Raw genomic sequence first — 55125 nt, 5'->3', positions numbered from 1 at the left:
GCCAACTCCCCCCGGCACAGCGCCCGCAGCCGGCTCAGCGCCTCCCGGCGATCCTCCGGCACCTCGGCGAGATACGTGTCGACGTCTTCGGCCTTGCTCTGCACCATGGCCCGAGCCTACCGAGGGCGGGTCCGCTCCACATGGGGCCGCTCCACGTGGGCCCGCTCCACATGGATCCGCTCCACATGGGCCTGCTCCACATGGGCGCGGAAGCTGCGCGGTGGGCGGCCGGTGAGGCGCCGCACGGTGTCGGTGGTGCGGTCCTCGGCGCCTTGGGCAATCGCCCGGTCCAGGTCGGCGAGCACGGTGGCGAACTCGTACGGCATGGTCGCCGCGAGGCGGTCGCGCATCTGCTCGTAGCCCAGCGGGTGGTGGGCGACCGTACGCCCGGTGACCTCGGTGAGGACCGCGGCGACCTCCGCATGGCTGAGCGCCTCCGGGCCGGTGATGACCAGGTCGGCGTCGGGTGCCTGGGCGTCGGTCAGCGCGTGGGCGGCGACGGCCGCGATGTCGTCGGCGTCGACGAACGCCACGCGCCCCTCGCCCGTCGCGGTCCGGATGACGCCCTCTTCGCGGATCGTGCGGGCGTGTTGGTGGTCGCCGGTGAAGTTCTGCATGAACCACGAGGGCCGCAGCACCGCCCACTCGTCGAACAGCGCGGGCAACGCCTGGTGCACCTGCCCGACGGCCGGACCTCCGGCGGGAATCGCCGAGGAACTGAGCAGCACGGCCCGGCGTACGCCCGCCGCTCGCGCCTGCTCCAGGAAAGGGAGCATGACGTCGGCGGGTGCGGCGGTGGCCAGGGGAGGGACGAGGTAGACGCGGTCGGCGCCGCTGAGCGCCTCGCCGTGGGTGGCGGGGTCGTACCAGTCGAAGCGCACCGCTCCCGGCCCGGTGGTGGCCCGTCGGCCTGCCGCCCTGACCGCGACTCCGCGCGCGGCCAGCTGTGCGCACACGCGGCTGCCGGTGGTGCCGGTGGCTCCGAGAACCAGGGTCGTGGTCATCGGTCGCCCGCCTCCGTGAAGTCGGCCGTGCCGTCCTGGGGGAGGGCGAGGGGGTTCCAGTAGTCGCGGTAGTGCGTGATCCGGCCGTCGGTGACCGTCACGACGGCGATGTACGTCATGTCGTAGGGCGCTCCGCTCTTCACCAGCCGTCCCACCCCGCGCATCTCGACCACGATGGTCCCGGGGTCGTCGGTCCGGTGGATCTTCAGGTCGGGGAAGTCCTGGAGGTCGATGTGGTCGGGGTAGCCGCGCATGTAGTCGGCGACGGCGGCCTTGCCCTCCAGCCGCCTCGGCCACCCCGGGGGCGCGAACGGGAACTCGAACACTCCGTCGTCGTCCCACAGGTCGACCCAGGCGGGGATGTCCTTGTCGAGCAGCAACCGCAGGCCGTGGCGGTACAGCTCCGCGGGCTGGGTGGGTGTGGTCATGGGTGTCCCCTCGGATACGATACGAGACTATGCGGACCGGCGGTCCGCTTACCGGCCCCCAAGATACGGACCGGCGGTCCGCTTATGCAACCGGCAACTGACCTCTGGAGGATGTGGCGTGCCCGAGCGCAAGCCCCGTGCGGACGCCGCGCGCAACCGCGAGGCCGTACTCGCGGCGGCGGACCGGCTGTTCGCCGAGAGCGACAGCCCCGAGCAGGTGACCATGGCCCACATCGCGGCCGCCGCCGGCGTCGGCAAGGGCACGCTCTTCCGCGGCTTCGGCGACCGCCCGGGCCTGATCCGGGCCCTGTACGACGCCCGGCTCGAGCCGATCCGCGAGGCCGTCACGGCCGACCCCCGCCCCCTCGGCCCCGACACGCCGCCCCTGGAACGCGTCCCCGCCCTCCTCGACGCCCTCCTGTGCTTCAAGCTCGACCACCGGCACCTCTCCCTCGCCCTGGAGGAGGCGGGCGCGGGCAACAGCCCCTACCGCACCGAGCACTACGACTGGTGGCACGCCACCCTCCGGGACACCCTGGACCGGCTTCCCGACTTCCCCGGCAGCGACTTCACCGCTCACGCCCTGCTGGCGGCGGTCCGCGCCGACCTCGTCGACCACCTGGCCGGCCCGCGACACCTGCCCCGAGAGCACCTGCGGGCCGAACTGGCCGCGTTCACGGCGAGGGTCCTGAGCGGAGCGAGCTCGGTGGAGGTACAGACGTTCCAGTAGTGCGGTCAGACACCGGTAGTGCGGTCAGACGGCGGCGGGCACTTTCGGCGCGGGCGGTCTCCGCGCGGGCAGGTCCCCACACGGGCGGTCCCCACACGGGAGGTCCCCACACGGGAGGTCCCCACACGGGCAGGTCTCCGCGCGGGCAGGTCTCCACACGGGCAGGTCTCCACACGGGCAGGTCTCCACACGGGCAGGTCTCCGCGCGGGCAGGTCTCCGCGCGGGCGGCGGGGGCGCTGTGGGCGGCGAGGGCGCTGTGGGCGTTCGCGGGGTCGGTCGGCGATTCCGCACATCAGCGGGAACGCCCCGGCCGGAGGCGAGTGACGCTGCGCTGCGTGTCGCCGATGGCGCTGAAAGGCAGAAACTGAATCACCCGCCGGCTCGTCTTGGGGAGCGAGGGCTAGCGGATGGGCGGTGATGATGGAGCGGGCGGAGAGCGGTGTGACGTCGACGGTGAAGACAGCGATGCGGCGCCGGGCCGGGCGGCGGGTCCCGGGCCCGGACTCCACGGGGGACGCGTGGGGCCGGTCGGCCTGGTGGCGGCGGGGGCGGGTACTCGCCGCGCTGGCGGTGCTGACCGCCGGGCTGCTGGTGTCCCACCGGGCGGTGCCCAACTCCGTGGGCCGCCTGGGCAGCCTGCTGGAAGCCTTCCTGCCGTGGCTCGGCCTGGCGGTCGTGGCGCTGCTCGGCCTGGCCCTGCTGCGCCGTTCGGCTCTCGCGTTGGTGGCCCTGCTGCTGCCTGTGGCGGCCTGGACGTACCTCTTCGGCGGACTGCTCCTGCCCGCGGCGAAGCCCGGCGCGCACGATCTGGTCGTGGTGCAGCACAACGTCAGCGACGAGAACACCGACCCGGCGGGCACGGCCCGCGCCCTGGCCGGCGCCGGGCCCGATCTCATCGCGCTGGAGGAGCTGGTGCCCCCGGCGCTGGCGGTCTACGAGAAGACGCTGGCTCCGGACTACCCGTATCACGCGGTTCGAGGCACGGTCGGGCTCTGGTCGAAGTTTCCGCTCACCGGTGCCCGGCCGGTGGACATCAAGCCCGAGGAGATCACGGAGTCCTGGAGCCGCGGGCTGCGGGCCGTGGTCCGTACGCCGCACGGCGACATCGCGGCGTACGTCGCACATCTGCCCTCGGTCCGAGTCGGGGCGAGCGGCCTCGCCTCCTCCCGGCGCGACGAGAGCGCCGGCCTGCTGGGCAAGGCCATCGCCGCGGAGAAGCTGAGAACGGCGATCCTGTTGGGCGACCTCAACAGCACCGTCGACGACCGTGCGCTGGCCCCGCTGACCTCACGGATGAACGTCGCGGAGCGCGGCTTCGCCTTCAGCTTCCCCGCCGCCTTCCCGCTGGCCCGGATCGACCAGGTCATGGCCCGTTCTGCGACCGTGGACGACATCCACACCCTGCCCGCGACCGGCAGCGACCACCTACCGGTCGCTGCCCGCATCGCTCTGGACTGAAGGACGCTCAGCCACACCCGTTCGCATGAACCGCCACAAGAAACTCGCCACTCGAAATCGAACAGGCGTAGCATTACTGCCGTGGCTACGACCTACGACTTCCCTAGCGACCTCCGCGCCGGTCAGGAGGAGCTGCATCAGGTCCGGGCCGAACTGTCGGCCCTGCTGAAGCGGCTCCCCTGGTCGGTCGTGCCCCTGGACGGCTTCAGCGACGCGGGCGCCTGGCGCAAGATCGAACGCCCCGCCTCCCCCGGCTGGACGGCCGACGAGCAGGCCGAGGTCGAGAAGCTCCGCCGCCGCGAACGAGAACTCGCGATCTTCGTCAGCACCCACCGCTACTGGTCGGAACTCACCGGCCCCGACCGCGTGGACGCCCGAGCCAAGCTGAAGCACGCGCAGGAGACACCGCCGGACAGCGAGCGGGACGACTGAGGCGAGGACACACCGGAGAGCACCACTGCCTGGCGGAAAGAAGCACCCCGCCGAGTGGGACGCCCTTTCGCCACACAGGTGGCGGCGCCGACATGGCTTGGGCCACGGTGATGCGGACGCAACAGGCCAAATTTAGACTGGCGAAGGCATGGAAAGTCCTGCATCAGAAAGTCCTGCATCAGGGAGAGATGCCATGTCCAAGCGAGGCAATAAGCGACGCGGACGCAAGAAGAAGAAGGCCAACCACGGCAAGCGTCCCAACGCCTGAGCCGTCGGCCGTGGTCACACCAGGTCAGATTGAGTTGGCCATCAGCGCTGCGGTGGGTAGGAATACGCCCAGGACGCTGAGCAGCCAGTAGTGGTGCGCTGCGAGCTGGGTCCGGCGGGCAAGGGGTCGATTGGCCAACCACCACAGAAGCGCGCACGCTGCGATGACGGGCCCGAAGACCGCCAGACCTACAGCCAGACCGTCGTTCTCCGTCGGCTCCCGCGTGGTCACTCCAAGGTCGGCGAGCGGCCAGTTCGCCGCGAGGTACCACAGCATCCACATCGGAATCACACCTGGGATCCCAAGGAGCACATTCAGGCCCAGGGCTGCGTACCAACGTCCGACCATCCCCGCCCCTCACGCCGCATGGGCCCACTTGTCTCACGTAACCGGCGGCTGCGAACAGCCGAGAAAGATCAAGGCCCAGGTTTCCGGGAACCTACCCGCTGACCTGGGCCTTAGTCGTGTCCTGCGACTGGTGGGCGCGGACGGTTTCGAACCGCCGACATCCGCCTTGTAAGGGCGGCGCTCTACCGCTGAGCTACGCGCCCAGGACGAGTCGACAGCCTACCTTGCCAGGGGCACTGCCCTGCAAACCCGTATCGGCGGGGTGATGTGGGGAGGGGTCGGTTGGGCCGGGGGTTAACCCCACCCCGAATCCGGGCGTGGCCCGGATCCCCTGGTGGAGGTCGGGTCCGTACCGTCGAGGAGTCGCCATCCCGCTGCTCCGACCGTACGGGAGGCGTTCCGCAGCCTGCCTCAGGGAGATCCGTCATGGCCCGTACCGCGTCCGCGTCCGCGTCCGCTTCCGTGTCCGCCCGCGCCGCCGCCGTCGCCGGTGCCGTCGTGGTCGTCGTCGCGGGCGTCACCGGCTGCGGTGCGGCCGCCGGGGACGACCGGGAACCCGAGCGGCGGTCCTTCCCGTTGCAGGGCTCCACCCTCACCGTCGACTCCGACGACTCCGCCCTGGAACTCGTCGCGACGGACACCGCCCCCGAGGGCCGTATCCAGGTCACCCGCTGGTTCGAGGGCTCGGTCGTCATGGGCGAGGACCCGAAGGTGACCTGGACCATGGACGGCGACCGACTGGTGCTGCGGCTGAGGTGCTCCGGCTTCGTCGCCGACTGCTCGGCCAGGCACCGCATCGAGGTACCGCGCGGCGTCGCCGTCGAGGTCGAGGACGGCGACGGCAGCGTGCGCGCCGGCGGCTTCGAGGAGGCGCTGAACATCCGAACCGGCGACGGCTCCGTCCGCGTCGACGACACCACCGGCGCCGTGAAGGTCCACACCGGCGACGGCTCCGTCCGTGTCGACAACACCACCGGCGCCGTGAAGGTCCACACCGGCGACGGCTCCGTGCGCGTCGACGACGCGACCGGCCCGCTGGACCTGCGCACCCAGGACGGTTCCATCCGCGCCGACGTCACCTCTCGTCAGGTCCGCACCCACACCTCCGACGGCTCCACCCACCTCGAACTCGGCGCCGTACCCGACCTGGTGGACTCCCGCAGTGGCGACGGCTCCGTCACCGTCTCGGTGCCCCGGGCCACCTACCGCGTGTCCGCCGAAACCGGCGACGGCGCGGTCGAAGTGGCCGTGCCCCGCGACGATTCCAGCCGGCACGTCGTCTCCGCCCGCACCGGCGACGGCAAAGTCACGGTCCAAATGGCGAACTAACCGCCCCGTGTGTTCGTCCTTAACCGGTGGGAGAATGACACCGGGCAGGGCGGATGACAGCACGGGAGAGGGATGTGACGGCGACACCACCTCAGCCGGACTCGCCGTCGATGCAGCCTGCCCGCTCGCCCCGGGTGTCCACCGCCATACGTGACACCCTCACCCTCCTCTCTCTGCCCCTCGTCGCCGCTCTCGTGCTGCCCGCCGCGTTCACCGGCGGCGGCACCCGGCGCTGGTTCGGCGGGCGCGCCGAGAGCCAGCGTGCCGAGGCGCAGGCCGCGAAGGACGCCGCCGCGGCCGCGTTCTACGAACTCGACACCGCCCAGCGCGATCTGCGCATCTCCATCGAGACAATCGCGGCCGTCGACGACTCCCCCGCCGCCCGCCGCGCCGCCGCCGACTTCGAGGCGCTCGGCCGCCGCATCGACGAGGCCAGCCACCGGTACATCAACGCCGTCGACGCCCATGACCTCGACCGCGACGACCTGGAGGCCTCGGCCGCCGCCCGCGCCCGCACCGAGCTCACCCAGGCCAAGGACGAGCTCGGCCGGGTCAAGCAGGACCTGGACCGATTCGCCGACGGTCTCGGCCCCCTGCTCGGCAAGGCCGAGACCCAGCTCGCCCGCCTGGCCCCGGCCGTCGAACGCGCCCGCCAGTCCCTGCTCGCCGCCTCGAACGCCCTGGACACCGTACGAGGGTCAGGGCTGAAGGCGGACGATCTCGCCGCCCGTCTCGCCGCCCTCGCCCCCGAGCTCACCAGGCTGAACCAGGGCGCCGGCCAGCACGGCGTCCCCCAGACCCTGGAACGGGCCGAGCGCGTCGCCCGGGAGGCCGAGGCCATCCGCGCGGAGGCCGAACGGCTTCCCGAGCGGGCCGCCGAGATCGACCGCCGCCTGGTCTCCCTGCGTACCCGCGCCCAGGCCCTGACCACTCGCGCCGGCCAGGTTGAACCGGTCCTCAGCGAGCTGCGCCGACGGTTCACCGTGGCCTGCTGGCAGGACCTCCAACGCGTCCCCCAGCAGGCCGCTGAGAGCGTCCGCCAGGCCGAGCTGAAGCTCACCGAGGCGCAGACGGCCCGCCAGGCCCAGCGCTGGCCCGACGCGACCTCCCTGCTGTCCACGGCCCGGGCCCTGCTGAACTCCACCGACGAGGCCGTCTCGGCCGCCGGCGACCGCCTCACGCGGCTGAATGCCGTCCAGAAGGACCCCCAGCAGGAAATCGAACGGACCCGGTTCGCCATCCGGGACGCCCAGCGGCTCGCCATGACCGGCCGCAACACCCCCGATCCTCGTCACGCCCGCCCCTTGGACGACTCCGTCGCCCGGCTGGAGCGTGCGATCGCCACCCTGGACGGCCGTCACCCGGACTACTGGCACTTCCTGACCGAGACGGAAGCGGTCCGGCAGACGGTGGCCCGAGTCGTCACGCAGATCCGGGAAGAGCGCGGCGCCACGGCCCACTGACCCGCCCGGCTTGCCGCCCCTGAGCTGGGCCGAAGCCTGGATGTCACCTCCTTGTGTTGCCCACCCGGGCTGGGCGGGCAGATATTGAAGGGAAAGGGACGCACGGCCTCCGCTATCGCCCTGAGGGAGGCGACATGGCCACACACGCAGCGCACGGGGAAGAACGGCGGCGGATCCAGTTCGACAAGCACCTGCCTGTCGACCACCGCCTGAACCAGGTCTACCGCTTCGGCGCCGGACTGATGGGTCTGGTGCTGATCGCCTTCGGCATCCTCGGTCTGATCGGCGAGGTCGGCTTCTTCGACACCCGCGGTGACCAGGTCATGGGCCTGAACACCAACGGTGCCCTGAGCATCCTGTCGATCTGCATGGGACTGTTGCTCTTCGTGGGCATGGTGATCGGCGGCAACTTCGCCTCGACGCTCAACATGGTGGTCGGCATCGCCTTCATCCTCAGTGGTTTCGTGAACCTGGGGCTCTTGGAGACGGACTACAACTTCCTGGCCTTCCGCATCCAGAACGTGCTGTTCAGCTTCGTTTTCGGTGTGGTCCTGATGTTCTTCGGGATGTACGGGAGGGTCGGCTCGGCCCTGCCCCACGACAACCCCTACTGGCGGGCCCGCCACCCCGACCTGGTCGAACCGGAGTCTCGGGAGCAGGGCCGTGGGCCCGCCGTGGCGCGCGACCGTTCCCTGCCGCCGCCGGGGGACGCCCGTTAACCTGTGGGCATGCCTCGCTACGAGTACCGCTGCCGGACCTGCGGCGACACCTTCGAACTGAGCCGCCCCATGGCCGAGTCCTCCGCCCCGGCCACCTGCCCCACGGGCCACGACGACACGGTGAAGCTCCTGTCGACCGTCGCGGTGGGCGGCTCGGCCACGGCCCCGACACCGAGCGCGGGCGGTGGCGGTGGGTGCTGTGGCGGGGGTTGCTGCGGCTGACGCCCGACGGCCGAGTTGCCGCGGCTGGCTGCACCCGCCAGGGGCGCTGCGGATGACCGCCTGCCTCACGTCCCCAGGTAGCGCAGCACCGCCAGCACTCTGCGCGAGTATCCCTCCCCTCCCGTCAGCTCCAGCTTGTCGAAGATCGAGTTGATGTGTTTCTCGACGCCGCTGCGGGAGATGTGCAGGCGCTCGGCGATCGCCGCGTTGGTGTGCCCCTGCGCCATCTCGGCCAGCACGTCCCGCTCCCGGGCGGTGAGCCGGCCCAGGAGGTCGGTGTGCTTGCTGCGGCCCAGCAACTGCCGCACGACCTCGGGGTCGAACGCCGCGCGCCCCTGCGCCACCCGCTCCAAGGCGTCGAGGAACTCGTCGACTTGGACCACGCGGTCCTTCAGCAGATACCCCACCCCTTCCGACGCGCCCGTCAGCAACTCGGTCGCGTACCGCTTCTCCACGTACTGCGACAGCACCAGCACCCCGACCCCCGGCCAGCGCTCCCGGATCTCCAGCGCCGCGCGCAGCCCCTCGTCACTGTGCGTGGGCGGCATCCGGACATCGGCCACGACCACGTCGGGCTGCTCCTCCTCCACGGCCCTGAGCAGCAGCTCGGCGTTGCCGACCGCGGCCGGCACCTCGTGCCCCTCCTCGGTGAGCAGCCGTACCAGGCCTTCTCTCAGCAGGGTCGAGTCCTCCGCCAGGATCACCCGCATGGCAGCTCCGCGGTGACGTACGTCGGGCCGCCCGGCGGGCTGATCACATTCAGCAGGCCGTCGAGGGCGGCGACGCGCCGCGCCAGCCCGAACAAGCCGCTGCCCTTCGGGTCCGCCCCGCCGCAGCCGTCGTCCTCGACACACACGTACAAGAAACCGTCCTCCGTTCCCACTCTCACGGTTATCCGGCTCGGCGCCGCGTGCTTGACCGCGTTGGTGACGGCCTCGCAGACGACGAAGTAGGCCACGGTCGCGGCCGCCGTGTCCGGCTCCTCGTCCAGATCGCACTCCACTCGCACCGGCACGGACGACCGCTCGGCGACCGTCTCCAGCGCCGCGCGCAGCCCCGCCTCGTCCAGCGCGGTCGGATAGATACGCCAGGCGACGTCCCGTAGCTCGCCGAGCGCCTGCCGGCTCTCGTCGTGGGCCTGGCGCAGCAACCGGTCCATGTGCTCGGCGTCTGTGCTGCGCAGGGCCCGGCCGAGCAGCATGCCGAGGGCGACCAGGCGCTGTTGGACGCCGTCGTGCAGGTCGCGCTCGATGCGGCGCCGTTCGTCGTGCACGGCGTCGAGCACCGCCGCGCGGCTCTCGGCCAGCTCGACGATGCGCCGCTCCAGCTCGTCCTGATGGCGCGGCCCGAGGATGCGCTGCGCCAACTGCCGCTCCAGCTCGGCGACTCCGAATATCCCCTGCACCGCCAGAAAGAGCAGGAAGAGCCCGCCGAGCGTGCCGAGGGCCACCGACCCTGGATGGGTGACGTCGACCAGCAGCCAGCCGTACGCCCAGAAGGTGCCGTAGGCGACGCCGAGCACGACCGACAGCATCACGATCGCGCCCAGGGCGCCGAGGGCCCAGCGCACCGAGACGTATCTGAGAGCGCGGGCGTCCTCGTAGGCGGTTGCGACGGGATGGCCGAGCCAGATTCTGATCCTGGCCCGCTCCAGCTCCGCAAGTCTTCGCGCGCCTGCGAACACCGGCCTGAGCACGGCACGTCGGCCGCGCGGCCAGGCCAGGACGGGCAGCAGGGCCAGTCCGGACACCGCGGCGAAGGGCAGCTCGACGGCGGCCGTGGCGGCTCCCGTCATGAGTCCGACCCCGCACCGCGTTCCACGTCGTGCCACATTTCGCATGATCGCCACGCTAGCCCGGCGGCGAGGCGGCGCACACTGCGGAAAACCGCAATTCCGGGCTGCGGTTGACCGCGCGGGATCGTGTGGTCTTCCTCAGGGTTTCTTCAGCTTCGGTTTTCTAGCGTGATCGTCATGACATCCATCGCAGCGCAGACGGCACCACAGTGGATCAACGAACTCATGGACACCCTGGGCGCACCGGGCGCCGGGCTCGCGGTAGCACTGGAGAACCTGTTCCCGCCGCTGCCCAGCGAGGTGATCCTGCCGCTGGCCGGGTTCGCCTCCAGCACGGGACGTATGAATCTGTACGCCGCGCTGATCTGGACGACGGCCGGCTCGGTGGTCGGCGCGCTCGCGCTGTACGGCGCGGGGGCGATGCTCGGCCGTGACCGCACGCTGGCGATAGCGGCGCGGCTGCCGCTGGTGAAGGTCGCGGATATAGAGAGGACAGAGGCCTGGTTCGCCCGGCACGGGACGAAGGCCGTGTTCTTCGGACGGATGATCCCCATCTTCCGCAGCCTGATCTCGGTCCCGGCCGGGGTCGAGCGCATGCGCCTGCCGGTGTTCCTCGGCCTGACGGCACTGGGCAGCGCGATCTGGAACACCGCGTTCGTCCTCGCCGGCTACGCCCTGGGCGAGAAGTGGACCGAGGTGACGGACCTGGTCTCCACGTACTCGAAGGTCGTCCTCGCCGCGTCCGCGGTGGCGGTCGTGGCCTTCATCGGCATACGCCTACTGCGCCCGGGCGGCGGCGCGAGGCGGCGAGGTCGACGCGGCGGTGCGCCGGGGGCGGCTTCGGCGAGGGATGCGGACGTGGACAGAGGAACTGGCGGGATAACAGGGACGGAGAGAAGCGCAGGCGGAGATACGAGCGCAGGCACCGACACGGCCGACCCCGCCCCGCCCCTGGCGGCGCCACATCCGTAACGGCACCGCGTGGCCGACGGCCCGGTCCCAGCGGCGCCCTGACACCGGCGGCCCACCATCCATAGCGGGCGCCCGGGGAGTGCGAGCGCCAGCGCGGCCGACCCCGCCCCGCCCCTGGCGGCGCCACATCCGTAACGGGACCGCGTGGCCGGCGGCCCGGTCCCAGCGGCGCCCTGACACCGGCGGCCCACCATCCATAGCGGCCGCCCGGGGAGTGCGAGCGCCAGCGCGGCCGACACCGCCCCGCCCCTGGCGGCGCCACATCCGTAACGGCACCGCGTGGCCGGCGGCCCCGTTCCCGGCAGCGCCGTGACACCAGCGGCGCCCTGTGCCTAGCCGCCAGCTCCTCGCCGGCGGCGCCCCGTGCTAGCGGTCGGCTCCGTCGGCGGCGGCGCCCGTCCCTGGCGTCGCCCGGCGCCGGGTGCGCCGTATCCCTACGGGCGATCCCCCGACGCTCGCAGGAACTCGCGGAGGATGCGTTCGCCCGCCAGTACGCCGCGTTCGGGGAGGGAGGTGATGTCGGGGGCGGTCCAGTCGCTGTCGGCCAGTTCGCCGTGGCTCGGGCGCCAGCCCCTGTCCGCGGCGAGCAAGAGGTCGGCGTCGAGGAGGGAGTCGCCCGCGGCGAGGGTGAGGTCGGCTCCGGTACGGCGGGCGACCTCGTGCACGGCGGCGCTCTTGGTGAGCGGCTTCGGCACGGCGTAGATCTTGCGGCCCTGGAGGGAGACCGTCCAGCCGCGGTTCTCCGCCCACACCCCCAGCTCCTTCACCCACTCCTCGGGCAGCAGTTCGCGCTCGACGACAAGGTAGGCGAAGAGGTCGTCGGCGATCCGGTGCTTGCGCACCCAGACCGGGTCAGCGGCTCTCAGCAGGTGCTCCTGCACCTCGGCCAGCGACGCGCACTCGTCGGCCAGCCGTGCCGTGACGCTCGCGTGCCAGTCGGGGTCGGAGACCCCGTCCACCAGCAGGTGCCCGCCGTTGGCGCAGATCGCGTACTTCGGCATGGGGCCAGGGAGATTGATGCGGAGGTACTGCTTGCGGGTGCGGGTCGTGGTCGGCACGAAGACCGCGGCGTCGGCGAGGTCGGTGAGCAGCCCCGCCGCCGTCTCGGTCATGTACGACAGCGGCTTGCTCTCGTGCACCTCGACACACAGCAGCCGGGGCGCTCGCGCGTCCGGCATGGTCAGCGACAACGCGGCGGAGGAGTAGATGAGCGTACGGTCCAGGTCACTCGCCACCAGCACCGGCATCAGACGGCCACCGCCTTTCCGTCGGCGCCCGTCGCGCCGCGTGTGTACTTCGGATGGATCAACCCCACGCAGGTGTAGGGGAGTTCGGCGATCTCCTCGACCGGGACGCCGCGCTGCTCGGCAAGCAGCCGGACGTGGTCGAGGTCGGGGCCCGCCCCGGCCCTGGCGAGGATCTTCCAGGGCACGCGGCGCAGTAGCACGCGGGTGGTCTCACCGACGCCGGGCTTGACGAGGTTCACGTCGTGGATGCCGTACTCCTCGCTGATGCGCTCGACGGCGGCCCAGCCCTCCCAAGTGGGGCTGCGGTCGGCGGACAGCAGTTCCTTGGTGGTGGCGTCCACCGCGTCGGTGACCTCGTCGAAGCGGGCGGAGATGGCGTCGAGGAAGGCGGTGGAGACGTCGGCGCCGGCGAGTTCGCGGTAGAACTTCGCGCCGTGGTAGTCGTGCGGGCCGACCAGGTCGGCGCGCAGCACGGTGCGGGATATGAGGCCGGACACCGTGGAGTTGAGGCAGGCGGAGGGGATGAGGAAGTCTTCGCGGGTGCCGTAGGTGCGGACGCATGAGCCGGGGTCGGCGAGTACGGCGATCTCGGGGTCGAAGCCGGTGACGCCTTCGGCGTCCTCGAACTCGCGCAGAGCGGCGGCCAGTTCGCGGGTGATGGCGCCCTTGCCGGTCCAGCCGTCGACGAAGACGACGTCGCGCGGGTCGTGCCGGTCGGCCAGCCAGCGCAGCGCGTTGGCGTCGATGCCACGGCCGCGGACGATGGACACGGCGTAGTGCGGCAGGTCGGCGCCGTGCCGGTGCTGGGCCCAGCGGCGCATCAGGACACCGACGGGGGTGCCGGCGCGGGCGAGGGAGACGAGGACGGGGCGGGGCGATCGCTCGGCCAGGACGGTTTCGGTCACGACGCCGACGGCGTGGGCGATGCGGGCCGCCGAGGTCTCCAGGGCGGCGTGGAAGAGCGCCTGGTACTGCTCGCTGGGCTGGTACTCGACGGGCAGCGACTCGGCGTAGTGCGCGCCGCCGCTCTGGATCGCCTCCTCGCGCTCCTCGGTGGGCGCCTCCAGGGTCACGTCCGACAGGTCCTGGAGCAGCCAGCCGACCTCTTCGGGCGCGTAGCTGGAAAAGGCGGGGCCGCGAAGGGGCTCGGGCAGCATGGCGGGCCTTTCGGGGGCGGGCGAGGCCGCGGGGACGTATGACGGGACGACCACGAGCAGGACGTGCGGGGTGTGCTGCGCGAGCTGGGCGAGGAGGCCGTCGGGAGCGTGCAGGGCGCGGGTGTCGGCGGTGGAGTCGACGACGGCGACCACGGCGTCGAAGGCGCCGCCGGCGACGTTGTAGGCGTAGCGCTCGCCGGGGCCGTCGGCGGGGTTGTCGTGGGCCGGGAAGACGAGGCGGGTGCGGATGGCGTAGCCGGGGTCGTCGACGGCGAGGACGGGAGAACGGGTGGTTGTGGAGAAGCGGATGTCAGCGGGAGCGACGAGCTGCTCCAGTTCGCGGGCGAGGCGCAGTGGGGCGTACATCAGCTCCTCGAAGCCGAGGACCAGCACGCGCCGGGCCCCGGCCGGCAGGGATTCGGCGAGACGGGCGCCCATGGCGGGCAGGGCGGTCTCCAGGCGTCGGCGATGAGCGGGGGTGAAGCCATGCCGACCGCCGTCGGGAACACCGACCGGCCAGCGCAGATCGACCCGCGTGACACTCCCGCGCCCGGCCACGACCGGCCCGCCCTGATGGACGTCACGCCCGGCCACGACCAGCCCAACCTGATCGGCCTCGCGCCCGGCCACGACCGGACCAACCTGATGGACGTCACGCCCGGCCACGACCAGCCCAACCTGATCGGCCTCGCGCCCGGCCACGACCGGACCAACCTGATGGACGTCACGCCCGGCCACGACCAGCCCAACCTGATCGGCCTCGCGCCCGGCCACGACCGGACCAACCTGATGGACGTCACGCCCGGCCACGACCAGCCCAACCTGATCGGCCTCGCGCCCGGCCACGACCGGCCCAACCTGATGGAGCTGTCCGATCTCGCGCTCAGCCCCGGCCACACCCACACGACCTGGAGCACAACACCCGCGACGGGCCGCAGCCGCACTCCGTTCATGCTCGGCGACCAGGGCCTGCCCCTTCTCCAGGACTCCGTCCGGCAGCCGTACGGTCCCTCGCGCCGCCGTGACCAGGTCGATGTGGGTGCCGATCTCGGTGGCGAAGTCGGTCAGGCGGTTCTGGTCGGCGGTGGAGCGCATGTCGACCAGGGCGACCACGACGTACCGGTCGCGGGGGTAGCGCTCGTGGAGGGCGCGGATGGTGTTGAGGATCGTGTTGCCGGTGGAGAACTCGTCATCGACCAGTACGAGCGGGCCCTCCCCGGAGAGGAGGTTCGGGTCCTCGGGGAGGAGGAGGTGGGACGTGGCGTGGGAGTGGGACTCCTCGAAGCCGCCGGCCCTGGCGACGCCGGGTACGGGGCGGCGGGTGGAGTGGAGGTAGGGGGCGTGGCCGAGGCCGTCGGCGACGGCGTGGCCGAGGCCGGTGGCCGTCTCGGCGTAGCCGACGACGACGGCGGAACGCGCCCCGGCGGTGCCCAGCAGCTCCCGCACCCTGCGCCCGAGGGCGAAGCCGGAGCCGTACACGACGGACGGGGACTGCGGGACGTGCTTGCCGAGCACGTTCGACACGAGGAGGTGGGCCCGCTTGGGGTTGCGCCGCAGGGCGAGTCCGAGCAGGTCGGTGAGGGTGTCGTCGCCCACGAGTTCGACCCCGAGCCGGTCGGCGACCCAGCTCCCGGACCAGATCCCGTCGCCCCGATGCAACCCGTCGCCCCGATGCGACCCGTCGGCCCGATGCGACCCATCGCCCCGATGCGACCCGTCGACCCGGTTGGCTCCGTCGTTCACTGCCTTGTCCATGCGTTCCTTGTGTTCAGCCGTGGTGTTCAGCCGCGGTGTTCAGCCGTGCTCAGCGGTCTACAAAAGGGTCCTCGGCCCCGGCCCTCAGCCGGGAATCCCCGCGGCGAGCAGCTCCACGAACCCGATGTCCTCGTTGGCGACGCCGAAGACCTCGGCGCGCAGCAGGGTCCGCTCGGCCCAGGCGCGGTGTGGCTTCACCTCGTTCATCTTGTTCGTGTAGGCCGACCTCAGTACTCCGCCGCCCAGCCGTTCCGGCCGCAGGATGTCCTGGGCGTCGCTGAACTCCTCGTGACTGACGACCGACAGCGCGTGCACCGGCAGGACGTGCGAGGGATGGATGCAGGTCTTGCCGAGCAGACCGTTGGCCTGATCCAGCGTAATCTCCCGCAGCAGCCCGTCCATGGCGTGCTCGATCAGGGCCTCACGGAGCTCCTCGGCCTGACCCTCCAGGAAGGGGCTGCGCCGCAGCTGGGGCTTGAACATACGTTCCTGCACCCGGAAGTACTCCCACACCGGCCCGGTCACCGTGAACCCGGTGCCGTCGGCCCGCCCCAGCATGTTCACCACGTCGGCGATCACGGAGGCGACGATCTGCACGTCGTACGCGGTCATGTCGGGGGCTCTCCGCAGGCCGTACGAGGAGCAGAAGTCGGTCACGCCGAGGCGGAGCGCGAGGACACGGTCGCGGTACTTGTCGACGGCCCGGAAGATGCCCTCCAGGGTCTCGACCCTGGACTCCCGGTACAGCAGCTCGGGGGACTCCAGGACCGGCATGGCGAACAGTCGCCGTCCGCCGGCCGCCTCGGCGACGGTGAGGGCCTCCAGGAAGGGGATGCCCCGCTCCTCGGTGAACTTCGGCAGTACGAAACCGGACAGCAGCCGGACGGCGGGGCCGAGGCGGCGGACCAGGTCGGGGATCTGCTCGGGCGTGCGGACGCGGATGAACAGCAGGGGGAGGTCGGCACCGGAGGCGCGCTCGGCGAGGTCGGCGAACTGGCGTACGAGGTTCTCCTCGCCTGCCGGGACGTCCCCGTCGTCGATCGAGTCCTCCAGGCACAGCACCATCGAGACCACACCGCGGCCGGTCTGCTTGACGATGTCGTCGGCGAGCTGCGGCCTGATGGCCGGGCTGTACAGGGTGGCGCCCAGGGCCGCGGAGAGCAGCCGGGCCGGGGAGTCGGCGGTGAACTCGCACGGCTCCCGATGGAAGAGGCGCTGCCGCACCTCAGGGCCGATGTGCCCGAAATGACGCATATGGCTTCCCCGTGGTGCTTGAGCGGCCTGAATACCGGCTGAAGGTGGCCGGTAATAGTACGTAGAAGTCCATGTCATGGGTTCCCGCCGGGCATGAATTTCAAGTAACGCAGGGACGGGCAGCGCTCTCTCGGCGGCGCTGCGGGGGCGGCCCGGGACCTGCCGACCCCCGCGTTGTCGTGAGCAGGACCGAGAGGGCAGGATGACCGCATGACGCACGCGATGTTGAAGGGGTCGAACGTCCCGCTCGAAGCCACGACGGTGCGCGCCGTGCTGCGCTGGACGTCCGGGCAGGGGGTCCCGGATGTCGACGCCTCTGCGCTGCTCCTCGGCCCCGACGGTCGTGTGCGCTCCGACGAGGACTTCGTCTTCTACAACCAGCCCCGGCACCCCTCCGGGAAGGTGTGGCGGCTCGGCAAGAAACGGGTTGCCGAGGGCCTGACCGACACGATCCAGACAGATCTGTCCGGTGTCGAGTCCGACGTCAGCCAGATTCTTCTGGTCGCTTCGGCGGATGGGGTGGCGTTCGATCGCGTACGGTCACTGCGCATTCTGCTGTACGACGCGGCGGCGCCCGAGGGGGAGCCGCTGGCCTACTTCGACGTCAGGCCGGAGACCGGGCAGGAGACGGCGCTGATCTGCGGGGAGCTGTACCGGCGTGGGGAGGGCTGGAAGTTCCGGGCGCTCGGAGAGGGGTATTCGAACGGGCTGAAGGGGCTGGCGACCGACTTCGGGATCTCCGTGGACGAGTCGGAGGCCGCACTGGAGGAGTCGGCGACCGGCGCCGACGGTACGTCCGCCGCTGTTCAGACGGGGCCCGAGGTGTCGCGGCCACTGCCGCCCGAGCAGCCGACGGCGGTGGTGCCGCAGCAGACCGCGCAGCCGGCGTACGGCTATCCCCCGCAGCAGCAACAGCCGGCGGCGACGCAACCGGCGTACGGCTACCCGCATCCGACCAGCCAGCCCGCCTACGGCTACCCGCAGCCGGCTCCGGCGACCGCCGCCCAGTCCGGGTACGGCTACCCGCCGCCGGTCCCGGTGCCCACGGCCCCGGATCCCGACTTCCGGCTACCGCCGCAGGGGCCGCAGTTCATCGGCCGCTGAACGCTCCGCTGGGGGTGCCGCGCTGGGTCGTCCGTCGACTGCGGCGCCGTCGTGACTGGTCGCGCCCACGCGGCGGAGCCGCACATCGATATAGCCCCGCGCCCCTTTTGGGCGTTGCCGCACCGCAGCGTGCTCGGCCCCCGTCAGCTGCAACTGCCGCGACGTGCCGTCTGCCGTCCGCGGCGCCGTCGTGGCTGGTCGCGCCCGCCCGGCGGAGCCGCACATCGATACAGCCCCGCGCCCCTCTTGGGCGTTGCCGCACCGCAGCGTGCTCGGCCCCCGTCAGCTGCAACTGCCGCGTCGTGCCGTCTGCCGTCCGCGGCGCCGTCGTGGCTGGTCGCGCCCGCCCGGCGGAGCCACACATCGATACAGCCCCGCGCCCCTCTTGGGCGTTGCACCGCAGCGTGCTCGGCCCCCGGTCAGCTGCAACTGCCGCGCCCCTTTGCGGCGCTGCCGCACCGCGTCTTCCGCCTCACCGCTGCGACTTGATCTTGTGCCCTCTCCCCCACTGCAACCCCCACCCGTACAACCGGTCCAGCTCCGCCTGGAAGCCGTAGACGAACTTCACCTCGCGTCGCACCCACACCTCGTTCTTGACGTTCTCGATCATCACGACCGCGCAGGAGCGGGCCTGGGGGTGGCGTTCGTCGAGACCGATCTCGATGCGGGGGCCGTTGCTGGGGTAGAGCGTGACGATCGCGTGGGTACGGTCGAAGGCGGGGGTCTGGTCGTAGATGTAGACGAAGACCAGTAGACGCTTTATCGCCTCACGATGGTCGAGGTTGACGTAGACCGTCTCACCGGACGCCGAGCCGAACCGGTCGTCGCCGCTGAGCTTGACGTACGGCGGTGCGTTGACGTCACCGAAGTAGCCGCCGAGCGGCTGTACGACGCCCTTGGTGCCGTCCTGGAGCTCGTACAGGCAGCCGAGGTCGAGGTCGACGTTGACCATGCTCTGGCTGTGGCCCATGACCTCCGGCGGTTTGAGGGCCTTGAAGGGGTGCCGCAGCAGACTCTCCCGCTGCGGCCCGCCGATGTCGGAGCTGCGCATCCGCCAGGTCAGGTTGATGCGCAGATGCCCGGTCGCCGCCCCCTGCTTGGTGAGCGACACCTGGCTGTGCCGCTTGGTCAGCTCGATCGCGTTGCTGGCCGCGCTGCCCGAGTCGAACTCGGCCGCGCGCCCACGCCAGAGCCCGTCAAACAAGCCCATTCCCGCCCCCCAGACTCCCCACTCACCGTGCCGTGCGGCCCGACGAGACCGACCAAGACCGACCAAGACCGACGGGGCGGCCCCGAGGACATCACGTCGTCCTCGACGGCCGCCCCGCACAGAGCGTTCCTCACCCGGACGGGTGTCACACCCCGGACGAGACCTCAGTCTTGTCGTCCGAGCCCGCTTTTCCCTCGGCGGCCGCCAGCGCGCGGTTGCGGCGGATGGAGGACCAGAAGGACGCGGCAATCAGGACGACGCCGATCAGACCCGTGATGATCTCGGAGATCTCGTACTGGATGGTGATCAGCAGGATCACCGCGAGCGCACCGATGGCGTAGTGCGCGCCGTGCTCCAGGTAGACGTACTCGTCGAGGGTGCCCTGGCGGACGAGGTAGACGGTGAGCGACCGGACGTACATGGCGCCGATACCGAGACCGAGGGCCATCATCACGATGTCGTTGGTGATGGCGAACGCACCGATCACACCGTCGAAGGAGAAGGAGGCGTCCAGGACCTCGAGGTAGAGGAACATGAAGAACGCGGCCTTGCCGGCCAGCAGCATGACCGGCTTGCCGGTGCGCTTGGCCTCTTCCTCCTGCTCGTGCTCGCGCTCCTCCTCTTCTTCCAGCTTGTCCTCGAAGAAGCCGGAGAGACCACCGACGATCATGTATGTGATGAGGCCGGCGACACCGGAGAGCAGAACCGTCTCTGCCTTGTTGGCGGGCCCGGCGTGCAGGTGCGCGTGGGTCGCGAAGGTCATCGCCGTGATCAGCAGGACGATCAGGGCGATGCAGACCGACAGCATGTCGATCTTGCCGAGCTTGGCCAGCGGGCGCTCCAGCCACCCCAGCCACTTGATCTCCCGGTCCTCGAAAATGAAGTCCAGGAAGATCATCAGCAGGAACATGCCGCCGAAGGCCGCGATCGCCGGGTGGGCGTCGGTGACGAGTTCCTGATAACGCTCCTTGTCGGTCAGGGCGAGGTCGACGGCCTCGATCGGACCGAGCTGCGCACTGACGGCAACGATGACGACGGGGAAGATCAACCGCATACCGAAGACGGCGATCAGAATGCCGATGGTGAGGAAGATGCGCTGCCAGAAGGCGTTCATCTTCTTCAGGATTCCGGCATTGACCACTGCGTTGTCGAAGGACAGCGAGATCTCGAGGATGGAGAGGATCGCCACGATGCCGAAGGCGGTCCACCCCCCGTAGAAGACCGCCGCGACTAGGCCGAGCGCGGTGACCGCGAACGACCAGCCGAAGGTTTTCAGAACCACTGGCTACCCAATCCTCTGTGTACGGGGCTCCCCCGCGACACGCTCGGCTTTACGAAACTTTTGAAGCCGAAGTCTAGTCGGCCGCCCCCGGCGCCCCACGCGGCCCCGGCTTTTGCTCATATCGCGCCACCGGACGTTGGCGCCATCGCGCTATGAGACGTTGACGCCGAAGTCCAGGGCGATGCCCCGCAGACCCGACGCATACCCCTGTCCCACCGCCCGGAACTTCCATTCTCCCTGGTAGCGGTAAACCTCGCCGAAGATCATGGCGGTCTCCGTGGAGGCGTCCTCGCTGAGGTCGTATCGGGCGAGTTCCTGGCCGTCGGCCTGGTTCACCACGCGGATGAAGGCGTTGCTGACCTGGCCGAAGGTCTGGCCGCGCTCGTCGGCCATGTGGATCGAGACCGGGAAGACGATCTTGTCGCACTGGGCGGGCACCTTGGAGAGGTCGATCAGGACCGACTCGTCGTCGCCGTCGCCCTCACCGGTGAGGTTGTCGCCGGTGTGCTCCACCGAGCCGTCCGGGCTCTTGAGCTGGTTGTAGAAGATGAACCACTCGTCGCCGAGCACCCGTCCGCTGCTGCACACCAGGGCGCTGGCGTCGAGGTCGAACGGGGCTCCGGTGGTGGAGCGCGCGTCCCAGCCGAGCCCGATCATCACCTGCGTGAGGTTCGGCGCGGCCTTGGACAGGGAGACGTTGCCCCCCTTGGCGAGCGTGACGCCCATGATGCTGATCCTCCCCTGGGTGCTGCCTGATGTGGTTGTCCTGCGCGTCCGGCGCCGCACGCAAACGTGCGGCGCCGGACGGGCGGAGCGAAAAGGACGGCTCAGACGTTGACGCCGAAGTCCTGCGCGATGCCGCGCAGGCCCGAGGCGTACCCCTGACCGATGGCGCGGAACTTCCACTCCGCGCCGTGCCGGTACAGCTCGCCGAAGACCATCGCGGTCTCGGTCGAGGCGTCCTCGGAGAGGTCGTACCGGGCGATCTCGGCACCGCCGGCCTGGTTGACGACGCGGATGAAGGCGTTGCGGACCTGGCCGAAGGACTGCTGGCGGTTCTCGGCGTCGTAGATCGAGACCGGGAAGGTGATCTTCTCGATCTCGGCCGGGACGGCGGCGAGGTTGACCTTGATCTGCTCGTCGTCGCCCTCGCCCTCACCGGTGAGGTTGTCGCCGGTGTGCTCCACCGAGCCGTCCGGGCTCTTGAGGTTGTTGAAGAAGATGAAGTGCTGGTCGTTGGAGACCTTGCCGGTGTTGTTCAGCAGCAGTGCGCTCGCGTCGAGGTCGAAGTCCGTGCCGGTCGTGGTGCGCACGTCCCACCCCAGACCGACGATGACCGCGGTCAGGCCCGGGGCCTCCTTGGTCAGCGATACGTTGCCGCCCTTGCTGAGGCTGACTCCCACGAGTCCTCCATTGGTGTCCAGGGGCGGGTGCCCCGTCGTGCGTTGGTATCGGATCAAACGAGTCGATCCTAGTGACGGGTTCCCGGCTGTTGCAGGCCTTGGGACCGAACAATCACAGGGTGTCGAGTGCCTCGACGTACTCGTTCAGATCACGGGCGTCCGGCAGGCCGTTGACGACGGTCCAGCGGACCACGCCCTCCTTGTCGATGACGAAGGTGCCACGCACCGCGCAGCCCTTGTCCTCGTCGAAGACGCCGTACGCGCGGCTGACCTCGCCGTGCGGCCAGAAGTCGCTGAGCAGCGGGTACTCCAGGCCCTCCTGCTCGGCGAAGACGCGCAGGGTGTGGATGGAGTCGTTGGAGACGGCGAGCACCTGGGTGTCGCGGCCCTCGAACTTCGGCAGGTTGTCCCGGACCTCGCACAGCTCGCCGGTGCACACGCCGGTGAAGGCGAAGGGGTAGAAGAGCAGCACGACGTTCTTCTCGCCGCGGAAGTCCGAGAGCTTCACGGCCCGGCCGTGGTTGTCCTTCAGCTCGAAGTCGGGTGCCTTGTCGCCGACCTGGATCGCCATCGTCGTCCCTTCGGTGGGGCTGTTCGGGTGGACACCACCCTACGCAGCGGGCACCGACGACCGGCGGACGGGCCGACCTCGGTGGTCGGCCCGTCCCACATTCAACGATCGGTTACCGCTTGGACTTGGCGGCCTTCGGCGTCGCCAGACGGCTGCCGCTCCAGTCCTTGCCGACGCTGACGCTCTTGGACGCGGTCAGCCCGGCCGTCGTCGCGGCTTCCGAGATGTCGCTCGGTTCCACGTATCCCGACCGGCCCGTCTTCGGCGTGAGGAGCAGGATCGCGCCGCCTTCCTCGATGTACGTGGTGGCATCCACCAGCGCATCCGTCAGGTCGCCGTCGTCATCACGGAACCACAGCACAACGGCGTCGGCCACGTCGTCGTAGTCCTCGTCCATGAGGTCGCCCTCGATGGCTTCCTCAATGGCCTCGCGGAGCTCCTGGTCGACGTCGTCGTCGTAGCCGATCTCCTGGACCACCTGCCCGGGCTGGAACCCCAGCCTGGCGGCAGGGTTCGTCCGCTCCTCCGCGTGGTCCGCGGTCGCGCTCACGGGTTGCCTCCTGATCATGTCTTTGGGTATGTCTCAGCCACGCGCGTGCGCGAAGCATTGGCCGTAGTCCACACGGGCGGGGCGGATCGCGCAAGTACCCGGCGATTCAGACCGCCGAAACGGTGACGATCCCGGCCGTGTCGCCGCAACTCCAGGCATGCCGTCGAGACCGATGGTGACGTACACCACACCTATCTGCCCCGTATGTACGTTTGGGAATCATCCGTGGGTACGAGTATCGAATGCCTCTGCGCCAAGCGCCCACGAAGCGCCTTCGTTACCTCTCGGTAGAGGTGACGTTTGGGGCCCCGAGGTACACGATGGGGAACGGTGCAGGCAGACGGTGCAGGCATACCGAAAACCCTCGATAATCGGCCCTCTGACAGGTAAGGAACAGCGTGGCTTCCGGATCCGATCGCAATCCGATCATCATTGGCGGCCTTCCGAGTCAGGTTCCTGACTTCGATCCCGAGGAGACCCAGGAGTGGCTCGACTCCCTGGACGCCGCCATCGACGCGCGTGGCCGTGAGCGGGCCCGCTATCTGATGCTGCGCCTGATCGAGCGGGCCCGCGAGAAGCGCGTGGCCGTGCCCGAGATGCGCAGCACGGACTACGTCAACACCATCCCCACCAAGAACGAGCCGTTCTTCCCGGGCAACGAGGAGATCGAGCGCAAGATCCTCAACGCCACCCGCTGGAACGCGGCCGTGATGGTCTCCCGGGCCCAGCGCCCCGGCATCGGCGTCGGCGGCCACATCGCCACGTTCGCCTCCTCGGCCTCCCTCTACGACGTCGGCTTCAACCACTTCTTCCGCGGCAAGGACGAGGGCGACGGCGGCGACCAGGTCTTCTTCCAGGGGCACGCCTCGCCGGGCATCTACGCGCGCGCGTACCTGCTCGACCGCCTCTCCGAGCAGCACCTGGACGGCTTCCGCCAGGAGAAGTCCAAGGCGCCGTACGGCCTGTCCAGCTACCCGCACCCGCGGCTGATGCCGCAGTTCTGGGAGTTCCCGACCGTGTCGATGGGCCTCGGCCCGATCGGCGCGATCTACCAGGCGCGGATGAACCGCTACATGCACGCGCGCGGGATCGCGGACACCTCGAAGTCACACGTGTGGGCGTTCCTCGGCGACGGCGAGATGGACGAGCCGGAGTCGCTCGGCCAGCTGACCATCGCCGCCCGTGAGGGCCTGGACAACCTCACCTTCGTGGTCAACTGCAACCTCCAGCGCCTGGACGGCCCGGTGCGCGGCAACGGCAAGGTGATCCAGGAGCTGGAGTCGGTCTTCCGGGGCGCCGGCTGGAACGTGATCAAGCTGATCTGGGACCGCACCTGGGACCCGCTGCTCGCGCAGGACCGGGACGGTGTGCTGGTCAACAAGATGAACACCACGCCGGACGGCCAGTTCCAGACGTACGCGACCGAGACCGGCGCCTACATCCGCGACCACTTCTTCGGCGACGACCACCGGCTGCGCGCGATGGTCGAGCACATGACCGACCACCAGATCCTGATGCTGGGCCGCGGCGGTCACGACCACCGGAAGATCTTCGCGGCGTACCAGGCGGCCGTCGAGCACAAGGGCCAGCCGACGGTGATCCTGGCCAAGACGATCAAGGGCTGGACGCTCGGCCCGAACTTCGAGGGCCGCAACGCCACGCACCAGATGAAGAAGCTGACGGTCGACGACCTCAAGCGCTTCCGGGACCGGCTGCACCTGCCGATCTCCGACCGGGACCTGGAGTCCGGCCCGCCGCCGTACTACCACCCGGGCCGGGACTCGGAGGAGCTCCAGTACATGCACGACCGCCGCAAGGGACTCGGCGGTTACGTCCCCACCCGCGTCGTCCGCTCCCAGCCGCTCGCGCTGCCGGACGACAAGGCGTACGCGACCGTGAAGAAGGGCACGGGCCAGCAGTCCATCGCAACGACCATGGCCTTTGTCCGGCTGCTCAAGGACCTCATGCGGGACAAGGAGATCGGCAAGCGGTTCGTGCTGATCGCGCCGGACGAGTACCGCACGTTCGGCATGGACTCGTTCTTCCCGAGCGCGAAGATCTACAACCCGCTGGGGCAGCAGTACGAGGCTGTCGACCGGGACCTGCTGCTCGCGTACAAGGAGTCGCCGACCGGGCAGATGCTGCACGACGGCATCTCCGAGGCCGGCTGCACGGCCTCGCTGATCGCGGCGGGCTCGGCCTACGCCACGCACGGCGAGCCGCTGATCCCGGTGTACGTCTTCTACTCGATGTTCGGTTTCCAGCGCACCGGCGACCAGTTCTGGCAGATGTCCGATCAGTTGGCGCGTGGATTCGTGCTGGGTGCGACGGCGGGGCGTACGACCCTGACCGGCGAGGGCCTGCAGCACGCGGACGGGCACTCGCAGTTGCTCGCCTCGACGAACCCGGGCTGTGTGGCGTACGACCCGGCGTACGCGTACGAGATCGCGCACATCGTGCAGGACGGGCTGCGGCGGATGTACGGCGGCAGCGAGGAGCACCCGCACGGCGAGGACGTCTTCTACTACCTCACCGTCTACAACGAGCCGATCCGGCACCCGGCCGAGCCGGAGAACGTGGACGTCGAGGGCATCCTCAAGGGCGTCTACCGGCTCAGCGAGGGCACGTCGGGGTCGATTCCGGCGCAGATCATGGCGTCGGGTGTGGCGGTGCCGTGGGCGGTGGAGGCGCAGCGGATCCTCGCCGAGGAGTGGAACGTACGGGCCGACGTGTGGTCGGCGACCTCCTGGAACGAGCTGCGGCGGGATGCCGTGGCCTGCGAGGAGCACAACCTGCTGCATCCGGAGGAGGAGCAGCGGGTGCCGTACGTCACGCGGAAGCTGAGCGGCGCGGAGGGGCCGTTCGTGGCCGTTTCCGACTGGATGCGGTCGGTTCCGGACCAGATCGCTCGGTGGGTGCCGGGGACGTACCAGTCGCTGGGGGCGGACGGGTTCGGCTTCGCGGACACCCGTGGGGCGGCTCGTCGCTTCTTCCACATCGACGCCGAGTCGATCGTGTTGGCGGTGCTGGCCGAGTTGGCGAAGGAGGGGAAGGTGGATCGGTCGGTGCTGAAGCAGGCGATCGACCGGTACCAGCTCCTCGATGTCGCGGCGGCGGATCCCGGGGTCGCGGGCGGCGACGCGTAAGGGCAGGCGTACGCCGGTTGATTCGACCCGTTTCGGTTGCTTCGGCCGGTTTCAAGGGCGGTGGGGCCCGGGCCTCGCCGCCCTTGGGCGTTCCTTACGATGCGGGCATGAAGGAGCAATCGGCGCAGGTGCGGTGGGAGCGGCGTACCCAACGGCCGCTGCTGGTGCTGGCCGTGGTGTTCGCCGTCGCGTATGCGGTGCCGATAGTGGACAGTTCGGCGGGGCGGACTCTGACGGCTGCTTGTCTGGTCGTGGAGTGGGTGGTGTGGGGGGCGTTCGCCGCCGACTACGGGGTGCGGCTGTGGCTGGCGCCGGACCGGCGGGGTTTCGTACGGCGGAACTGGCTGGACCTGTGCGCGGTGGTGCTGCCGTTGCTGCAGCCGTTGCGGTTGCTGCGGCTGGTGTCGACTCTGCTGCTGGCGGGGCGGCGGGCGCGGATGGCCTCGCAGATACGGCTGACGACGTATGTGGCCGGCGCGGTGGTGGGGCTGCTGATGTTCGGATCGCTGGCCGTGCTGTCGGTGGAGCGGGACGCGCCCGGCGGGAACATCCGGACGCTGGGTGACGCCGTGTGGTGGTCGTTCACGACGATGACGACCGTGGGGTACGGGGATCACGCGCCGACGACCGGGGTGGGGCGGTTGCTGGCGGTGGGGTTGATGCTGTCGGGGATCGCGTTGCTCGGTGTCGTGACCGCGAACATCGCCGCGTGGTTCATATCGCGGTTCGAGATGGATGACGCGGAGGAACGGCGGCAGACGGAGGCCATCGCGGCACTGACGGAGGAGGTACGGGCGTTGCGGGCGCAGGTGGCCGCACTGTCGGTGCCCGGGCCGTCGGCGGAGGAACAGCGGCATTAAAGGTGCGGCACCCGCCGGCGCGGTCGCCCACCCGTGCCGCCCCAGCGGCACGACTGCCCGCAGCTACGTGACTACGTGACCGACGTGAGTGGGGCCCCCGGCGTTGTACCGGAGGCCCCTTTCAGAGAAACCGGCGATCGCACAGATGGCGCCGATGATCCCGAGTTGCGCGCGATCCGGCCCGGTCCGTGACCACGTCCGGCCACGTGAGCGGGGGTACCTGCGCGTTCCTTGTCCGAAGCCCGCCATCAGCTCATCAACTCCCTGAACCTCGCGGCTCGTTCGGGTCGATGTGGCGAGTACCCCCGCTGCGCGTTCCATGCCTGACCGTCTGTCCGGTCTGTCGGCGCGCCGCCCCCCTCCGGCAGCGCGCCGCAGCCCGGGCCGCCCTCGTTGTCGTACGAACGTGCCACCGGAACATGTCGTACGGAGGGCTTGACCCACTGTGACCTGCGGCGCGTGCCGGGTGTGAGGGGTCTTCAGGACTGTCACCCTGATAGGTGAGTTCCCGTCAGGTGTGCGTCGTGGATGTGTGTCCTGGACGCGTCCTGAACGCGTCCAGGACGTGCCTGCTAGATGTGCGCCGCTCCCGCGCCCGCCTCCGCGTTCTCGCCGCGCTTCGTCAGGAAGGCGACCAGCACCGCCACCACCGCGACCCCGGCCGCGACCAGCGACGCCAGGCTCATGCCGGAGATGAAGGTGTCGTGGGCGACGTCCGTGATCTTCGCGGCGACGGCGTCCGGGGTGCCCGGCGCCAGCGGTGCCACGCCGACCTGGACCGCCTCGGAGGCCTGGGCCTCCTGGGCCGGGGTCAGCGCCGGAAGTCCGGCGTCCACCCAGTTGCCGGCGAGGTCGCTGTCGACCTTGGAGGCCATCACGGCGCCCAGGACGGCCGTACCGAGGCTGCCGCCGATCTGCATCGCGGCCTGCTGGAGACCGCCGGCCACGCCGGACAGCTCCATGGGCGCGTTGCCGACGATGACCTCGGTGGCGCCGACCATGACCGGCGCGAGGCCGAGGCCGAGCAGGGCGAACCAGAGCGACATGACGCCGCTGCCGGTGTCCGTCCCAAGCGTGGACATGCCGTACATGGCGATCGCGGTGAACGCCATGCCGCCCGCCAGCGGGACGCGCGGGCCGAACTTGGTGATCATCGCGCCCGCGAGCGGGGAGCCGACGATCATCATGCCGGTGAGTGGCAGCAGGTGCAGGCCGGCGTCGATCGGGCTCATGCCGTGGACGTTCTGCAGATAGAACGTCACGAAGAACAGGCCGCCCATGAACGCGATGGCCATCAGGACCATCAGCACGACACCCGCGGACAGCGGGATCGAGCGGAAGAGCGCGAGCGGGATGAGCGGCTCCTTGACCTTCGTCTCCCAGAAGGCGAAGAGCACGAAGCCGACCACCGAGGCGGCTATGAACGCCCATGTCTTGCCGTCGGCCCAGCCCCACTCGGGGGCCTTGATGAGCGCCCAGACCAGGCAGAACATCGCCGCCGACAGCAGGGCTATGCCCAGGATGTCGAAGGAGCGCGGGGCGTTCTCGGCGCGGTGGTCCAGCAGGATCCAGGCGCCGAGGACGACGGCGAGGATGCCGACCGGCACGTTGATGAAGAACACCGACTGCCAGTTGACGTGCTCGACGAGGACGCCGCCGAGGATCGGGCCGCCGGCGGTCGAGGCGCCGATGACCATGCCCCAGATGCCGATGGCCATGTTGAGCTTCTCGGCGGGGAAGGTCGCCCGCAGCAGGCCGAGCGCGGCCGGCATCAGCAGCGCGCCGAACAGACCCTGGAAGACGCGGAAGACGACGACCGCGGCAATGCTGCTGGACAGACCGATGGCACCGGAGGCGGCGGCGAAGCCGACCACGCCGATCAGGAAGGTCTGGCGGTGCCCGAACCGGTCGCCGAGCTTGCCGGCGGTGATGAGGGAGACCGCGAGAGCGAGGAAGTATCCGTTGGTGATCCACTGGACCTCGGCGAAGCTGGCGCTCAGGTCCTTCTGGATGGCCGGGTTGGCGATGGCCACGATGGTGCCGTCCAGGGCCACCATCATGACGCCCACGGCGACGGTGATGAGGGTGAGCCAGGGATGGCCGCGCAGGCCCTTGACCGGCGCCGGGCCAGACGGGGCGGCTGGTGCCTTGTCCCCCGGCCCCGTCTTGTCGATGGTGGTCTGACTAGTCATACGTTCGAGGCTAATGACAGCCGCTGACAGTTGACAAACCAATTCACAAGTCGGTAACTGTCACGACACTCACATATAGCCTGATCAGGCAGAACAGTTCGCAGGAGAGGCCCCATGGACACGGTCGGCAACACACGGGCAGGGCCGCGGCCGGGCCTGCGCGAACGCAAGAAGCAGCGCACCCGGGACGCGCTGCTGCGCGCGGCGGTGGAGCTGTTCACCACCCGCGGCTACGACCACACCACCGTCGACGAGATCGCCGCCGCCGTCGACGTCTCGCAGCGCACCTTCTTCCGCTACTTCTCCGGCAAGGAGGAAGCGGCCCTCGCCCTGGAGGCGATGACGGTGGCGTACTTCGTCGAGGCGGTGCGCGCCCGCCCCGCGCACGAGCCGCCGATGGAGGCGCTGCGCCGGGCGGTGCTGGACGGCTGGGACCGGATCAGCGAGGTCATCGAGGCGGTCGTCCCGATCGAGCAGTACCTGCGGATGTACCGGGTGATCGAGTCGACGCCCGTCCTGCTCGCCGCGCATCTGCGCCGGTCGGCGGAGACGGAGGAGGAGATGGCGCGGCTGATCGCCGAGCGGGAGGGCCTGGACGTGGACGCCGATCCGCGGCCGCGGGTGGCGGTGGCGGTCTTCGGCGGGGTCATCCGGGTCACCGAACGGCTGTGGAGCACGGGGCCGGACGTCAGCCTGGAGGCGATGCGCACCTTGGCGGCCACGTACCTCGATCAGGTGGGTCCGGTACTGGCGGGCGACTGGCGCGGGCGCTGAGCCGGGCGCAGGCGGGGAGCGGCGCAGGCCGCGACAAAGGGGTGCGGTGCGGTCATTTGGCGTTGCGATCAGGTGACTTTCCTCAAACGTGATCCGCGCCACACGGTTCACGCGAGACACTCTCGTTCTCCTAGTGTGTCCTCCCAGTGACTTCCTTCGACACCTCGCCCTCGCTCAGCGTCTGGCGCGCCCTGCTCGCGCTGGCCGTGGTGTTCGTGATGCTGGCGACCACCGGCTGGACCGCGCTGCGCCACCACCGGTCGGACACCCCGCTCCAGGCCTCCCTGTCCGCCTGGGAGCGTGGCCGTCTCGACGGACACCGGTTGCCGGACCCGGACACCGCACCCGCCCGGCTCGCCGCCTTCTTCGCCTCGCTCACCGACGGTGAGCGCGCCCACCTGGCCCGCCGCTATCCGCTCGCGGTCGGCAACATGAACGGCGCCCCCGTCCAGCTGCGCTACCGGGCCAACCGCATCGCCCTCGACCAGGCCCGCAAGGTCGAACTCGAACGCATGCACGACAACCGGCTCAGTCCCACCGGGCAGCACGAGGCGGGCCGGCGTATGCACCGCTTCCAGTCGCTCATGCATGCCGATCGGCACATCCTCGCCTTCGACCCCGAGGGCTCCGGCCGGATCGCCGAGGTCTTCGGCGACCTCGACCGGGCCGAGCGGGTCTCCGTCGTCGTCCCCGGCGTGGACACCGACCTGCTCACCTTCCAGCGCACCAACCGCAGGTACGCCGCCCCGGTCGGCATGGCGAAGTCCCTCTACGCCGCCGAGCGCGCCGCCGCCCCGTCGACGCGCACGGCCGTGATCGCCTGGGCCGACTACACCACGCCCAACGGCCTCGGCATGGAGTCGGCCACCGCGATGCGCGCCGAGGCCGGGGCGGTCCGGCTGAACGCGCTGGTACGCGCGCTGCCCGGCGACGCGCCGGTCTCGCTGTTCTGCCACAGCTACGGCTCCGTCGTCTGCGGCGTCGCCGCGCACACGCTGCCCGGCCGGGTGTCCGACATAGCGGTGGCCGGCAGTCCCGGGATGCGCGCCACCAACGCCTCCCAGCTGCGCACCTCCGCGCGGGTGTGGGCGATGCGGGACGCCGACGACTGGATCCAGGACGTGCCGTACATGGAGTTGGGCGGGCTCGGGCACGGCGCGGATCCGGTGTCCGCGGCGTTCGGGGCGCGCGTGCTGTCGGCGCGCGGCGCCCACGGGCACGCCGGGTACTTCGAACCGGGCACGGAGAGCCTCGCCAACTTCGCCGAGATCGGGGTTGGCGCGTACCGCGCGGTGGACTGCGCCGACGATGCGGGCATGTGCCGGGCGGGTTTGTCCGGCACGACGGCGGTCGGACGCGCGTAGAGGCGCAGAAACTGCGGTCTGCGCAGGGAGGGGACGAAAGAGCGCGTGCCGCATACGATGAGCCGCATGGGTGACGTACTGGCCGGATTTCATGCCGCCTGGGAGTTCGAGTCCGACTCCGTGCTCATCCGCTACGAACGGGGGATTCGAACACCTAAGCTCTTCCAGGCGCTCGGTGAGCGGCGGGTGCCGCTGGCGGCGCTGCAGGGGGTGACGCTCTCCCCCGGGCGGCGCGGGACCGTCGTCCTGCGTGCCGAGCCGCGGCCGGGGGCGGATCCGTTGATGGAGGCGGCGGCGGGGCAACTGAGGGAGGGCAGCGATCCTTATCGGCTGGTGCTGCCCGCCGAGCGGGACGCTCTCGCGGAGTACTACGCCGACGAACTGCGGGCGCGACTGACGGAGTCCGGCCCGGCGGAGCGGTTTCTGGTGAACGCGCCCGAGGCACCGTTGTCGTTCAAGGCGTACGACGGGAAGGCCTCGTTCGACGGGACGTCGGTGGCGTTTCGGTGGTCCTGGGCGGGGGCCTCGTCGGCGAAGTGGAAGGCCGGGGACCAGAAGTTCGCCGTGGCGGATCTGAACGGCGTGGAGTGGCGGTCGCCGGAGGTGTTCGAGGGGCATCTGCGGTTGCTGCGGCGGGATGCCGGGGAGCAGCGCGGGCAGGCCGATCAGGATCCGGCGGCCGTGGTGTTCGGGCTGGGGTACGGGCCGGTGCATGAGTCACTGCCGTTCGCGGCGGCTGTGCTGGCGGCGGTGCGCTCCGCGGGGGCGGCGGGGGTTGTGGTGGCCGCCGCTCCGCGAAGGGATCCTGCGGATATCGCGGAGCGGATTCGGCATCTTGGGGAGTTGCATCAGGCCGGGTTGGTCACTGATGAGGAGTTCTCTGTGAAGAAGGCCGAGTTGTTGGCTGAGCTGTGATTTCGGGTACGTGGGGGCTGGTCGCGCCCACGCGGCGGAGCCGCATATTGATACAGCCCCGCGCCCCTTGGGGACGTCTACTCCCGTCCCGCCGACGTGAACGTCATGTCTGCGTAGCGGTTGCCTGACACCCTGCTCGCTATGGGGTCCAGGAGTTTCAACTCCTCCTCACTGAGGACAATCTTCGTGGCCGCCGTGTTCTCCTCGACGCGGCTCGGCTTGCGTGTGCCCGGGATCGGGACGATCGCGAGGTCGTGTACGGCCGTCTGCTGCTGGACCCAGGCCAGGGCTATCTGGCCGAGGGTGGCGCTGTGGGCCTCGGCGACCGATCGGATCGGTTCCAGGAGCGCCGCGTTCGCCGTGGCGTTGTCGCCGGTGAAGCGGGGCTGCTGGCGGCGGAAGTCGTCGGCGGTGAGGTCCTGCTCGGCGTTCACGAAGGAACCGGTGAGGAAGCCGCGGCCGAGCGGGGAGTACGGGACCAGGGCGACGCCCAGTTCCCGCGCCGCCGGTACGACCTTCGCCTCGATGTCCCGGCTGAACAGCGACCACTCCGACTGCACGGCGGCGATGGGGTGCACGGCGTGCGCGGCGCGCAGTTCCCCGGCGGTGACCTCGCTGAGGCCCAGGTGCTTGACCTTGCCCTCGCGGACCAGCTCGGACATCACGCCGACCGTCTCCTCGATCGGCACGTTCACGTCCCGGCGGTGCATGTAGTAGAGGTCGATCACGTCGACGTCGAGGCGCCGCAGGCTGGCCTCGACGGCCTCGCGGATGTAGGGCGGGTCGTTGCGGATGACCCGCCGGGTCGGGTCGTCCGGCGGGATCGACAGGGCGAACTTGGTCGCGATCACGACCCCGTCGCGGTGCGCCTTGAAGAACGACGACAGGAACCGCTCGTTGTCGCCGGCGCCGTACGCGTCCGCCGTGTCGTACAGCGTGACGCCCAGCTCCAGCGCCCGCTCCAGGGTGGCCCGTGACTCGTTCGCGTCGGAGGGGCCGTAGGCGAAGCTCATGCCCATGCAGCCGAGGCCCTGCACACCGACCTCGGGGCCGCCCTCGCCGAGCCGTACCGTCGCCATCGTGCTGTCGTTCATCGGGTCCTCTCCCCTTCGTGCGACGGGTGCGCGCGGTCGGCGTCGGAGTAGAAACTGATCTTGCGGTCGAGTACGGCGAGGGTGTCCTGGAGCTCGGCGATCCGCTCCAGGACGTCCCGGCGGGTCGTCTCCAGCAGCTCGCGGCGCTCCGCGAACGTGCCGTCGCCCGCGCGCACCAGCTCCGCGTACCGCACCATGTCGGCGACCGGCATACCGGTCAGCCGCAGCTTGCCGACGAGGTCGAGCCAGTCCAGGTCGCGGTTGCTGTAGCGGCGCTGGCCGGTGTGCGACCGGTCGATGTGGGACATCAGGCCGATCCGCTCGTACCAGCGCAGGGTGTGCGCCGACAGGCCGGTGAAGGCGACGACCTCACTGATCGTGTAGCGGTCCTGACCGTCGGGGCGTGGATGCCGGCGGGGCGCGGCGGAGCAGATGTCAGTGCGGGTAAGGGCCTCTTCGTGGGCCCCTTGGTGGATCTCCTCGTGGGCCGCTTCGGTGGCTGCTGCCGTGGTCTGCATCACCGTCATGCGTTCCACGCTATGACCTTGGAGTGCACTCCAAGCAAGCGCGGCCGGAAAGAGACGGTAAGAAAATCGGCGGGACGGGCGGGGGCTCGGCGGTTAGCGTGCGGGTCATGAGTCTCGTACGCCGTGCCCTGCCGGACGATGTCGAAGAAGTGCTGCGCCTGCGCCAGGTGATGATCGACTCGGTGTTCTCCGGCGGGTCGTCGTCCACCGAGTGGCATGCCGAGTCCCTGCCGAGGCTCCGGGCGCGGCTGGCCGAACCGGACGGGGACTTCGCGGCGTTCGTGGTGGACCATCCGGACCGGCCGGGGGCGCTGGCGGCGCTGGCGGTCGGGACGCTGGAGTACCGGATCGGCAAGGCGGGCAACCCGCGCGGGCTGGTCGGGTACGTCTTCAGCGTGGCCACCGATCCGGACGCCCGCAGGCGGGGGTACGCGCGCGCGTGCACGGCGGAGCTGCTGGAGTGGTTCCGCGAGCGGGGCGTCGGGCAGGTCGACCTGACCGCGTCCGCCGAGGCGGAGCCGCTGTACGAGTCGCTGGGCTTCGCACGGACCGGGGACCCCTTCATGCGGTGGGTGCCCTGAGCACGATTAGGCTCGGGGCATGTCCTTGCAGAGCTTGGCGTTGATCGACAACTGGCCGGTTCCCACCGCTGCGGCGGGGGTCGCACGGGCCGATGGTGCCGTGCTGGGGGTGCGGGGGCCGGTCGGGCAGCGCTTCGCGCTGGCCTCGGTGACCAAGCCGCTGGCCGCGTACGCCGTGCTGGTCGCGTACGAGGAGGGCGCGGTCGAGTTCGACGAACCGGCCGGGCCGCCCGGGTCGACGGTGCGTCATCTGCTGGCGCACACCTCGGGGCTGGCCTTCGACGAGCACCGGGTGACGGCGCCGCCCGGGGAGCGGCGGCTGTACTCCAACGCCGGGTTCGAGCAGCTCGGGGACCATGTCGCCAAGGCCACGGACATCCCGTTCGCGGAGTATCTGCGGCAGGCGGTGCTGGAGCCGCTGGGCATGACGTCGACCTCTCTTGAGGGCTCCCCGGCGAAGGACGGGGTGTCGACGGTCGAGGACCTGCTGCGGTTCGCCGCCGAGGTGCAGGCGCCGCGGCTGCTCGACCCGCGTACGGTCGCCGAGGCGATGAGCGTGCAGTACCCCGGGACGAAGGGCGTGCTTCCCGGGTACGGGCACCAGAACCCCAACGACTGGGGGCTCGGCTTCGAGATCCGCGACGCCAAGTCGCCGCACTGGACGGGCGGTTCGTCGTCACCGCGCACGTTCGGGCACTTCGGGCAGTCCGGTACGTTCCTGTGGATCGACCCGGACGCGGGGCTGGCCTGCGTCGCCCTGTCGGACCGGGCGTTCGGGCCCTGGGCGATCGAGGCGTGGCCGACGTTCACGGACGCGGTGCTCGCGGAGGCGCGCGCGGCCTGACCGCCGTCAGGCCATCTCCCACATCAGCAGCTCCGCCGACGTCACCCCCACCGCCTCCACGTCCTTCGCGTCCACGATGCGGGCCGCGTCACCGGGGCCCAGGCGCTCGGCGTCCAGGGTGACTTCGCCGTGCACCACATGGACGTAGACGTGGGGGGCGTCGGGGACCGCCGTGCGTTCGCCCGGGGCCAGACGGCGTACGTGCAGCATCGCGCCGGCCTCCGGGACCGCGTACGGCGTCGCGTCCGCGATGCCGTGGACGATCTCGTACGCCGGGTCGCCGCCCGGCGCGAGCGGGGCCAGCCACATCTGCACGAACGTCAACGGGCGTTCGCCGTCGTTGCGTTCGACGTGCCGCACGCCGGACGCGGCGCTCAGGCGCTGCACGTCACCGGCGCGGACGACCGTCTCGTGCCCCGTGGAGTCGCGGTGCGTCAGCTCGCCCTCGGCGACCCACGTGACGATCTCGGTGTGGCTGTGCGGGTGCTCCGCGAAACCGGCGCCGGGAGCCAGGCGTTCCTCGTTGCAGGCGATCAGGGCGCCGAAGCGCAGGTTGTCGGGGTCGTAGTGGGGGCCGAAGGAGAAGGCGTGACGGGACTCGATCCCGGCCTCCGGGTCACCTCCGGGGTAGCGCTCACCGGCGCGCCGCACGTCCATCACGGACACCACCGTAGCCCCGCCCCGCACCACCCGAGGACCGCACCACGCGCGCCCCGGCCCCCACGCTCCGGGTGCGTGGTGTGGACCTCACCCCGACCCGGCGACACGCGTCCGCGTCCCGATAAGGCAGTCTTGTCCCGTGCCCGAACCCGAAACCAGCAACACACGTACCGCCTCGCACGGCGTGCATCCGCACTCCGCGACCCTGAAGCGGCTGGAGAAGTCCTCCGGCAGTCTCGCCGCCCAGGCCATCGCGCGGATGGACGAGACGCTGCCGTGGTACCGGGCCATGCCCCCGGAGAACCGTTCCTGGATCGGGCTGGTCGCGCAGGCCGGTATCGCCGCGTTCACCGAGTGGTTCCGGCACCCGGACGCCCCGCAGGCGATCTCCACCGACGTCTTCGGCACCGCGCCACGCGAGCTGACCAGGGCGATCACGCTGCGGCAGACCGTGGAGATGGTGCGCACCACCATCGAGGTCATGGAGAGCGCGATCGACGAGGTCGCCGCCCCCGGCGACGAGAGCATCCTGCGCGAGGCGCTCCTGGTGTACGCGCGGGAGATCGCCTTCGCCACCGCCCAGGTGTACGCCCAGGCCGCCGAGGCACGGGGTGCCTGGGACGCGCGGCTGGAGTCGCTGGTCGTGAACGCCGTGCTGAGCGGCGAGGCCGACGAGGGCGCGGTGTCGCGGGCGGCGGCGCTGGGCTGGAACGCGCCGGAGCATGTGTGCGTGGTGCTGGGGACCGCACCCGACGGAGACTCCGAGCTGACCGTGGAGGCCATCCGGCGTGCGGCACGGCATGCCAAGCTGCAGGTGCTGACCGGGGTGCTGGGCGACCGGCTGGTAGTCATCGCGGGCGGCAGCGACAATCCGCTCGCCGTCGCCAAGTCGCTGATCGGGCCCTTCGCCGCAGGTCCGGTGGTCGCCGGCCCGATCGTGCCCGATCTGCTGGCCGCGACCAGGTCCGCGCAGGCCGCCGCAGCGGGGCTGAAGGCGTGTTCCGCCTGGCAGGACGCGCCGCGGCCGGTGCTGGCGGACGACCTGCTGCCGGAGCGCGCGATCGCCTCGGACCCGAGTGCGCGCGAGCAACTGGTGGAGGAGATCTACAGACCACTGGAGGAGGCCGGCTCCGCGCTCCTGGAGACGCTCAGCGTCTATCTCGAACAGGCGAGCAGCCTCGAAGGCGCCGCCCGGATGCTGTTCGTCCATCCCAACACCGTGCGCTACCGGCTTCGACGTGTGACTGACGTCACCGGTTGGTCGCCATCCGATGTACGTTCCGCGTTCACGTTGCGCATCGCGCTGATCCTGGGGCGTCTGGCTGATGGAGATCTCCAGCCCTAGTCTTTTGTCGGGGGCCCACAAATCCCCTTCCCGTTCTTCGTCCTTGTCCCCACGGGCGGCCGTGCCCGTACCCAAGAGAGAGTGTGAGAGTGCTCGTACTCGTCGCTCCCGGCCAGGGCGCCCAGACGCCCGGCTTCCTGACTCCCTGGCTCGAACTGCCCGGTGCCGCCGACCGCGTCGCCGCCTGGTCGGACGCCATCGGACTGGACCTCGCCCACTACGGCACGAAGGCCGACGCGGACGAGATCCGCGACACGGCCGTCGCGCAGCCGCTGCTCGTCGCCGCCGGGCTCCTGTCTGCCGCGGCACTCGGTGACATTTCGCCGGGCGCGGTGGCGGGCCACAGTGTCGGCGAGATCACCGCGGCCGCCTTCGCCGGTGTCCTCGACGACACCGCCGCGCTGACCCTCGTGCGCAAGCGGGGCCTGGCCATGGCCGAGGCCGCCGCGATCACCGAGACCGGGATGTCGGCGCTGCTCGGCGGCGACCCCGAGGTGAGCGTGGCGCACCTGCAGAAGCTGGGCCTGACCCCGGCGAACGTCAACGGCGCCGGGCAGATCGTGGCCGCGGGAACGCTGGAGCAGCTCGCGGCGCTGAACGAGGACAAGCCGGAGGGCGTCCGCAAGGTCGTCCCGCTGAAGGTGGCCGGCGCCTTCCACACCCACCACATGGCACCCGCGGTCGACAAGCTGGCCGCGGCCGCCGAGGCGCTGACGCCCGCCGACCCGAAGATCACCTACGTCTCGAACAAGGACGGTCAGACGGTCGCCACCGGCGCCGAGATCGTCGAGCGGCTGGTCGGCCAGGTCGCCAATCCGGTCCGCTGGGACCTGTGCATGGAGACGTTCCAGAAGCTCGGCGTCACCGCGCTGCTGGAGGTGTGCCCCGGCGGCACCCTGACCGGCCTCGCCAAGCGCGCCCTGCCCGGCGTGCAGACGCTGGCCCTGAAGACCCCCGACGACCTCGACGCGGCCCGCGAGCTCATCGCCGAGCACGCCTGACGCCCTGCTGACGCCCTAAGGAGCCGACTGCAACATGTCGAAGATCAAGCCCAGCAAGGGTGCCCCGTACGCGCGGATCCTCGGCGTGGGCGGCTACCGGCCCACCCGGGTGGTGCCGAACGAGGTGATCCTCGAGAAGATCGACTCGTCCGACGAGTGGATCCGTTCGCGCTCCGGCATCGAGACCCGGCACTGGGCGAGCGACGAGGAGACGGTCGCCGCGATGTCGATCGAGGCGTCCGGCAAGGCGATCGCCGACGCCGGGATCTCCGCCGAGCAGGTCGGCGCGGTGATCGTCTCGACCGTCACGCACTTCAAGCAGACCCCGGCCGTCGCCACCGAGATCGCCGACAAGCTGGGCACGGCCAAGGCCGCCGCCTTCGACATCTCGGCCGGCTGCGCGGGCTTCGGCTACGGCCTGACCCTCGCCAAGGGCATGATCGTCGAGGGCAGCGCCGAGTACGTCCTGGTCATCGGCGTCGAGCGGCTGAGCGACCTGACCGACCTGGAGGACCGGGCGACGGCCTTCCTGTTCGGCGACGGCGCCGGCGCGGTCGTCGTCGGCCCGTCGCAGGAGCCCGCGATCGGCCCCACGGTGTGGGGTTCCGAGGGCGACAAGTCCGAGACCATCAAGCAGACCGTGCCGTGGACGGACTACCGGGCCGGCGAGGTCGAACGGTTCCCCGCCATCACGCAGGAGGGCCAGGCGGTGTTCCGCTGGGCCGTGTTCGAGATGGCCAAGGTCGCCAAGGAGGCGCTGGACGCCGCCGGAATTGAGCCGACCGACCTGGACGTCTTCATTCCGCACCAGGCCAACGAGCGGATCATCGACTCGATGGTGAAGACACTCAAGCTGCCGGAGTCGGTCACGGTCGCCCGTGACATTCGCACCACCGGCAACACCTCGGCCGCCTCGATTCCGCTCGCGATGGAGCGGCTCCTGGCGACCGGCGAGGCGAAGAGCGGCGACACCGCGCTCGTCATCGGATTCGGGGCGGGTCTCGTGTACGCAGCGACGGTCGTTACTCTCCCCTAGGCACTCCGTGCCGGATCATGTTCGATCCGGTGCGGGAAGCAGCACCGCCACACCCTCTGGAACACTACGAAGGAGCGCCTGACATGGCCGCCACTCAGGAAGAGATCGTCGCCGGTCTCGCGGAGATCGTGAACGAGATCGCCGGGATCCCCACCGAGGACGTCCAGCTGGACAAGTCCTTCACCGACGACCTGGACGTCGACTCGCTGTCCATGGTCGAGGTCGTCGTCGCCGCCGAGGAGCGCTTCGACGTGAAGATCCCCGACGACGACGTCAAGAACCTCAAGACCGTGGGCGACGCGACCGAGTACATCCTCAAGCACCAGGCCTAAAGGCCCCCTGGGCCGGGTGTCTCCGGCCCCGCCACCCGGCGGTGGCGCCGCTGAATCCTCGTATCCGTTGGAGAAAGAATTCCCGTGAGCCCGACCAATCGCACCGTGGTCGTCACCGGTATCGGCGCAACCACACCGCTGGGTGGCGACGCAGCCTCTACCTGGGAGGGCTTGGTCGCCGGTCGTTCCGGCGTCAAGCCCCTGGAGCAGGAGTGGGCCGCCGAGCAGGCGGTCCGCATCGCCGCGCCGGTCGCGGTGGAACCCACCGAGACCATCCCGCGGCCGCAGGCCCGCCGCCTCGACCGCTCGGCGCAGTTCGCGCTGATCGCCGCGCAGGAGGCGTGGGCCGACGCCGGTTTCAACGCCAAGGCCGGCGAGGGCGCCGAGGTCGACCCGGACCGGCTCGGCGCGGTCATCGCCTCCGGCATCGGCGGTGTGACGACCCTGCTCGACCAGTACGACGTGCTGAAGGAGAAGGGCGTACGCCGGGTCTCCCCGCACACCGTCCCCATGCTGATGCCGAACAGCCCCTCCGCGAACGTGGGTCTGGCCGTGGGCGCCCGGGCGGGCGTGCACACCCCGGTCTCCGCGTGCGCCTCGGGCGCCGAGGCCATCGGCTACGCCATCGAGATGATCCGCTCCGGCCGCGCCGACATCGTCGTCGCCGGTGGTACGGAGGCGGCGATCCACCCGCTGCCGATCGCCGCGTTCGGCAACATGATGGCGATGTCCAAGAACAACGACGACCCGCAGGGCGCGTCGCGTCCCTACGACGTCGCCCGCGACGGCTTCGTCCTCGGCGAGGGCGCCGGTGTCGTCGTCCTGGAGTCCGCCGAGCACGCCGCGAAGCGCGGGGCGCGGGTGTACGCCGAGGCGGTCGGACAGGGCATCTCCGCCGACAGCCACGACATCGTGCAGCCGGAGCCGGAAGGACGTGGCATCAGCCACGCCCTGCAGAACCTGCTGGAGCGTACGGATCTGGATCCGGCGGAGATCGTGCACGTCAACGCGCACGCCACGTCGACGCCGGCCGGTGACGTCGCCGAGCTGAAGGCGCTGCGGAAGGTGTTCGGTGACGACACCGACCACATCGCGGTGTCCGCGACGAAGTCGATGACCGGTCATCTGCTGGGTGGTGCGGGCGGTGTCGAGACGGTCGCGACCGTGCTCGCGCTGTACCACCGGGTGGCTCCGCCGACCATCAACATCGAGAACCTCGACCCCGAGGCCGAGGCGAATGCCGATGTGGTGCGCGGTGAGGCGCGGAAGCTGCCCGTCGAGGGGCGTATCGCCGCGCTGAACGACTCGTTCGGGTTCGGTGGGCACAACGTGGTGCTGGCGTTCCGGACGGTCTGAGAAGACAGCCTGAGAAAGACAGTCTGAGAAGCACCCATACGTACGTGAAGGGCCCCCACCTTTCGAGGTGCTTTCTAGGGGTCGTCGCAACACGTGGTCGTGTTGATCAGGCCGCGAGCAGTTTATGCAGGCGCTCGGCTGGGGTTTCCCAGCCGAGCGTTTTGCGTGGGCGACCGTTGAGTTCGGCGGCCACGGCGTCCAGGTGCTTGCGGGTGTGGACCGAGAGGTCGGTGCCCTTGGGGAAGTACTGCCGCAGCAGGCCGTTGGTGTTCTCGTTGGAGCCTCGCTGCCAGGGGCTGGCCGGGTCGCAGAAGTAGACCGGGATGCCGGTGGCGACGGTGAACGCGCCGTGGGCGCCCATCTCGCTTCCCTGGTCCCAGGTCAGGGACCGTGTGAGGTGCGAGGGCAGGGTCTGGACCGTGGTGACCAGCACGTCCCGGACGCTCTCGGCGCCGTGGTCGCCGGGCAGGTGCAGGAGCATGACGTAGCGGGTGGCGCGCTCGACCAGGGTGCCGATGGCCGACTTACCGTCCTTGCCGATGATGAGGTCGCCTTCCCAGTGGCCGGGCACGGCCCGGTCTTCCGCTTCGGCGGGCCGTTCGCTGATCATCACCATGGGGGTGGAAAACCGTGGCTGGCGCTGCTGGGCCTGGCGACGCGGCTTGCGCCGGGCGCGACCGGTCCGCAGGGCGCGGGCCAGCTCACGGCGCAACTCTCCGCGTCCTTGGACGTAGAGAGCCTGGTAAACCGTCTCGTGGACCACATGCATCTCCGGCCGCTCGGGCAACTGTGCCCGCAGAGCCTGGCAGATCTGCTCCGGACTCCACCGTAGATGCAGGTGGTCCTGGATGAAGTCCCGCAGCTCACGGTTCCGGCTGATCTTTCCCGGCTTGGGGCGGGGCCGGCGGGCATCGGCGCGGGCCTGGGCGGCGTGCGGCCGGTACTGGCCGTTGCCCGGATGCCGGTTACGGCGGATCTCGCGGCTGACGGTGGACGGGCTACGGCCCAGCTCGGCCGCGATCGCCCGGAGCGTGGCCTTCTCCCGCAGCCGGTCAGCGATGTAGATCCGGTCGGCCTCACGCAGATACCGGGACGGACCAGAAGGCGGCACCACCGCGTTGATCGGTGGTGCCGCCTTCTGCCTACGGTCGGCGCTGCGGCCGTTACGCCACTTTCTGCCGGTCCGCTCGTCGATACCGACCAGCCGGCAGGCTTCCTTGTTGCTGTAGCCCTGTTGCACGAGCCGGGAGTATTCCGTCCGCTCCCGGCTCAGCTTCACAGGCCCCTGAGCCGTCCGGTCCCCACGAATCTCGAAGTCCATTGCCACCCCTGAACTGGGGTGTTGCAACGACCACTAGAACTGAAGCGAGGTGGGGGCCCTTCACCTGTCCAGGCTTCAGACCACCTGGTGCAGCCAGCGGACCGGTGCTCCCTCACCCGCGTACCTGAACGGCTCCAACTCGTCGTCCCACGGCTTGCCCAGGAGTTTGGCGATTTCCGCTTCCAGGTCCGTTTCATCCTGCTGGGCGCGGGTCAGGGCCGCGCGGAGGCGGTCCTCGGGGATGAGGATGTCGCCGTGGATGCCGGTGACGGCGTGGAAGATGCCGAGGTCGGGGGTGCAGCTGTAGCGCTCGCCCTCGGCGGTGGCGCAGGGTTCGGCGGTGACCTCGAAGCGCAGGAGTTGCCAGCCGCGCAGCGCCGAGGCCAGTTTGGAGGCGGTGCCGGGCTCGCCCTGCCAGGAGAACTCCGAGCGCCACGTGCCGGGCGCGGCCGGCTGCCGGATCCAGTCGAGGTTGACGCGCGTGCCGAGCACCCCGGCGACGGCCCACTCGACGTGCGGGCACAGCGCGCGCGGCGCGGAGTGCACGTACAGGACTCCACGTGTCGTCACCGGGACCTCCGGGCTGAGCGGGCGTGTTGCGGCTGGCAGGGCGGCGGTGGCCGGTCGGCCACGTTGATGGCGAGGCTACCGTGCGGCGGCGCAAGGAGTGTGACGTACCGTCGGTCCCGGCGCCCGGAAACTCCCGCCATTCACCCAGGGGGACGCTTGTACGGGCGTGACCCGTTGCACAGCGAGCGGCCGGGAACCTTCGCGCGTTGTATGGAGGGGGTCAAGGAGAGCGAGTGAGGGGGCCGGCGGACGATGCGGAAGACCGGACAGCGGGTGCGAACCGCGGTGGCCGTGCTCACGGCTGCCGTGGTGGGACTGACCGGCTGCGATGCCATGGGCGGCGACGGGCCGGACGAGGCCGGCCTGGGCCGGCAGCGGGCCGAGGCGGGTCCGGCGGTGGTGTGGGACCGCAGTCCCGGGTCGATCGCCGCCGTCGGTGACTCCATCACCCGTGGGTTCGACGCCTGCGCGGTGCTGGTGGACTGCCCGGAGGTGTCCTGGGCGACCGGCGACAGTCCCGAGGTGAACAGCCTCGCCGTACGGCTGCTGGGCGCGCGGGCCGCCACGCACAGCTGGAACTACGCGGTGAGCGGGACGGCGATGGCGGACCTCCCGGCGCAGATGGAGCGTGCGGCGGCGCGCGAGCCGGAGCTCGTGACGGTGATGACGGGCGCGAACGACGCCTGCCGGTCCTCGACGTCGGCGATGACGCCGGTGGACGACTTCCGGGCCGACTTCGAGGACGCGCTGCACACGCTGCGCGAGGCCCTGCCCAAGGCTCAGGTGTATGTGGCGAGCATTCCGAACCTGATGCGGCTGTGGTCCGAGGGCCGTACGAACCCGCTGGGCAAGCAGGTGTGGAAGCTGGGGATCTGCCCGTCGATGCTGGGCGACGCGGACGCGGTGGACGCGGCGGCCAACGAGCGGCGCGCGACGGTGCAGCGGCGGGTGATGGACTACAACGCCGTGCTGGCGGAGGTCTGCGGGGCGGACGAGTACTGCCGGTACGACGGCGGGGCGGTGTTCGAGTACCGCTTCGGCACCGCGCAGTTGAGCCCTTGGGACTGGTTCCACCCGAGCAAGAACGGTCAGGCGCGGCTGGCGGAGATCGCCTATCGGAAGGTCACCAGCGAGAAGCCTTAGGGTTTCGGTCCGACGGCACGGCCGTGCTCCGCTGTGCGTTGCTCCCGTGAGCCCCGGTCCGGATGTCAGGTCCCGGACCGGGGCTGCTCGTGGGACCCATCGCCCTGGATCAGACGGTAGTCGTCGGCGTGATCCTGCGGTCCGCGATCGAGCGGCCCGCCTGGATCTCGTACGAACCTTTCACAAACGACCGTGAGGCGCGCCCCTGCGTCACGGACCATGGCGCAGGCCTCTTCCGTCACGGGATACTGCGGCCGTTCCCGGACTGCACCCCACTGCGACGGAAGGACCCGAACCCCTTGAATTCCATACGTGTTGGCATCGGTGTACTCGGATGTGTCCTGGTGGCCGGGCTCGCCACCCCGGCCGGCGCCACCGCTTCGGCACAACCGGCGTACACCGTCGAGGAACAGCGACTGGAGCGGGCCGTGCCGCAGGAGATTCTGCGGCGGTCCGGATTCGACGAGGTGGCGCCCGGGTTCGCGGACGCGCTGGGTGCGGCCCGGTCGTACGCGCAGGCCCACCGGATCGTCGTACGGGAAGGGTCGGCGCTGTGGCGGCGGGCGGTGGACCGGGCGCAGGGGCGGGGGCCGGTCGAGGGGGATCTCAGCCGGGACGACGATCGACCCCTGTACTGGGCGCGGTTGGGGATGACCCGGGAAGTGCGCGGCTGGGAGCCGGAGTTCGGGCTCGGTGAGCGGGGGCGGGCGGCGCTGCTGGACGCGTTGGAGCGGACCTCGCGCGGGCAGAGCGACCTCCACTATCCGCGCGGCGGCAAGGGCATGAAGCGGATCCTTGTCACCGGGTTCGATCCGTTCACCCTGGACCGGGACGTGCGGATCTCCAATCCGTCCGGTGCCACCGCGCTCGCCCTCGACGGCGTGGTGATCCGGACGGCGGACGGGCCGGCGCGGGTGGAGACCGCCGTGTTCCCGGTGCGCTGGCAGGACTTCGCGGACGGCACGGTGGAGCGGACGCTACGGCCGTATCTGCCGAAGGTCGATCTCTTCACGACCGTGAGCCAGGGCCGCGTCGGGCGGTTCGACATCGAGCGGACCAACGGGGCCTGGCGGGGCGGGTTCCCGGACAACGAGAACGTCAGCCGGACGGAGACCGTCCCGGTCACCGACCCGGCCTCGCAGCCGCAGTGGACGTCGACGACCCTGCCGTACGAGCGGATCGTGACCGCCGGCACCGGCAGGTTCCCGGTGTACGACAACACCAGCGTGACCGAGATACCGGCGGGCGGCACCGAGGCCGTCGTCCGGCCGGACGGGCCGACCCCCGGGTCGACGGCACGCGCCGGGGGCGGCGGGAACTACCTCTCCAACGAGATCGCCTACCGGGCGACGCTGCTACGGGACCGGCTGGGGCTGCACGACACGCTGCCCGGCGGGCACGTGCACACGCCTGTACTGCAGTTCGGCGCGGGCAACACCACCGAGGTCACCGACCCCGAGTTCGTGCAGAACCGGCTGGACATCATCGCGCAGGTACGGGCGATCGTGACCGCCGCGGCCGACGCGCACTCGCGGCACTGAGGTCGCCGTTACCTGGAGCTGCCCTCGGCCTCGTCGAGGGCGGCTTCGACGATCTCCTCGCCCCGCAGTTCCCGGGCCAGCAGCGTCGCGCCCGCGACCGCGCCCGGCATCAGGAAGACGGCGACGAAGGGGACGAGGAAGGCGAGCCCGAGGGGCGTGCCGAAGCCCCAGATCAGGGTCCTGCGGGAGCGCAGCAGGGCGAGCCGGTCGCGGAGTTCGACGCCCCGGCGCTGGAGGGCCACGGAGGTGAGTTCCTCGGTGAGGAAGAAGCCGGTGACGAAGACGCCGAGCACGGGTACGACCGTCTGGCCGGCCACCGGGACGAAGCCGAGGGCGAAGAGCAGCACGCCCCACACGGCGGCGCGGGCCAGGACCCGGAGGCTGTCGCGGGCCGAGATCCACAGCTCCTTGTACAGGGGCAGGTGGGAGACGGGCGCCGTGCCGTCCGGGGAGACGTCACGGTCGACCGACTCGGACAGCGCCTCGTAGAAGGGCTGGCCGACCAGCAGCGTGACCGCCGTGAAGGTGAGGACAGAGAGCAGCAGGGCGAGGGCGAAGAGGACGGCCGTGAGGAAGCCGCGGAACAGGCCGGGCCAGGGGCTGGACCAGTCGTCGGCGAAGGGCGTCGCCCAGGTGACGAAGTCCTCGCCCCACAGCGCCAGCGCCACCAGGGCCGCCGCGTAGAGGACGAGGGTGATCAGGCCGGGCAGCAGCCCAAAGCCGTACTGCTTGCCGTGCCGGGCCACCCAACGCTGGCCCTTCAGGAGATAGCTGAAACCCGCCCCGAGATCGTGCATGGGGGAACCCTATCGGGGCGGCCTCCGGGGGCGGTCACGCCGGCGTAACGACCGGCAGGGTCCCGAGTGCCGCCGTGGGCCATCCGGGGCAACGGCCGGTATCGGCGACACCAACGCCCCCTTGTTGCGGTTGAGTCGAACAGGTACACCTCGCCGTACCGATCTCAGGAACCCGGAGGAGGTACGCGTGCGCATCACGAGAACGACCTCTGCGAGACCCGTCCTGATGGCCACCCTCGCCCTCACCACGGCAGGCTCACTCCTGCTGGCCGCCCCCGTCCCGGCAGGCGCGGACACCGACCCCGTCACCCGGGCGGAGACGGAGGGCCCCGCCCTCGACCACCGCCCCGCCAAGTCCCCGGCGAGCACCGCCCGTCAGGCGTTCACCGCGCCCGTCCCCGATCTCTCGGACGCGTTACGTGGTTACCCGCGTGAGCAGCAGCTCCCCGCGGACCCCGTGAACCCGGCCGACAAGTCCCTCAAGCTGGGCCTCACCCCGTACCACGGCATCGCGTCGAAGCTGAACGCGCTGCAACGCCTCGGCGACCGGGTGAGCGTGGAGATCGCGGGCCGCTCGGCCGGTGGCCACCGGCTCTATCTCGTCACCGTCACCGCCCCGGAGACGGCCCGTCAGACGCGCGAACAGACCCGGATGCGCGAGCTCATCGAGAACGCGCCGACGACGGCCGCGAAGGACCCGCGCATCAGGGCCGCGTACAAGACGCCCGTCTTCTTCAACAACAACATCCACGGCAACGAGTGGGAGGGCACCGACGCCTCCCTCAAGCTCGTCGAACGGCTCGCGACCGCGAACGACGCGCGGACCAGGGACCTGCTCGCGCACAGCCGCCTGTACTTCAACATCACCGCCAACCCGGACGGCCGTATCGCCGGAACCCGCGCGAACGCGGGCGGATTCGACCTCAACCGGGACTTCGTCACCGCCTCCCAGCCCGAGACGCGGGCGATGCGGCAGATCATGGTCGACAAGCAGCCGGCCGTCCTGCTCGACCTGCACGGCTATGTCAACGGCACGCTCATCGAGCCCACCACGCCGCCGCACGGCGAGAACTACGAGTACGACCTCTTCCTGAAGCACACCTACGCCAACGCCCTCGGCATGGAGGCCGCCGTCAACGGCCTCGGCCACACACCCGGGAGGGACGGCGTCGAGCCCGCGCAGATCCCCTTCCGGGACCAGGAGGAGGGCTGGGACGACTGGCCGCCCATCTTCACCCCGCAGTACGCGGCCTTCCACGGCACGGTCGCCGCGCACACCGTCGAGATCCCGCTCCAGGTGAACAACAACGCCTACGACAGCCTGCCGCAGCGCGAGCTGCGGCGCCGGGCCGCGATCAACGTGGCCGTCGCGGGCGCCGCGCTCGACGCGACCCTCGACTACGTGCGGGGACACCGCCGTTCACTGGTCGCCGACCAGATCGAGGTCTTCAGGCGCGGTGCGGCGGGGGCCGCGCAGGTGCCGGTGTCCGAGCAGACCGTACCCGGCGTCCCCGGCATCGGCCCGGAGGACGTCTACACCACCACCTTCCCCCGCGCCTACGTCATCCCGGCGGGCGCCGCCCAGCGCTCCCCCACCGCCGCCGCGCGCCTCGTCGACCACCTGCTCGCCCACGACGTCCGCGTAAGCCGCGCACCGCACGACTTCCGGCTCTCCGGGCGGTGGTACGCCAAGGGCTCGTACGTCGTGGACATGCGCCAGCCCAAGCGCGGGCTCGCGAACGTGCTGCTGGCCGACGGGCGGGACATCAGCGACAAGGTGTCGGCGATGTACGACATCTCCGGCTGGAGCCTCGGCCTGCTGTGGGGCGCCACGGTCGAGCCGGTGCGGGGCCTGTCCCACGTGCTGCTGCGTCCGGTGCGCGAGGCCGCACACGTGGGGTACGTCGCCCCGCACGGCGACCTCCGGCTGCGCCTCGACGATCCAAGCGAGGTGGCGGCCCTCAACTCCCTGCTGGCCCAAGGCGTCCGGGTCCGGCCGGCGGCCGACGGCAGTGCGATCGTGCCGGGCGCGGCACGGCGGCAGGCGGCGGCCGCGGCACGGACGTACGACGTCGCCTTCGACGCCACCCGCCTGACCGGCGGCAGCCCGCTGACGCGCGTACGGGTGGCCGCGGCCGTCACGTCGGGCGAGCTGTTCGCGCTGCGGGAGATGGGCTTCGAGGTGACGCCGGTGTCGACCGGGACGCTGAACGCCGGTTTCGACTGGTCCGGGGTGAAGGTGCTGTTCGTGTCGGCGGGGCTGGCGTACGACGACCTCAACCCGGCGGCGCGGAAGGCTCTCGACCGCTTCCTCGACCGGCACGGTCTGGTCGGGCGCGGCGCGGCCGGCGCGGCGCTCAACGCCGACGCCGGGCTGCTGCCGGTCAAACCCGTCGAGGGCAACGGCGACGCCAACGGGGTGGTGCGGGTGGTGAACACCGGCGGCCGGATCACCACAGGCGCGCCGGAGCACTCGTTCGTCTACGCGCCGGTGTGGTTCACGGACCTCGGACGCGGGGTGCGGATCGAGCAGTCGTACGCGGCCGGGAATCCGCTCGTGTCCGGGCACTGGCGTGCGCTGCCGGACGGCACCGGCGGGCCCGCCGCCGCGGCGGGGCGGGCGTCGGTGGTCAGCGGCGCGCACGCTGTGCTCTTCGGCACTGAACCACTCTTCCGTGATCACCCCAAGGGGGCATTCGCTCAGGTCGGGCGGGCATTGTTCACCTTGGCGACCAGGTAAACCACGGCACACACGCGAGCAGCGGACGGCCGAGGAGGCAAAAGGAGATCGGATGACGCAGGAGATCCACGGCACCGTCGCCGACGGCTACGAGGAGGTGCGCGCGGAGTTCGCCGCTTTCGTCGCGCGGGAGCGGCCGGACTACGAGGGGCAGTTGTGCGCCTACGTGCACGGGCGGCGGGTCGTCGACCTGTGGGCGGGTCCGGACGGCGCCTCGGCCGAGTCGCTGTACGGCGTCTTCTCGTCCACGAAGGGCGCCGCCCACCTCGTCGTCGCGCTCCTCGTCCAGGACGGCACGCTGGAACTGGACCGCAAGGTGACGTACTACTGGCCGGAGTTCGCCGCCGAGGGCAAGGGCGCGCTGACCCTGCGCGAGCTGCTCACGCACCGGGCGGGGCTGATCGGGCTCGACTCCGGGTTCACCGAGGAGGAGCTGGCGGACGACCGGGTGATCTCCGAACGGCTCGCGGACCAGCGGCCGTTCTGGCGGCCCGGCACGGCGTTCGGCTATCACGCGCTGGTGATCGGCGCGCTCGCCGGTGAGGTGGTACGGCGGGCTACGGGCCGAACCCTCCAGGACGTGTACGAGGAGCGGGTGCGCGCCCCGTACGGGCTGGACTTCTTCCTCGGGCTGCCCGCCGCCGAGGAGGTCCGCTTCCGATCCGTGCGGCCGATGCTGCCGACGCCCGAGCAGCAGGCGGTCCTGGACGCCCAGCCGACCGGGCCGCACACGCTCACCGCGATCGCCTTCAACACGCACGCGGGTGGGGCGGGTGAGCTGGTGGACCACGCCAACTCCCGCCTCGTCCGCGCCAAGGGACCGGCGTCGGCCGGTGGCGTGGCCGCCGCGCGCGGCCTCGCGGGGATGTACGCGGCGGCGATCAGCGAGGTGGCCGGGCGGCCGCCGCTGCTGAAGCCGGACACGGTCGCCGAGGTCGGGCAGATCCACTCCGTCGGCCACGACCTGGTGGCCCGGGCCCACAAGGCGTACGGGCTCGGTTTCCAGGCGACGGCCGAGACCTGGTACCCGTTCCTGGGCGCGGGCGCCTTCGGGCACAGCGGCGCGGGCGGCTCGCAGGCCTTCGCCGATCCGCGCAGCGGGCTGGCGTACGGGTACACGCGGCGGCGCTGCGCGTTTCCGGGTGGGGCGGCGCCGGAGAACGAGCGGTTCGTGCGGGCGGTGCATCGGGCGGCCGTCTGACCGGGGAACATGGGCGAAGGCCGCACCCCACGTCCAAGGGTGCGGCCTTCGCCGTACGCAACGAGTGCCGTCAGTCGAGCGTCACGGTGATGTTGCCGCGGGTCGCCTTGGAGTACGGGCAGATCTGGTGGGCCTGCTCGATGAGCGCCTTCGCGGTGGTCTCGTCGACGTTGGGGATGTCCGCCGAGATCTCGACGATGATCCCGAAGCCGTCGTCGTTCTTGCCGATGCCGACCTTCGCGGTGACGGTCGAGCCGGAGATGTCGGCGTTCTCCCGCCGGGCGGCGACGCCGAGGGCGCCCTGGAAGCAGGCGCTGTAACCGGCGGCGAACAGCTGCTCCGGGTTGGTGCCGGAGCCGCTGCCGCCCATCTCCTTCGGCGGGTTCACGACGACGTCGAGCTTGCCGTCGTCGGTGGCGACCCGGCCGTCACGGCCGTTCTCGGCGGTGGCGACGGCGGTGTAGACGACATCAGAACGTCGGATAGGGCTGCTGGGCATGCGGTGCTCTTCCTCCTCGGTCCGCCCGGGACTCGCGCCCACGACCCCAGGCGGTTTCGGAAAGAAGTTATCGCATACCGGAAAGTCAAGGAAGGGTGGGTCGGCATGCGCGGCCAGCTCGGGGATGGGCCCCAGGGCCAGGAGCTTGGACACACCCCGCAGGGCGAAGATCAAAACGATGAGACAGACCAGAGCGGCGTAGAGGTACATGAGAGCTTCTCAGTGATGTGGAGGATGGAGGCACCTGCCCGGGCGGCGGCGGTGAGCCCCGCCCGCGGCGATCGCGTCGAGGTCGGTCACCTGGTACGCGGAGTGGACGTAACCGGTTCCGGGACCGAGATGCATGGCCAGGGTGTGGTGGTCGACGGCCAGGCTGCCCTGGTCACAGCGGATGAAGGCCATGGCCGGACCACGCCCGCGCTGCCCGTCCAGGAACAGGAAGTCGGACACGATCATCCCCAGGGTGTCCAGGTACCAGTTCAGTGCCCGTTCGAACACCCGCGTCTCCAGCACCACATGCCCCAGCCGCTGGATGCGCGAGGGCTCGCGCGGCGGGCGCTGGGTGGTGTTCGTACGACGGTGGTCCGTGCCGAAGTTGAGCAGAAGCGGCTGCTGTTCGGGCAGCGCGGGCAACTGCTCGGCGCAGTGCGCGACCCGGACGACGAAGCCCGAGGGGTCGAGCAGGGCGACCGACAGGCCGCCACCGGGTACGTCGGCGTCCCGGACGCTGGTGCCGGTAGCGCGAGCCAGCCGGTCCAGGTCGGTCCGCTCGGCCGCGCGGAACGCCGGACCGATGAACCGGGACGCCTGCCCTCGCCGGATGACCATGCAGGGTGAGCCGGCGAAGGTGCCGCGCAGCCACAGCTCCCGTTCGGTGCGGGCGGCGATCGCGAAGCCGAAGTCACGCGCGAACACCTCCGCCCGGTCCAGATCCGGCTTCTCGAACTCAAGCCAGGCCAGGTCCGCCACCTTGATCACGGGACTCCTGGAGCGCCCGGGGTGTTCGCCGCGCACGGCGCCCTTCTCGCTGTGGAGGTCTTGGTTGAAATCATCAGCTTTGCCGTTACCCATCGCCAATAGGGAAACAACAAGAAATTGATGATCTCATCAATAGTGGGGGTGTTCGTCTACTCCCGACTGATGTGCTGGGTGGCCATCGACCGCGCCATCCGCATCGCCCGGCACCGGAGCCTGCCCGCCGAGCTCACCCGCTGGGGCCCGGTACGGGACCGGATCTACTGGCGGATCATGGAGCAGGGCTGGTCGCCCACCCGGCAGGCCTTCGTCCAGCACGAGGACGCCGGCCCCGACGGCCTGGAAGGCGACGAGGGCACCTTCTCCATCTGCTCCTTCTGGTACGTCGAGGCCCTCACCCGCGCCGGACGCCTGGACGAAGCCCGCCTGGCCTTCGAAAAGATGCTCACCTACGCCAACCATGTCGGCCTCTACGCCGAGGAGATCAGCCACACAGGCCGGCAACTGGGCAACTTCCCCCGGGCCTTCACTCACCTCGCCCTCATCAGCGCCGCCTTCAACCTCGACCGCGCCCTGGGCTGACCCGCCGCCCTCCGGTGCCCCGACCCGCGGCCGCCGCCGTGGCCGTGCGAGCCCCCCGTTCTCACCCCATGCTGGAGATGAGGGGGTGAGACAACGGAGGAAGTGGTGGGGATGCGGACCGTTGTGGATCTCACCCGCTGCCAGGGCTACGCCCAGTGCGTGTTCCTCGCTCCGGAGGTGTTCCAGCTGCACGGGGAGGAGGGCCTGTTGTACGCGACGGCCGTCCCCGACAACCAGGTCGAACACGTGCGCCAGGCCGCGGCGGCGTGCCCGGTGCGGGCCATCCTGCTCGGTGAGGAGGTGAGCGCCGGTGCCCGGTGACCGGCGGGCCGTCGTCCCCTCGACTCAGAGCTTGACGATCATCTTCCCGGTGTTGTCGCCGCGCAGGACGCCGAGGAAGGCCTCCAGGTTGTTCTCGATGCCCTCGACGACGGTCTCGCGGTACTTCAGGGCGCCCGAGGCGACCCAGGGGCCGACCTCCTGGACGAACTGCGGCTGGAGGTCGTAGTGGTCGGCGACCAGGAAGCCCTCGATGCGGCCGCGGGTCTGGATGAGGCGGGCGAGGTTGTTCGGGCCGGGGGCGGGCTCGGTGTTGTTGTAGACGGAGATCATGCCGCAGACGGCGATCCGGCCGCCCTGGTTGAGGGAGCCGATGGCCGCCTGCAGGTGCTCCCCGCCGACATTGTCGAAGTACACGTCGATCCCGTCCGGCGCGGCGTCCCGCAGCTGCTCGCTCACCGGCCCGGCCTTGTAGTTGAAGGCGGCGTCGAAGCCGTACTCCTCGACGAGCAGCTTGACCTTTTCGTCGGAACCGGCGGAGCCGATGACCCGGGAGGCGCCCTTGAGCTTCGCGATCTGCCCCACCTGGCTGCCGACGGCACCGGCGGCCCCGGACACGAACACCACGTCGCCCTCCTTGAAGGCGGCGGTGCGCAGCAGACCGGCGTACGCGGTGAGCCCGGTCATGCCGAGGACGCCGAGGTACGTCGACAGGGGCGCGGCCTGCGGGTCGACCTTGACGGCCTTCGTCGCGTCGACGGCGGCGTACTCGCGCCAGCCGAGGGAGTGCAGGACGTGGTCCCCGACGGCGACGGCCTCGGCGTTGGAGGCGACGACCTCGCCGACCGCGCCGCCGTGCATGACCTTGCCCAGCTCGTAGGGGGCGGCGTAGGACTTGGCGGCGCTCATGCGCCCGCGCATGTAGGGGTCGACGGAGACGTACAGGTTCTTCACCAGCACCTGTCCCTCACCGGGCGTGGGCATCGGGGCCTCGACGAGGGCGAAGTCCTCGGGCTTGGGCCAGCCGACGGGGCGGCTGAGGAGGTGCCATTCGCGGTTGGCGTCGGGAAGGGTGGGAATGTCGGTCATGTGGGGCGCCTTTCCACTCAGCGTCGGGCTCAACGCTCAGAACAATACTTCAGTACCTGAAACAACGATGCGCTTGAACATTTCATGCTGTCAAGTAACCGGGTACTCTGGGAACCATGGCCACACCTCACACCACCCGCCCCGACGCGCTGACCATGGAAGTCGTCGACCTGATCGGCTCGGTCGTGGCCCGCTACCACGAGGAGTACGAGGGGGCGGCCGCCGACCACGCGCTGACCGGCGCCCAGGCGAAGCTGCTCAGCCTGCTCTCGCTGGAGCCCCTCCCCATGCGCAAGCTGGCCCACAAGCTCAAGTGCGAGCCCTCGAACGTCACGGGCATCGTCGACCGCCTGGAGGCCCGGGGCCTGGTCGAGCGCCGCCCGGACGCGACCGACCGCCGGGTGAAGCTGGCGGCGGCGACGGACGAGGGCCGCCGGGTGGCCCGCAGCCTGCGCGAGTCCCTGCGCTTCGCCCGGGAGCCGCTGGCGGGGCTGAGCGAACAGGAGCGGCTGACACTGCGGGATCTGTTGCAGCGGATGGTGGGGGCGGAGGGCTAGGACCCCTCGGGCCTGTCGTTGGATCATCTCGGCGTCACGCCTTCCGGGTGGCGGCGGTCGCGAACCGCCGGACCGATCCTGGGCCGCGGGTGCGGCACGTCTCTAGCCTCGGCACATGGCGACCCTGTGGGACCTCATGCGCGACTGCATCCCCGACGACCACGCCCGCCAGGTCACGTCCCGCTACTACCTCGACGAGGTCATGACCTCGCCGGGCGCGCCGGACCGGGTGGTCGACCTGGGGTGCGGGCGAGGCGCGTCCGTGGCGCTCTTCCGCAGGCACGATCCGAAGGTGCGGTGGGTCGGAGTCGACATCCGGGACTCTCCGGAGGCCCGGCAGTACCGGCCCGACGGCGCTCCGCTGGTCCACTTCGACGGTGTCCGTCTTCCGTTCCGCTCGGACACCGTGCCGCTGATCTACTCGCACCAGGTCTTCGAGCACGTCTCGCACCCGCGTGAGCTGCTGGCGGAGATCGGCCGGGTGCTGCGGCCGGGCGGGCTGTTCATCGGCAGCACGTCCCAGTTCGAGCCGTACCACTCCTTCAGCCTGTGGAACTACACGCCGTACGGATTCCGGGTGCTGGTCGAGGAGGCCGGGCTGGCCCTGCGGGAGATCCGGCCGTCCCTGGACGGGGTGACGCTGATCATGCGGACCTACGACAACGGGCGGAAGGCGGAGTACGGGCGGTACTGGGACGAGGAGTCCCCGCTCAACGCCGAGATCGACGGCTGGGCGAAGGACACCAAGCGGCGGACTGCACTGGTGAACCTGCGCAAGCTGACGTTCTGCGGCCAGTTCGCGTTCCGGGTCGCCAAACCCGAGCGCCCGGTTCCGTCAGCCGGACACCAGCAGCTCCGTCCACTCCCGGGCCACCCGGTGCAGTGAGAACTGTTCCCGCACCTGGGTGCGGGCCACCTGCCCGGCGGCCCGCCAGGCCTCCTCGTCCAGGTCGGCGAGTGCGTTCGCCATCGTCTGAGGGTCCTGGTGGATCCACCGTCGGTCGTAGATCTCGTCCGCCCCGGGCCACGGCAGCAGCGCGGGGACCGCGGCGGAGGCCATGCCCTCCGCCGGGGCGAGGTGGAAGCTCTCGTCGTCGCTGGT

General features: G+C 70.6%; 54 protein-coding genes, 1 tRNA gene and 3 pseudogenes (2 of these 58 cut by a window edge). 30 read left to right on the top strand and 28 right to left on the bottom strand.

The window, feature by feature from the left end:
- The 3 genes in view from I2W78_RS28125 to I2W78_RS28115 are tightly spaced (at most 9 nt apart) and all read right to left on the bottom strand, a layout consistent with a single transcriptional unit that may run on beyond the window.
- On the bottom strand, window positions 1-107 hold the 5' end (the start) of the coding sequence (locus tag I2W78_RS28125) for an iron chaperone (RefSeq protein WP_196463042.1). It extends 259 nt beyond the left edge of the window; the window shows 107 of its 366 coding nt (coding positions 1-107); the start codon lies at window positions 105-107; its stop codon lies beyond the left edge, outside the window.
- A 9-nt stretch (window positions 108-116) separates the two neighbouring features.
- Window positions 117-1004 (bottom strand): NAD(P)H-binding protein, encoded by an 888-nt coding sequence (locus tag I2W78_RS28120; RefSeq protein WP_196463041.1) that lies wholly within the window; start codon window positions 1002-1004, stop codon window positions 117-119.
- Complete coding sequence (locus I2W78_RS28115) at window positions 1001-1432, bottom strand: nuclear transport factor 2 family protein (RefSeq protein WP_196463040.1); 432 nt, start codon at window positions 1430-1432, stop codon at window positions 1001-1003. Before I2W78_RS28115 ends, I2W78_RS28120 begins: the two co-directional genes overlap by 4 nt.
- Before the next feature lie 118 nt (window positions 1433-1550).
- On the opposite strand from I2W78_RS28115, the gene I2W78_RS28110 reads away from it, so the two are divergent.
- The 4 genes from I2W78_RS28110 to I2W78_RS41755 all read left to right on the top strand — a co-directional run bounded on the left by I2W78_RS28110 (window position 1551) and on the right by I2W78_RS41755 (window position 4321).
- Complete coding sequence (locus I2W78_RS28110; protein ID WP_196463039.1) at window positions 1551-2162, top strand: TetR/AcrR family transcriptional regulator; 612 nt, start codon at window positions 1551-1553, stop codon at window positions 2160-2162.
- A 466-nt stretch (window positions 2163-2628) separates the two neighbouring features.
- A complete protein-coding gene (locus I2W78_RS28105) occupies window positions 2629-3621 on the top strand; it encodes an endonuclease/exonuclease/phosphatase family protein (RefSeq protein WP_230886688.1) in 993 nt (330 codons plus the stop codon).
- Between the two features lie 81 nt (window positions 3622-3702).
- Window positions 3703-4053, top strand: a complete 351-nt coding sequence (locus tag I2W78_RS28100; protein WP_196463037.1) for a hypothetical protein — start codon at window positions 3703-3705, stop codon at window positions 4051-4053.
- 193 nt (window positions 4054-4246) lie between these two features.
- Window positions 4247-4321 carry a 50S ribosomal protein bL37 gene (locus tag I2W78_RS41755; protein WP_109542219.1) on the top strand — a complete coding sequence of 25 codons (75 nt, stop codon included), beginning with the start codon at window positions 4247-4249 and terminating at the stop codon, window positions 4319-4321.
- A 24-nt stretch (window positions 4322-4345) separates the two neighbouring features.
- Here the strand turns inward: I2W78_RS41755 and I2W78_RS28095 are convergent, their stop codons facing one another.
- Window positions 4346-4603 (bottom strand): hypothetical protein, encoded by a 258-nt coding sequence (locus I2W78_RS28095; RefSeq protein ID WP_307783818.1) that lies wholly within the window; start codon window positions 4601-4603, stop codon window positions 4346-4348.
- Window positions 4604-4797: 194 nt separating this feature from the next.
- A tRNA-Val gene (locus I2W78_RS28090) sits at window positions 4798-4872 on the bottom strand.
- Between the two features lie 223 nt (window positions 4873-5095).
- Here I2W78_RS28090 and I2W78_RS28085 point away from each other — a divergent pair.
- The 4 genes from I2W78_RS28085 to I2W78_RS28070 all read left to right on the top strand — a co-directional run bounded on the left by I2W78_RS28085 (window position 5096) and on the right by I2W78_RS28070 (window position 8402).
- A complete protein-coding gene (locus I2W78_RS28085) occupies window positions 5096-5998 on the top strand; it encodes a DUF4097 family beta strand repeat-containing protein (RefSeq protein ID WP_196463035.1) in 903 nt (300 codons plus the stop codon).
- A gap of 74 nt (window positions 5999-6072) precedes the next feature.
- Window positions 6073-7461: a hypothetical protein gene (locus tag I2W78_RS28080; protein WP_196463034.1), complete on the top strand. Its 1389-nt coding sequence runs from the start codon at window positions 6073-6075 to the stop codon at window positions 7459-7461.
- 134 nt (window positions 7462-7595) lie between these two features.
- Window positions 7596-8180 (top strand): DUF4383 domain-containing protein, encoded by a 585-nt coding sequence (locus I2W78_RS28075; RefSeq protein WP_196463033.1) that lies wholly within the window; start codon window positions 7596-7598, stop codon window positions 8178-8180.
- A 9-nt stretch (window positions 8181-8189) separates the two neighbouring features.
- The gene (locus I2W78_RS28070; protein ID WP_196463032.1) at window positions 8190-8402 is read left to right on the top strand and encodes an FmdB family zinc ribbon protein; all 213 of its coding nucleotides are present in this window, start codon (window positions 8190-8192) and stop codon (window positions 8400-8402) included.
- Window positions 8403-8467: 65 nt separating this feature from the next.
- Here I2W78_RS28070 and I2W78_RS28065 read toward each other — a convergent pair whose 3' ends face one another.
- Window positions 8468-9112 carry a response regulator transcription factor gene (locus I2W78_RS28065; protein WP_196463031.1) on the bottom strand — a complete coding sequence of 215 codons (645 nt, stop codon included), beginning with the start codon at window positions 9110-9112 and terminating at the stop codon, window positions 8468-8470.
- The gene (locus I2W78_RS28060) at window positions 9103-10197 is read right to left on the bottom strand and encodes a sensor histidine kinase (RefSeq protein WP_230885611.1); all 1095 of its coding nucleotides are present in this window, start codon (window positions 10195-10197) and stop codon (window positions 9103-9105) included. Before I2W78_RS28060 ends, I2W78_RS28065 begins: the two co-directional genes overlap by 10 nt.
- 177 nt (window positions 10198-10374) lie before the next feature.
- Between I2W78_RS28060 and I2W78_RS28055 the strand changes: the two genes are divergently transcribed.
- Window positions 10375-11169 carry a DedA family protein gene (locus I2W78_RS28055; RefSeq protein WP_196463029.1) on the top strand — a complete coding sequence of 265 codons (795 nt, stop codon included), beginning with the start codon at window positions 10375-10377 and terminating at the stop codon, window positions 11167-11169.
- A gap of 434 nt (window positions 11170-11603) precedes the next feature.
- On the opposite strand, the gene I2W78_RS28050 is transcribed toward I2W78_RS28055, so the two are convergent.
- The 3 genes from I2W78_RS28050 to I2W78_RS28040 all read right to left on the bottom strand — a co-directional run bounded on the left by I2W78_RS28050 (window position 11604) and on the right by I2W78_RS28040 (window position 16582).
- Window positions 11604-12416, bottom strand: coding sequence for an HAD family hydrolase (locus tag I2W78_RS28050; protein WP_196463028.1), 813 nt, complete (start codon window positions 12414-12416; stop codon window positions 11604-11606).
- The gene (locus tag I2W78_RS28045; protein ID WP_196463027.1) at window positions 12416-15328 is read right to left on the bottom strand and encodes a phosphoribosyltransferase; all 2913 of its coding nucleotides are present in this window, start codon (window positions 15326-15328) and stop codon (window positions 12416-12418) included. Before I2W78_RS28045 ends, I2W78_RS28050 begins: the two co-directional genes overlap by 1 nt.
- Before the next feature lie 84 nt (window positions 15329-15412).
- A complete protein-coding gene (locus tag I2W78_RS28040; protein ID WP_196463026.1) occupies window positions 15413-16582 on the bottom strand; it encodes an HpcH/HpaI aldolase/citrate lyase family protein in 1170 nt (389 codons plus the stop codon).
- Window positions 16583-16792: 210 nt separating this feature from the next.
- Between I2W78_RS28040 and I2W78_RS28035 the strand changes: the two genes are divergently transcribed.
- Window positions 16793-17686, top strand: coding sequence for a TerD family protein (locus I2W78_RS28035; protein WP_196463025.1), 894 nt, complete (start codon window positions 16793-16795; stop codon window positions 17684-17686).
- Window positions 17687-18158: 472 nt separating this feature from the next.
- Here I2W78_RS28035 and I2W78_RS28030 read toward each other — a convergent pair whose 3' ends face one another.
- The 6 genes from I2W78_RS28030 to I2W78_RS28005 all read right to left on the bottom strand — a co-directional run bounded on the left by I2W78_RS28030 (window position 18159) and on the right by I2W78_RS28005 (window position 22702).
- Entirely contained in the window at window positions 18159-18896 is a 738-nt protein-coding gene (locus I2W78_RS28030; RefSeq protein ID WP_196463024.1) for a TerD family protein, read from the bottom strand.
- A gap of 145 nt (window positions 18897-19041) precedes the next feature.
- Window positions 19042-20178 (bottom strand): DUF475 domain-containing protein, encoded by a 1137-nt coding sequence (locus I2W78_RS28025; protein WP_196463023.1) that lies wholly within the window; start codon window positions 20176-20178, stop codon window positions 19042-19044.
- A 150-nt stretch (window positions 20179-20328) separates the two neighbouring features.
- The gene (locus I2W78_RS28020) at window positions 20329-20904 is read right to left on the bottom strand and encodes a TerD family protein (protein WP_196463022.1); all 576 of its coding nucleotides are present in this window, start codon (window positions 20902-20904) and stop codon (window positions 20329-20331) included.
- A gap of 101 nt (window positions 20905-21005) precedes the next feature.
- The gene (locus I2W78_RS28015) at window positions 21006-21581 is read right to left on the bottom strand and encodes a TerD family protein (protein ID WP_196463021.1); all 576 of its coding nucleotides are present in this window, start codon (window positions 21579-21581) and stop codon (window positions 21006-21008) included.
- Window positions 21582-21693: 112 nt separating this feature from the next.
- Window positions 21694-22152 (bottom strand): peroxiredoxin, encoded by a 459-nt coding sequence (locus tag I2W78_RS28010; protein ID WP_196463020.1) that lies wholly within the window; start codon window positions 22150-22152, stop codon window positions 21694-21696.
- A gap of 112 nt (window positions 22153-22264) precedes the next feature.
- A complete protein-coding gene (locus I2W78_RS28005) occupies window positions 22265-22702 on the bottom strand; it encodes a DUF3052 domain-containing protein (protein WP_167529716.1) in 438 nt (145 codons plus the stop codon).
- A gap of 398 nt (window positions 22703-23100) precedes the next feature.
- Between I2W78_RS28005 and aceE the strand changes: the two genes are divergently transcribed.
- On the top strand, window positions 23101-25848 hold the full coding sequence (gene aceE, locus I2W78_RS28000) for a pyruvate dehydrogenase (acetyl-transferring), homodimeric type (protein WP_196463019.1): 2748 nt from the start codon (window positions 23101-23103) through the stop codon (window positions 25846-25848).
- Between the two features lie 107 nt (window positions 25849-25955).
- On the top strand, window positions 25956-26708 hold the full coding sequence (locus tag I2W78_RS27995) for a potassium channel family protein (protein WP_196463018.1): 753 nt from the start codon (window positions 25956-25958) through the stop codon (window positions 26706-26708).
- A 111-nt stretch (window positions 26709-26819) separates the two neighbouring features.
- Here I2W78_RS27995 and I2W78_RS40770 read toward each other — a convergent pair.
- Window positions 26820-26957: pseudogene (locus I2W78_RS40770) on the bottom strand (small hydrophobic protein); the annotation flags it as partial.
- 323 nt (window positions 26958-27280) lie between these two features.
- Window positions 27281-28900, bottom strand: a complete 1620-nt coding sequence (locus I2W78_RS27990; RefSeq protein WP_196463017.1) for an MFS transporter — start codon at window positions 28898-28900, stop codon at window positions 27281-27283.
- A gap of 114 nt (window positions 28901-29014) precedes the next feature.
- On the opposite strand from I2W78_RS27990, the gene I2W78_RS27985 reads away from it, so the two are divergent.
- The 3 genes from I2W78_RS27985 (at window position 29015) to I2W78_RS27975 (ending at window position 31953) form a co-directional block, all read left to right on the top strand.
- Window positions 29015-29674, top strand: coding sequence for a TetR family transcriptional regulator (locus tag I2W78_RS27985; RefSeq protein WP_196463016.1), 660 nt, complete (start codon window positions 29015-29017; stop codon window positions 29672-29674).
- Window positions 29675-29820: 146 nt separating this feature from the next.
- Window positions 29821-31038, top strand: a complete 1218-nt coding sequence (locus tag I2W78_RS27980) for an alpha/beta hydrolase (RefSeq protein WP_196463015.1) — start codon at window positions 29821-29823, stop codon at window positions 31036-31038.
- Between the two features lie 66 nt (window positions 31039-31104).
- A complete protein-coding gene (locus I2W78_RS27975; RefSeq protein ID WP_196463014.1) occupies window positions 31105-31953 on the top strand; it encodes a DUF4429 domain-containing protein in 849 nt (282 codons plus the stop codon).
- A 77-nt stretch (window positions 31954-32030) separates the two neighbouring features.
- On the opposite strand, the gene I2W78_RS27970 is transcribed toward I2W78_RS27975, so the two are convergent.
- Both I2W78_RS27970 and I2W78_RS27965 read right to left on the bottom strand, forming a co-directional pair.
- Window positions 32031-33047, bottom strand: coding sequence for an aldo/keto reductase (locus I2W78_RS27970; RefSeq protein ID WP_196463013.1), 1017 nt, complete (start codon window positions 33045-33047; stop codon window positions 32031-32033).
- Window positions 33044-33574 (bottom strand): MerR family transcriptional regulator, encoded by a 531-nt coding sequence (locus I2W78_RS27965; protein ID WP_196463012.1) that lies wholly within the window; start codon window positions 33572-33574, stop codon window positions 33044-33046. Before I2W78_RS27965 ends, I2W78_RS27970 begins: the two co-directional genes overlap by 4 nt.
- Window positions 33575-33681: 107 nt before the next feature.
- On the opposite strand from I2W78_RS27965, the gene I2W78_RS27960 reads away from it, so the two are divergent.
- Both I2W78_RS27960 and I2W78_RS27955 read left to right on the top strand, forming a co-directional pair.
- The gene (locus tag I2W78_RS27960; protein WP_196463011.1) at window positions 33682-34155 is read left to right on the top strand and encodes a GNAT family N-acetyltransferase; all 474 of its coding nucleotides are present in this window, start codon (window positions 33682-33684) and stop codon (window positions 34153-34155) included.
- Between the two features lie 19 nt (window positions 34156-34174).
- Window positions 34175-34999, top strand: a complete 825-nt coding sequence (locus I2W78_RS27955) for a serine hydrolase domain-containing protein (RefSeq protein ID WP_196463010.1) — start codon at window positions 34175-34177, stop codon at window positions 34997-34999.
- Between the two features lie 6 nt (window positions 35000-35005).
- Here I2W78_RS27955 and I2W78_RS27950 read toward each other — a convergent pair whose 3' ends face one another.
- A complete protein-coding gene (locus I2W78_RS27950; RefSeq protein WP_196464752.1) occupies window positions 35006-35656 on the bottom strand; it encodes a pirin family protein in 651 nt (216 codons plus the stop codon).
- A 142-nt stretch (window positions 35657-35798) separates the two neighbouring features.
- Here I2W78_RS27950 and fasR point away from each other — a divergent pair, with 142 nt between their 5' ends.
- From fasR to fabF, 5 genes are all read left to right on the top strand, one after another.
- Entirely contained in the window at window positions 35799-37004 is a 1206-nt protein-coding gene (fasR, locus tag I2W78_RS27945) for a fatty acid biosynthesis transcriptional regulator FasR (RefSeq protein WP_196463009.1), read from the top strand.
- 89 nt (window positions 37005-37093) lie between these two features.
- Window positions 37094-38005: an ACP S-malonyltransferase gene (locus I2W78_RS27940; protein WP_196464751.1), complete on the top strand. Its 912-nt coding sequence runs from the start codon at window positions 37094-37096 to the stop codon at window positions 38003-38005.
- A gap of 34 nt (window positions 38006-38039) precedes the next feature.
- A complete protein-coding gene (locus tag I2W78_RS27935; protein WP_196463008.1) occupies window positions 38040-39041 on the top strand; it encodes a ketoacyl-ACP synthase III in 1002 nt (333 codons plus the stop codon).
- Between the two features lie 83 nt (window positions 39042-39124).
- Window positions 39125-39373, top strand: coding sequence for an acyl carrier protein (locus I2W78_RS27930; protein WP_181659766.1), 249 nt, complete (start codon window positions 39125-39127; stop codon window positions 39371-39373).
- An 84-nt stretch (window positions 39374-39457) separates the two neighbouring features.
- Window positions 39458-40729, top strand: coding sequence for a beta-ketoacyl-ACP synthase II (gene fabF / locus I2W78_RS27925; protein ID WP_196463007.1), 1272 nt, complete (start codon window positions 39458-39460; stop codon window positions 40727-40729).
- Between the two features lie 106 nt (window positions 40730-40835).
- Here the strand turns inward: fabF and I2W78_RS27920 are convergent, their stop codons facing one another.
- Together I2W78_RS27920 and I2W78_RS27915 are read right to left on the bottom strand one after the other, a co-directional pair.
- Entirely contained in the window at window positions 40836-42050 is a 1215-nt protein-coding gene (locus I2W78_RS27920) for an IS30 family transposase (RefSeq protein ID WP_230885458.1), read from the bottom strand.
- Window positions 42051-42125: 75 nt separating this feature from the next.
- Window positions 42126-42620, bottom strand: a complete 495-nt coding sequence (locus I2W78_RS27915) for a DUF3145 domain-containing protein (protein WP_196463006.1) — start codon at window positions 42618-42620, stop codon at window positions 42126-42128.
- Window positions 42621-42872: 252 nt separating this feature from the next.
- Between I2W78_RS27915 and I2W78_RS27910 the strand changes: the two genes are divergently transcribed.
- A complete protein-coding gene (locus I2W78_RS27910) occupies window positions 42873-43763 on the top strand; it encodes an SGNH/GDSL hydrolase family protein (RefSeq protein ID WP_196463005.1) in 891 nt (296 codons plus the stop codon).
- A gap of 299 nt (window positions 43764-44062) precedes the next feature.
- Window positions 44063-45304: a pyroglutamyl peptidase gene (locus I2W78_RS27905; RefSeq protein ID WP_196463004.1), complete on the top strand. Its 1242-nt coding sequence runs from the start codon at window positions 44063-44065 to the stop codon at window positions 45302-45304.
- 8 nt (window positions 45305-45312) lie between these two features.
- Here I2W78_RS27905 and I2W78_RS27900 read toward each other — a convergent pair whose 3' ends face one another.
- Window positions 45313-46101 carry an EI24 domain-containing protein gene (locus I2W78_RS27900; protein WP_196463003.1) on the bottom strand — a complete coding sequence of 263 codons (789 nt, stop codon included), beginning with the start codon at window positions 46099-46101 and terminating at the stop codon, window positions 45313-45315.
- A gap of 226 nt (window positions 46102-46327) precedes the next feature.
- Between I2W78_RS27900 and I2W78_RS27895 the strand changes: the two genes are divergently transcribed.
- Both I2W78_RS27895 and I2W78_RS27890 read left to right on the top strand, forming a co-directional pair.
- Window positions 46328-48841: a M14 family zinc carboxypeptidase gene (locus I2W78_RS27895; protein ID WP_196464750.1), complete on the top strand. Its 2514-nt coding sequence runs from the start codon at window positions 46328-46330 to the stop codon at window positions 48839-48841.
- A gap of 52 nt (window positions 48842-48893) precedes the next feature.
- Window positions 48894-50042 carry a serine hydrolase domain-containing protein gene (locus tag I2W78_RS27890; RefSeq protein WP_196463002.1) on the top strand — a complete coding sequence of 383 codons (1149 nt, stop codon included), beginning with the start codon at window positions 48894-48896 and terminating at the stop codon, window positions 50040-50042.
- A 70-nt stretch (window positions 50043-50112) separates the two neighbouring features.
- Here I2W78_RS27890 and I2W78_RS27885 read toward each other — a convergent pair whose 3' ends face one another.
- Together I2W78_RS27885 and I2W78_RS27880 are read right to left on the bottom strand one after the other, a co-directional pair.
- Complete coding sequence (locus I2W78_RS27885; RefSeq protein ID WP_196463001.1) at window positions 50113-50541, bottom strand: organic hydroperoxide resistance protein; 429 nt, start codon at window positions 50539-50541, stop codon at window positions 50113-50115.
- 246 nt (window positions 50542-50787) lie between these two features.
- A pseudogene (locus tag I2W78_RS27880) lies at window positions 50788-51612 on the bottom strand (VOC family protein); the annotation flags it as partial.
- Between the two features lie 51 nt (window positions 51613-51663).
- On the opposite strand from I2W78_RS27880, the pseudogene I2W78_RS27875 reads away from it, so the two are divergent.
- Window positions 51664-52098, top strand: a pseudogene (locus I2W78_RS27875) (glycoside hydrolase family 15 protein); the annotation flags it as partial.
- A 111-nt stretch (window positions 52099-52209) separates the two neighbouring features.
- A complete protein-coding gene (locus I2W78_RS27870; RefSeq protein WP_196463000.1) occupies window positions 52210-52419 on the top strand; it encodes a ferredoxin in 210 nt (69 codons plus the stop codon).
- Window positions 52420-52443: 24 nt separating this feature from the next.
- On the opposite strand, the gene I2W78_RS27865 is transcribed toward I2W78_RS27870, so the two are convergent.
- Window positions 52444-53466: an NADP-dependent oxidoreductase gene (locus I2W78_RS27865; protein ID WP_196462999.1), complete on the bottom strand. Its 1023-nt coding sequence runs from the start codon at window positions 53464-53466 to the stop codon at window positions 52444-52446.
- A gap of 116 nt (window positions 53467-53582) precedes the next feature.
- Here I2W78_RS27865 and I2W78_RS27860 point away from each other — a divergent pair, with 116 nt between their 5' ends.
- Together I2W78_RS27860 and I2W78_RS27855 are read left to right on the top strand one after the other, a co-directional pair.
- Window positions 53583-54023 carry a MarR family winged helix-turn-helix transcriptional regulator gene (locus tag I2W78_RS27860; RefSeq protein ID WP_196462998.1) on the top strand — a complete coding sequence of 147 codons (441 nt, stop codon included), beginning with the start codon at window positions 53583-53585 and terminating at the stop codon, window positions 54021-54023.
- A 115-nt stretch (window positions 54024-54138) separates the two neighbouring features.
- Complete coding sequence (locus I2W78_RS27855; RefSeq protein WP_196462997.1) at window positions 54139-54909, top strand: class I SAM-dependent methyltransferase; 771 nt, start codon at window positions 54139-54141, stop codon at window positions 54907-54909.
- On the opposite strand, the gene I2W78_RS27850 is transcribed toward I2W78_RS27855, so the two are convergent.
- On the bottom strand, window positions 54859-55125 hold the 3' end of the coding sequence (locus I2W78_RS27850) for a glycosyltransferase (protein WP_196462996.1). It continues 1917 nt past the right edge of the window; 267 of the gene's 2184 nt are visible here — the last part of the coding sequence; the start codon falls outside the window, past its right edge; its stop codon occupies window positions 54859-54861. The two genes, I2W78_RS27855 and I2W78_RS27850, sit on opposite strands and share 51 nt — an antisense overlap.

The organism is Streptomyces spinoverrucosus (genome assembly GCF_015712165.1).
In the GTDB taxonomy this organism is placed as follows: domain Bacteria; phylum Actinomycetota; class Actinomycetes; order Streptomycetales; family Streptomycetaceae; genus Streptomyces; species Streptomyces spinoverrucosus_A.
The sequence above is the reverse complement of the archived record's forward strand: the minus strand, read 5'-3'. Positions and strand labels throughout refer to the sequence as shown.

Excerpts from the sequence above, each read along its gene's own strand:
- I2W78_RS28065 (WP_196463031.1), bottom strand. The coding sequence starts at position 9,112 with ATGCGGGTGATCCTGGCGGAGGACTCGACCCTGCTGAGAGAAGGCCTG.
- I2W78_RS28070 (WP_196463032.1), top strand. The coding sequence starts at position 8,190 with ATGCCTCGCTACGAGTACCGCTGCCGGACCTGCGGCGACACCTTCGAA.
- I2W78_RS27870 (WP_196463000.1), top strand. The coding sequence starts at position 52,210 with ATGCGGACCGTTGTGGATCTCACCCGCTGCCAGGGCTACGCCCAGTGC.
- I2W78_RS27965 (WP_196463012.1), bottom strand. The coding sequence starts at position 33,574 with ATGACGGTGATGCAGACCACGGCAGCAGCCACCGAAGCGGCCCACGAG.
- I2W78_RS28060 (WP_230885611.1), bottom strand. The coding sequence starts at position 10,197 with ATGACGGGAGCCGCCACGGCCGCCGTCGAGCTGCCCTTCGCCGCGGTG.
- I2W78_RS27900 (WP_196463003.1), bottom strand. The coding sequence starts at position 46,101 with ATGCACGATCTCGGGGCGGGTTTCAGCTATCTCCTGAAGGGCCAGCGT.
- I2W78_RS28055 (WP_196463029.1), top strand. The coding sequence starts at position 10,375 with ATGACATCCATCGCAGCGCAGACGGCACCACAGTGGATCAACGAACTC.
- I2W78_RS27985 (WP_196463016.1), top strand. The coding sequence starts at position 29,015 with ATGGACACGGTCGGCAACACACGGGCAGGGCCGCGGCCGGGCCTGCGC.
- I2W78_RS28095 (WP_307783818.1), bottom strand. The coding sequence starts at position 4,603 with ATGTGGATGCTGTGGTACCTCGCGGCGAACTGGCCGCTCGCCGACCTT.
- I2W78_RS28045 (WP_196463027.1), bottom strand. The coding sequence starts at position 15,328 with ATGGACAAGGCAGTGAACGACGGAGCCAACCGGGTCGACGGGTCGCAT.
- I2W78_RS27890 (WP_196463002.1), top strand. The coding sequence starts at position 48,894 with ATGACGCAGGAGATCCACGGCACCGTCGCCGACGGCTACGAGGAGGTG.
- I2W78_RS27920 (WP_230885458.1), bottom strand. The coding sequence starts at position 42,050 with ATGGACTTCGAGATTCGTGGGGACCGGACGGCTCAGGGGCCTGTGAAG.
- I2W78_RS27995 (WP_196463018.1), top strand. The coding sequence starts at position 25,956 with ATGAAGGAGCAATCGGCGCAGGTGCGGTGGGAGCGGCGTACCCAACGG.
- I2W78_RS27975 (WP_196463014.1), top strand. The coding sequence starts at position 31,105 with ATGGGTGACGTACTGGCCGGATTTCATGCCGCCTGGGAGTTCGAGTCC.
- I2W78_RS27930 (WP_181659766.1), top strand. The coding sequence starts at position 39,125 with ATGGCCGCCACTCAGGAAGAGATCGTCGCCGGTCTCGCGGAGATCGTG.
- I2W78_RS27910 (WP_196463005.1), top strand. The coding sequence starts at position 42,873 with ATGCGGAAGACCGGACAGCGGGTGCGAACCGCGGTGGCCGTGCTCACG.
- I2W78_RS27855 (WP_196462997.1), top strand. The coding sequence starts at position 54,139 with ATGGCGACCCTGTGGGACCTCATGCGCGACTGCATCCCCGACGACCAC.
- I2W78_RS27970 (WP_196463013.1), bottom strand. The coding sequence starts at position 33,047 with ATGAACGACAGCACGATGGCGACGGTACGGCTCGGCGAGGGCGGCCCC.
- I2W78_RS28105 (WP_230886688.1), top strand. The coding sequence starts at position 2,629 with ATGCGGCGCCGGGCCGGGCGGCGGGTCCCGGGCCCGGACTCCACGGGG.
- I2W78_RS28050 (WP_196463028.1), bottom strand. The coding sequence starts at position 12,416 with ATGCCGGTGCTGGTGGCGAGTGACCTGGACCGTACGCTCATCTACTCC.
- I2W78_RS27990 (WP_196463017.1), bottom strand. The coding sequence starts at position 28,900 with ATGACTAGTCAGACCACCATCGACAAGACGGGGCCGGGGGACAAGGCA.
- I2W78_RS28120 (WP_196463041.1), bottom strand. The coding sequence starts at position 1,004 with ATGACCACGACCCTGGTTCTCGGAGCCACCGGCACCACCGGCAGCCGC.
- I2W78_RS28035 (WP_196463025.1), top strand. The coding sequence starts at position 16,793 with ATGACGCACGCGATGTTGAAGGGGTCGAACGTCCCGCTCGAAGCCACG.
- I2W78_RS28010 (WP_196463020.1), bottom strand. The coding sequence starts at position 22,152 with ATGGCGATCCAGGTCGGCGACAAGGCACCCGACTTCGAGCTGAAGGAC.
- I2W78_RS27960 (WP_196463011.1), top strand. The coding sequence starts at position 33,682 with ATGAGTCTCGTACGCCGTGCCCTGCCGGACGATGTCGAAGAAGTGCTG.
- I2W78_RS28075 (WP_196463033.1), top strand. The coding sequence starts at position 7,596 with ATGGCCACACACGCAGCGCACGGGGAAGAACGGCGGCGGATCCAGTTC.
- I2W78_RS28020 (WP_196463022.1), bottom strand. The coding sequence starts at position 20,904 with ATGGGCGTCACGCTCGCCAAGGGGGGCAACGTCTCCCTGTCCAAGGCC.
- I2W78_RS27895 (WP_196464750.1), top strand. The coding sequence starts at position 46,328 with ATGGCCACCCTCGCCCTCACCACGGCAGGCTCACTCCTGCTGGCCGCC.
- I2W78_RS27885 (WP_196463001.1), bottom strand. The coding sequence starts at position 50,541 with ATGCCCAGCAGCCCTATCCGACGTTCTGATGTCGTCTACACCGCCGTC.
- I2W78_RS27935 (WP_196463008.1), top strand. The coding sequence starts at position 38,040 with ATGTCGAAGATCAAGCCCAGCAAGGGTGCCCCGTACGCGCGGATCCTC.
- I2W78_RS28040 (WP_196463026.1), bottom strand. The coding sequence starts at position 16,582 with ATGCGTCATTTCGGGCACATCGGCCCTGAGGTGCGGCAGCGCCTCTTC.
- I2W78_RS28030 (WP_196463024.1), bottom strand. The coding sequence starts at position 18,896 with ATGGGCTTGTTTGACGGGCTCTGGCGTGGGCGCGCGGCCGAGTTCGAC.
- I2W78_RS28085 (WP_196463035.1), top strand. The coding sequence starts at position 5,096 with ATGGCCCGTACCGCGTCCGCGTCCGCGTCCGCTTCCGTGTCCGCCCGC.
- I2W78_RS27955 (WP_196463010.1), top strand. The coding sequence starts at position 34,175 with ATGTCCTTGCAGAGCTTGGCGTTGATCGACAACTGGCCGGTTCCCACC.
- I2W78_RS27950 (WP_196464752.1), bottom strand. The coding sequence starts at position 35,656 with ATGGACGTGCGGCGCGCCGGTGAGCGCTACCCCGGAGGTGACCCGGAG.
- I2W78_RS28115 (WP_196463040.1), bottom strand. The coding sequence starts at position 1,432 with ATGACCACACCCACCCAGCCCGCGGAGCTGTACCGCCACGGCCTGCGG.
- I2W78_RS27860 (WP_196462998.1), top strand. The coding sequence starts at position 53,583 with ATGGCCACACCTCACACCACCCGCCCCGACGCGCTGACCATGGAAGTC.
- I2W78_RS27865 (WP_196462999.1), bottom strand. The coding sequence starts at position 53,466 with ATGACCGACATTCCCACCCTTCCCGACGCCAACCGCGAATGGCACCTC.